Origin of the sequence: Bacillus sp. PS217, from assembly GCF_037963535.1 — a bacterium.
Lineage (GTDB): Bacteria > Bacillota > Bacilli > Bacillales > Bacillaceae > Bacillus > Bacillus subtilis.
In genome coordinates this window covers 2016280-2073950 of sequence record NZ_CP150157.1, presented here as the reverse complement: position 1 = coordinate 2073950, position 57671 = coordinate 2016280, and the positions used below count along the sequence as shown (strand labels likewise).

The window sequence follows — 57671 nt, the reverse complement described above, 5'->3', positions numbered from 1 at the left end:
TGGGTTTCTCGGACAATGTTTCAGCGCGGGTATTAATCATTTTATAGGCGATCTTTTCATCTTTAGCCCATGGAGGGATAATACCGGTTATTGGATCCATCGTTGATAATTGTCAGGATGTTTTGTGAAGGAGCGACATTATAGCTAGGGTGATATTCACCTTCAGGTAAGAATTGATCTATGTTGAATTGCTCAATGATGTCATCAAACTAAGAAAATAAAGTGAACTTGCCACACATGTTCATCATCCTTTAGGGTTTTTGAATATTGTACAGGCTTGATACACAAAAATCAAAAAGGAGGAATGTGATGCAGCAGCAAACAGTTGAGGGTTAAGGAAGTTGAATGGAGAAAGAAAAGGTCAGTGATATTTATACAATACATTAAATAGTTTTTCTATAAATAGTTCTGATAGACTGTACAATAATAAGAACGCCCCCATATGGGGGCTTGGATCTGCTTAATAACCATTAAATCCCTTGATTTCAAAGTTTTCTGTATCGAGATTTAGGCTATTCAATTGGTTTAACAACACCTCAAATTTTAAGCAGTCACCGTTTCTAAATTCATCTGGAATATATTTAGGATTTGCAATTTTCATGCCATTCTCAATCCATTGTTTTCGGTATAACTGAATTGCAGCTTCAATTAAGTAATCTGGCGTTACAATAAAACCTAAGCTTACTTCATGATCTTCACTGTAGCCGTATTCAAAATCACAACAAGGGCAGATTTCAAATGTTTTTTGATACTCACCATCATTGTTTAATGGGTTTTGAATTAATCCTTTATATCCGCAAATTAAACATGTATATAATTTTGGCATAGCAATCCCTCTTTATATATTTATAGCTCCTATTGATTTTTATAATAATTATAACCAGCCTTTTTATTTGGATGTTTTGGCTTAAAGTAAGTTATTATAGTGTCCTTATTACCTGAGCGTTCCACAGATAAAAATTCATTTGTCTTTTTATTATACTTACACAAAGGGATTGAGACAGTTGCAAGGAATGGTGAACCGTACACAGTTTGAATGATTTGCTGTTTGCTGCAGGCAATTTACATATTGGTCTGGGGTATGATTATTTAAAGTGCGTTGCCTTACTAATCAATGTCAAAAGATTTTTTAGTGTAACAGAGTCATATGGAAATATTTCTGATAAATTAGCTGTTTGCTGCTATGAAGGGTGTGCAATTTGATCAGTTCGAGGAAGCTTACAAAGCTATAAAGAAACAGTTACAATAAATCAAAATAGCTTAGTGGACTATTTAAGTGCTTTAATTACTCTGATAAAAGCAGGTGAGAAGCCACAAAAAGCTGGTGAAAGTTTAGCTATCATCATGAATAAACTTATTGAAATGAGTTGGAAAATTCAATGATATAATTGTTTTATGCAAAAGCCCTTATGCGGACTTTACTAATTGTTGTTTGCAGTAACCAACTTCAAAATTTTCCGGATAGGATCTAATATCTCAGGGGTAAGTTTATATCCATCCCAGTGAATATCTGGTTTTTCTAAAAACTCTTTTAGATTTTTTCTTTCCACTTTAGGATCAGGATCATCTGTTAATCCAAGTATGTAATCAACTGAAACATCATATAGTCTAGCTAAAATAACCAACTTGTCCAATGGTGGTTATTTGCTTTCAGCTTCATACCCGCCGTAACTTGATTTGCAATTCCAATTTTCTCAGCTAACTGTTCCATTGTTAATTTGTGTGCCTTTCGTAATTGACGTAATCTTTGGCCATACATTTTGAATAAACGCCTCCCAAAACCATCTAGTTCAATTATATGAGCTTTCATTTCTCAATAAAATAAAAAATCTCAAAAGAATTTCAAAATTTTCACGATTTCTGGCGGAAAATGCATTATAATGTGAAAGCATTACTTTAAAAATGGTAGCAATGAACTAGGAGGAAGTCATGGTAAGCAAGAAGAACAAAATTGTAGCGGCATTATTAGCATTTTTCTTCGGGGGTCTGGGAATACATAAGTTTTATTTGGGAAGAGTAGGACAAGGTATTCTAATATATTTTGTTTTGCTGGACTGGTATTCCGTCTATTATCGCATTTATTGAATTCATTATTTTTCTTTGTGGAAGCGAAGAAGGGTTTGATCAAAAGTACAATTTTTATTACTTTCAGCAGCAATCTAAAGCTTAATTTTAAAGAGGGATATACAGTCCCTCTTTAAATAAAATAAGTATTTTAAAGAAATTTATTTTGAATTGGAGGCTCGGTTACATTCCACAGTTACCCCGATTGTCAATTCTTATTTTTCTTTTTCAGAGTCCTTTCAAATAACAATCTTGCAACTTCTTTGTAAAACTGATCTAAGCTATCATCCTCAAATTTTTGGTCAATAATTCTAATTGAGCAGTTCTTTCTTAGTATAACCTTAATTGTTTTCTTCTTCAGTTCTTCATATTCTTCATAGATTTGCTTCCCTTCATTAGACAAGCGGCAGCTACAATAATTTCACAATCTCTAATGTGTATCTCCTTTATTTGAAATGGTTCAATGGGAATTCATTGCAGATATTACTTCCATCTGAATTAGAAACAAGAATTGTGATCCTGCGAAAAAAGGATCAGGATATGGTGGAAGAAGACCACTTATAATGTGTTTCTAGGTATTTGTAATTAAATTACAAATACTTTTAATATTTGCTCATGAATTCGTGGTATTATACTGAAGGGGACGATCAAAAGCTTTGGCGTTAGTAATTAAGAATGTTTTAAATGTATACGAGTGCTACCTCAAAGTCGGAAAAAATATTATAGGAGGTAACATATGTTTAAGTTTAAAAAGAATTTCTTAGTTGGATTATCGGCAGCTTTAATGAGTATTAGCTTGTTTTCGGCAACCGCCTCTGCAGCTAGCACAGACTACTGGCAAAATTGGACTGATGGGGGCGGTATAGTAAACGCTGTCAATGGGTCTGGCGGGAATTACAGTGTTAATTGGTCTAATACCGGAAATTTTGTTGTTGGTAAAGGTTGGACTACAGGTTCGCCATTTAGGACGATAAACTATAATGCCGGAGTTTGGGCGCCGAATGGCAATGGATATTTAACTTTATATGGTTGGACGAGATCACCTCTCATAGAATATTATGTAGTGGATTCATGGGGTACTTATAGACCTACTGGAACGTATAAAGGTACTGTAAAAAGTGATGGGGGTACATATGACATATATACAACTACACGTTATAACGCACCTTCCATTGATGGCGATCGCACTACTTTTACGCAGTACTGGAGTGTTCGCCAGACGAAGAGACCAACTGGAAGCAACGCTACAATCACTTTCAGCAATCATGTGAACGCATGGAAGAGCCATGGAATGAATCTGGGCAGTAATTGGGCTTACCAAGTCATGGCGACAGAAGGATATCAAAGTAGTGGAAGTTCTAACGTAACAGTGTGGTAGCAGATCATCTTTAATTAGGGGTAGCTAACGGGCTGCTGATCGTTCCTTGAGAAGTTTTATAATCAATGATTATTAAAGTCGTTAGTAATGCTTAAAGGTTGTTTTCTACTAGGTGAACGGCCTTGGAATTGCTGGAGGTAGGGTATTCTCCATCTGGTTTTATAACTTTTCCTATAGGTTAATAGAATGGTATTTAAATGAGAATGCTATCAATTTTTTGTAGTCAGCGCTTGCTCACAACAGACACCTTTACATAACCCTTCTTTATAAAACATAAGCCTTACTCAAAATAAAAATATCTCAGTAGTTAACCAGAATCCTCATAACTTTAAACTAGTTAACGGTGGGACTGTTAAGAACAAAAAGTCTAATTTATAAATGGGGACTCTACGAACAAAGCAAGTAAATTCAAAAAGAACCCAACTTTAGGATTTCCTTAGAGGATTGAATCAGCTCGAACCAAGTTTTTTAATGCGACTAGCTATGGAAATTAAGAAAAGAACCTGGTGAAATTGCCCAGGTTCTTTTTATATTGCACAAAAACAGACACGGTGATATAATCATACTACGTGCGCTTTCTAGTTAAAAAGTTATAGATATCCATCTTATAATTTTATTATATCCTGCTAGGAAGCTCTTGTCAATATTTTTTTGAAGGGGAGATGTAGAATGAGTTCTTTGGTTCTCGGTTTACATGAAATTGAAAAAACACAGCTTTCGCTCGTTGGAGGAAAAGGGTTACATTTAGGGGAATTATCAAAAATTCAAGGTATACAAGTACCAGAAGGATTTTGTGTCACAACAGTAGGATATCAAAAAGCCATCGAACAAAACGAAACGTTACAAGTGTTGTTGGATCAGTTGGCGATGCTAAAAGTTGAGGACCGAGATCAGATTGGTAACATCAGCCGGAAGATTCGGCAAATCATTATGGAAGTAGACATTCCTTCCGATGTTGTGAAAGCAGTGGCTCACTATCTCTCCCAGTTCGGCGAGGAACATGCCTATGCCGTGCGTTCTAGTGCAACTGCTGAAGATTTACCACATGCTTCATTTGCCGGTCAACAAGACACCTATTTAAATATTATCGGCGTCGATGCAATCTTGCAGCATATCAGTAAATGCTGGGCGTCCCTATTTACGGATCGCGCGGTTATTTACCGTATGCAAAATGGATTTGGCCACAGCCAAGTCTATTTATCCGTTATCGTTCAAAGGATGGTTTTCCCTCAGGCTTCGGGAATTTTATTTACCGCTGATCCGATTACCTCAAGCCGAAAGGTGTTATCCATCGATGCCGGTTTTGGACTTGGTGAAGCACTGGTTTCCGGATTGGTGTCTGCCGATTGTTATAAAGTACAGGATGGGCAAATCATCGATAAGAGAATAGCAACTAAAAAATTGGCTATCTACGGACGAAAAGAAGGCGGAACAGAAACACAGCAGATCGATTCTGATCAGCAAAAGGCTCAAACACTGACTGATGAACAAATTTTACAGCTGGAACGCATTGGAAGACAGATCGAAGCTCATTTCGGCCAGCCGCAAGATATCGAATGGTGTTTGGCCCGCGATACTTTTTATATTGTACAGAGTCGTCCAATCACTACTTTATTCCCCATCCCTGAAGCGAGTGACCAAGAAAATCACGTCTATATTTCTGTTGGTCATCAACAAATGATGACGGATCCCATAAAACCACTGGGGTTGTCTTTTTTTCTGTTGACGACTGCTGCACCCATGCGTAAAGCCGGTGGAAGGCTATTTGTTGATGTCACACATCATCTAGCATCCCCTGACAGCAGAGAAGTTTTCTTAAAAGGCATGGGGCAGCACGATCAGCTCTTAAAAGACGCACTTATGACTATAATAAAGCGACGAGATTTCATAAAGTCGATACCAAATGATAAAACAGCACCAAATCCCAGCAGAGGCAATGCAGATATGCCGGCTCAAGTTGAAAACGATCCGACAATCGTGTCTGATTTGATTGAGAGCAGTCAAACATCGATAGAAGAGTTAAAACAAAACATCCAAACGAAATCAGGATCAGATTTATTTCGTTTTATTCTGGAAGATATCCAGGAATTAAAGAAGATTTTATTTAACCCAGAAAGTTCGGTTGTGATTCGAACTGCTATGAATGCTTCATTATGGATTAACGAAAAAATGAACGAGTGGTTAGGTGAAAAAAACGCAGCAGATACGCTTTCTCAATCTGTACCCCATAATATTACTTCCGAAATGGGTCTTGCGTTATTAGACGTCGCAGATGTGATCCGTCCTTATCCAGAGGTAATTGATTACTTACAACATGTAAAAGATGATAACTTTTTGGATGAACTGGCTAAGTTTGATGGCGGAAGCAAAACCCGAGACGCGATCTATGATTATCTCAGCAAATACGGAATGCGATGTACCGGAGAAATTGATATTACAAGAACTCGATGGAGTGAAAAACCAACTACACTTATCCCAATGATTCTTAATAATATCAATAACAGTGAGCCAAATGCCAGCCATCGAAAATTTGAGCAAGGGCGACAGGAAGCTTTGGAGAAAGAACAAGAGTTATTAGATCGATTGAAGCAATTACCGGATGGTGAACAAAAAGCCAAAGAAACAAAACGAATGATAGATATCATCCGGAATTTCAGCGGGTTTAGGGAATATCCAAAATACGGCATGGTTAATCGATACTTCGTTTATAAGCAGGCTTTACTGAAAGAAGCCGAACAACTCGTGGAAGCGGGCGTTATTCATGAGAAAGAAGATATATATTATCTCACTTTTGAAGAACTTCACGAAGTCGTACGCACACATAAACTGGATTATCAAATCATCAGCACACGAAAAGACGAGTACAAACTATATGAAAAACTATCTCCACCACGTGTTATCACGTCTGATGGTGAAATCGTTACAGGTGAGTATAAACGAGAAAATCTCCCAGCCGGAGCGATTGTAGGTCTACCTGTTTCCTCCGGAGTGATAGAGGGGCGAGCGCGTGTCATTTTAAACATGGAAGATGCTGATTTAGAAGATGGAGATATATTAGTTACCTCCTTTACTGATCCAAGCTGGACACCATTGTTTGTATCCATAAAAGGCTTAGTCACCGAAGTTGGTGGACTGATGACCCATGGAGCTGTTATAGCCCGTGAATATGGCTTACCTGCAGTTGTTGGCGTTGAAAATGCTGCCAAGCTGATAAAAGATGGGCAACGAATTCGCGTTCATGGTACAGAAGGCTACATTGAAATTTTATAATGTCTGATGTGTGTAGAGAGCCATCAGATATTCCGCCATCAGCCCTAACTAGAAGTTGGGAGGCTGCAATTGTACCGAATGATAAAGTTCCCGTTGAACTAACGAAGATCGATAGCACATTAAGAAAAGCTGGAACCTCTTGGAGGAAGTCTGGCTTTTCTATATAAAATTGGCGTAGTGTGCAAAAGCCTCATTTTGCGGGCGGCGCTTCTTTAAAGTGAATTTTTTATTACCAGCATTTAAACTTGTATTTGTGCTTAAAACAAGAGAAAAAGGAGCTAAAAAGCTCCTTTATAAATTTAAACAACTTTTGTATAAATAGCCGTGTAAAACCCGATTGAGTAATCAAAATAATGACGTGTAAGCTTATAAGTATAACCGTTGTATTCTATCGTTGGCTGGAAGTCCATTGGCAGAGGACTAATGCGGTATATAGTGTCATAATCATATTCATCACTTTTTACTGCAACCTCAGACGAAGTGCCAGCAGCCAATGCGGGAACCGCGGATATGAGCATGCCAAAGGATAAAGCAGAACTCAATAAGATTTTCCTAATCTTCAATTACATCAACTCCATTTACAATTTATACATATATTATGTTGTAATTGGAAGTTATTTTGAAAGTGAATAATGGATCATAAAAAGTAAAAATCTCGATTTTAAAGGGAGCAAATATATGTATAGTAGACGACAGTAATGATAAGTATATTTATGCTGGAACCCAAAAAGAAGCAGCATGCAATAATGAGTTTGAAAGCGGAATAAGAGTAAGGGTATGGTTCGAAGGCAACCACATACGAACATTTGAGAAAGAACAAAAAGAAGTAGATCCGTTTGGTGAATGTCCCTTACATATTAACTAAAGTGTAAGTCTATGAAACAATGAATAAAAAATACGAAATATAAGATATTGCTTTTGATGAACTTGTTTTATGTTTTGGGAATGTATAGATAAGTGCAAAACCCAAGAAGAAAACTGTTACAAACCAAGAAGTGTATTGTGGAAAGATGGCGACCGCCAATACCATGATTGTTGAAAAAATAAATGAAGAGTAATGAGTTACTTTATGATCATCATTCAATGAAATCACCTCTACGAATTTTTACCCGATTTAGTCTGTGTATTACCAGCTTGTAAAAGATTCAATATGAGAAAATGAAGAAGTTTCTGGATAGGTTTACACTACAGTTTATTGATATGTAGTTATGGAGTGAGATTGTTAAACATGACGGGAGTGAGAAAGGTTGCCGAAAATCGGAGTAAGCTTGATAGTGCTCATTATTTTCCTTGCAGGCTGCAATAAAAATGAACAAAACGGAGACGAAACAAAGATGCAGAGCCTAGTAGGCTATGTCGTGCTTAAAGACAATAATAGGGCAATTCTCATTACCACTACAGAAACTCCAGTAAAAGAAGATTACGATCTTTCTGAAGGACAACTTATGAACAAGTTTAAAAATAACATAGTAATTGTAGGATTAAGTGAGATTGATAACACAGATGATCTCAAAAGAGGTGAAAAAATAAAAGTGTGGTTCCATACACTAAAAGAGTCAAATCCACCAAGTGCAACGATACAAAAATATGAATTATTATAAAAAAAATTGTTGAATTCTCATATAGATAACCTCTGAGACAACAAATGTTGTTCTATTGCATTGAAACTGCCAGTGACCAATATCAAGTTCAGTTATGTTAATTCAAGTGGTTTGATATGTTAGTGTCTTCGAACGAGACGAAATATTGGGAAGAGAGTCCGAATATCAATGAGTATTACAAATTGGTCACAGAATAAGAGACTTAAGAGAGTTGTCTGCATTGTATGTTTACTTGAAGGAGAAGAAAACGGATTTTAGGGTGCTTAGTCTTAATTCTTGTCAGGTCAAACTTTACTTGTTCCATAAAATGAAAACTTGCCGTTAATTATAATAACGTTTAATTTTGTGGTGTTTAAATATATGATTCTAGAGGTCCTATGAAAGAACCGTTCATCAAAAAATGAACGGTAGGGGTTAAAAAAGTAATGTCTTTTCCTTTGTGGCAAAAGGCTAAACATATTATTTGAGATCGTTAAAGACGACTTTTGCAGCCTCAGCGATAAGAGCATTATCATAATTAGCATCTTTCGTAAAGCGGTTTGACAGAATTGCCAAAACAATAGGAGCTCTGTTAGGAGGCCAAACGATAGCAATGTCGTTTCGTGTCCCGTAACTTCCGGCTCCGGATTTATCGCCAACTTCCCATCCTATTGGAGCGCCTGCCCGAATCAGTTCGTCACCAGTAGCATTGCCTCGCATCCAATCGGTTAAGATCGTGCGTTTGTCAGTCGTGAGCGTGTTATCTAAAGTGAAAGCTTTAAGATCGGTTGCCAGTGCTTTTGCGGTGCTGGTGTCACGAATATCACCAGGAATCGCAGAGTTTAGATCCGTCTCGAATCGTTTAGCTTTCGTTACATGATCCCCAATCTGTTTCAGTGACTTTTCAAAACCTTTAGGGCCGCCAAGCTGTTGCAACAAGATGTTCCCAGCGGTATTATCGCTGTAACGTATAGCAGCTTCCGAGATTTCTTTTAGGCTCATGCCTGTATCTAGGTGTTTCTCTGTGATTGGAGAATATGTAACAAGATCGTCCTTGCTGTAGTGGATGACTTCATTAAGTTTTTCAATTGAGTTTTTCTTCAGGACAGCAGCTGCGGCTAGAACTTTATAGGTTGATGCGTAAGCAAATCGCTCATTCGGCCGATAGGCGATTGTCTTGTTTGAACCTGTATCAATTGCATAAACACCAAGCCTGGCATCAAATTTTTTCTCAAGTTGAACAAATTTTTTATTCGTTATACAGCTTGCCATGTTTGTGTCTTCTATGGATTTTGCTTCGGCATGCGTTGAGCTGTAAAAAGGTGTGAAACCAGTAATGCTTAAACATAAAAGCCCAACACATATTCCGAATTTTATTGACGCTTTATTTTTCAACTTCATCAAGCCTCCTCATTCAAATGATTTTGTATTACCTTTGAAATGTTCCCCATGACAGTTAGTGTAACAAACCCCTTTGCGCTAGTAAACATAGAATCAATTGATCTTATATTTTTATAAGTTGGGAGAACAAGGGCATAAGAATAGAATCAACAAAAAAGCTGACAATGGCTGTCAGCAAAGTCATCTATTAGAAAGCTTTATCAATTGTGATTGGAGTGTTATTGGATGCAAACGAGAAAAGTTTATCTCTACGTATTTCACACAATGTCAGACTGGGAATATGGATATTTAATTGCGGAACTAAACTCAGGGAGATACTTTAAACAAGATGCAGCATCTTTAAAAGTAGTTACTGTAGGGGCTAATAAAGAAATGATAACTACGTTGGGAGGATTAAGCATAAAACCAGATATTTCTCTTGACGAATGTACTCTTGGGAGTCAAGATCTTATCATTTTACCCGGAGGAAACACTTGGGGAGAAGATATTCATCAGCCGATCTTGAAAAAAGTTGGCGATGCTTTAAAGCTCGGCACGACTATTGCTGCAATTTGTGGGGCAACCTTAGGCCTCGCGAATGAAGGATACTTAAATTCGAGAAAGCACACAAGCAATGACCTAGACTATATGAATATGGTCTGCCCTAATTACAAAGGAGAAACATTATATGAAAAGGGGCCTGCAGTATCTGATGAAAATTTGGTTACTGCATCAGGAATTGCTCCTCTGGAATTTGCGGTAGAAGTATTGAAAAAATTAGATGTATTTGCACCAGATACATTGCGTTCATGGTATAAGCTAAATAAGACTCAAAAGCCTGAATACTTCTTTGAGCTAATGAATACAATAAATCGATAGAAAACACTTTAGCAGTTTTTTGTAGTGCTCCTGAACTTATGGGAGCATTTTTTATATGTGTCTAGGAGCTATATAAAGAAATGCAGAAACTTTTAAAAAGAATATAGATTGGTAGGCCTTATTTCGAATAGAGTTTGATTTGGGTTAAAACTGTTCTTATTAAGGCTCATTTCATGGTGCTATAGATTCATTTGGAGAAGACTGTCTTGATCAGAAAAGACCCTTCCAATATATTGAAGTAAAAGATATCGGGAGGAACTCTTTTGAAAAAGATGTTGATGTTAGCTTTTACATTTCTTTTGGCTTTGACTATCCATGTAGGGGAAGCTTCGGCCGTTATCGTGAAAGATGAGGAGAAAGTGAGTTTTACAATGACAGAGAATGAAAAATGGTTTATGAAGTCTGATGACCTAAATTCAAACCATTGGATATCTCACTTTGGGTACAGATTCACCATTTTCGATACTGAAGGATGTACAATTAACGCAAGAATCATGCGAATGACTTTGTCAGGATATGAAATAACCGTTAGTGAAAAAAACTTCTCAGGGGATCATTTTGATTTGAGTGCAACTGATCGAGTTGAGACGATGCCTTATAAGACTCATTATTTGATTTTGACAAAAGATCCAGATTGCGGAGATGTTAAAGTAAAAGGTCTATACGGTTTTCAGTTTGATCAGCCAGAATGGTAATAAAAAAGAATCTAGATTCTCACCAGCCTAAACGCCAGCCAAGCTAATGTCTCACATGCAGACATTAGCTTTTTTCATTGTTTAATAGGCTGTCGTCAGGATTCTAGAAGACTTTCTCGTAATAGTCGTCTCCTGTCACATGAAGCCCAAATGACAGGGGAAATGTATATCATTCACACTTTCCGTCGTGAAAATGTAAATGTATTCATAAAAATCCCGCAACATATCAGCAGTGCGCCGAGGATAATATTGATGGTGATCTGTTCGTGCAATTGCAGCCATCCAAAGAATAGGGCCAATACGGGAACAAACATTAATGCCATGGATGCTTTTGACGCTTGGATTTGATTGAGCACCCAAAACCATACGACAAAGGTAAAGCCGGTGGAAAGCAAGCCATTAAACAGCAATGACCACACCGCCTGATATGTCCACTCGGCTGAAGGGACCGGCTCAAATATAAAGGAAAACACCAATAACATGACGGCTCCCATCATAAGGTGCCAGGCATTCATGTGAATAATATCGATATGCTTGAATTGTAGCTTGCTGAACACATTCGCGATTCCCCAGCTAAGCGCTGCTGCAAGGACACACAGCTCCCCAAATAAAGCGCTTTGATCGATATTGAGCATTTCCTTTCCAAATATAAATAACAGTCCGAAGAGGCCGCAGACCAGTCCCAGCGTTTTATACACATTCATGTTCTCGTTTAATGTAAAATGGCTGATCACTGTAACAAATATAGGCATTGTATATACCAAAACAGAGGTTTTCCCTGAATCGACAAACTGCATTCCATACGTCAAAATCCCCATATAGCCCAGCCCCATCAACAGGCTCATGATGATATAGCTTTTGAGATGTTCTTTTTTAATTGAAAGCTTTTTTCTTTGAATGAAGAGAATGAGAAATAAAGGAACCGCTCCGATGAACAGGCGCAAACCCGAAAATAAAAGCGGGGGGATGTCATGAATTCCTACTTTCATCGCAACCCAAGTATAACCCCAAATAAGTGTGACAGATATGATTCCCAGCATAACTTTTACCATAATGAAGCCGCCTTTCTTGTTTAAATATCGTGCTGGTTTCTATCATATGTTACATTTATGTATAACTGAAATACATTTTTATTATTGGGGGTATAACCAAATGGTTATGAACATGAACCATCTTCACATATTTGTAAAAGTCGGGGAGAAATTGAATATTACAGAAGCGGCAAAAGAATTGTTCATCTCTCAGCCGGCGGTAAGCAAAGCGATAAAAAACCTGGAGAGCTCACTGCAGATCAAATTATTGATCAGGGATAAGCATCATGGTTTAATGCTGACTGACATCGGAAAAGAAATTTTGCTGCTGGCGAGGCAAATGAAGGGAATTGAAAGCAAAATATATCAAGTAGCCAACCGGGAAAACAAGCTGTTAAACGGGAAGGTGAAAATTGGTTCATTTCCTGCAGTTTCAACAAATATCATGCCACAGGCGATTGCTGCATTCAGATCAAACTACCCGCTGATCCGCATAGAATTGATCGAAGGAACCTCTGACCAAATAAAAGGATGGGTTGAGGATCGGACGGTTGATATTGGGATCGCAGCATCTCCATTTGAACCATTTGAAAATCAGCTGCTGTGTAACGACTATATGGTGGCCGTCATCCCGCCGCAGCGTAACGAATTAAAACTTGAAAAGCATGTCGACCTTGAAACATATCAAGATGACCTCATTTTTTGTAAAGGCGGTCATGAAATCGCGATGTCAAACGCATTTTCGCAATACAACATCGAATTAAAGGAAAACTTGACTGTGCAAAATGCCGAAACCTTGATTAATATGGTCAAAAATAACTTGGGCATCGGCATCATTTCAAACTTTACACTTTCATCCATCCCGCATCAATTGATTAAAAAGGACATCTTTCCTAGGGTCACACGCGATATTGGCGTCATCGCACATTCATTTGAAGAGATAACGCCGGCGGCGCATGAGTTTGTCAAGGTGTTGAAAGCAGTTGTAATCTGAATCAGTTATCGTGTTGCGATGAAATTGAAGAAGATGGATACTCACCGGCAGAGTTACATAAAAGAAAAAAGCAACCATTTGAACGTTGCTTTTCACTCTATTTGGGACCTTGTATGCTAAGAAAAAGATTCCTCCATCTCTGCCTTTGTGGGACTCTGCTCCTTAACTTGTTTTAATGATGCTACTATAAGAAAGCTAACAATCACTAGCAAGAGCCATGAACTTACCTTTCCAAGGTGTACAAGACTCCATGTATCGAGTTGGTTTGGATATTTCCAAGCTCCAAAAAACGTAGCGATATTTTCCGCTATCCATATAAAAAATCCGATGAGTACAAAAGAAAGTGCGAGCGGCATACGGTAACGAGCTCCATTCACCTCGTATGTAACCCATGTTTGCCAAAAGACAATGATGACAAGCCCAGATAGCCACCATCGAATGTCTATAGAAAAATGGTGGGTGAAAAAATTCAAATAAATCGCTGCGGCAAGCGGAACAACTGCAAAAAAAGGCGGCCACTTAACCAGTTCAACATTAAGCCTTCTCCATGCCTGGCACAAATAACTGGCTACACTTGCGTACATAAAGCCGCTATACAAAGGTACTCCAAATATTTTGGAGTATCCTTCTTCTGGATAAGACCAGGAGCCCATATGGACTTTAAAAAGTTCCAGAGCAAGCCCAATAAGGTGGAATAATGTGATCACTTTTAATTCATCCCGTGTCTCAAGACCGGAACGCACCATCCACAATTGCATGAGAACGCAGATAATGAGCAGCCAGTCATACCGCGGCAAGAAGGGCAGTGGGATGATTTGCGTAATAGCCAAAGAGGCAAAAATAACGGCAGGAAACAAACATGAAAGGGCTTGTTCCCAGCCAAAATGGACGATTTGTTTTATGGCTCTCATGATGTATGCCTCCTCCATAGTTGTGTTCTTCGTGTATGAAAGGGACGCTTAGTATAGCAGCTAGATGGATATAAGTTTATGTCCATAAGCTCACCGCCAATCACTTTATTTTTCTGTTGATCTTACCTATTTTTTTACGAATCCTGTGTGTCTTCATCACTTCGGTATTCCAATATATCCCCGGGCTGACATTCTAAAGCCTTGCAAATCGCTTCTAAAGTTGATAATCGAATAGCCTTTGCTTTTCCGTTTTTCAATATCGAAAGATTAGCCATGGTGATGCCAACTCTCTCTGAAAGCTCTGTTACGCTCATTTTCCTCTTAGCAAGCATCACATCAATGTTGATAATAATCGCCATGTCATCACCTCAGACCGTTAAGTCATTTTCTGATTTTATATCAATCGCTTCTTTTAACAGTTTTTGAAGAACAGCAGCAAAGACCGCAATCACCATTGAAGCAAAAATAATAACCAATCCGATCACAATGATACCCGGGGCGTCGTCTATCTCGGCCATCAGATAAAAGACAGGCATGCCTGCTGCGTAAAAGATACTGATAGTGACTGCGCAATATTTTATATTCTTCAAAGCTCTTACAGACAAACCCGAGAAAGCTTTGTTTTTGTCAATATAGCTTAAAAGTTTGAACGCTTGATAAAGAGCAAAGTAAAAAGGTATCGCCGTTACATACAAATAGATGAAAACGAGATATTTTATATAAGCGATATTTGGAAATAATTCTGCTGAATAGTTGGCTATCTTAGGCACTAAAAAAATGCATAAAGCAAGAATTGGAATTCCAATAAGAACCAAAGCTATCTTTAAAAAAATTGTCGACATTCGATTCATAACAAGCACCTCATTTATTTGTTGTCTAATTGAATGTAACAAAAAATTTATCGTTTCTCAATAAAAAAATATTGAAATGGATTGATTTTTTGTTGTTATAGGAGACCCTTTTCATTTTTGACAAGACAAAAAAGCATCCCTCATCACTGAGAGATGCTGAACTACTTCAAACTTGCCGACTGAATGAACCGTGTCCCTCAGTGAGCTCAGGGATCGGTGTGAACATAAAGCTAAGCTCTTTTATGAAGGTTTTTATCAACGTCAAAGATTCAAACAAACGATGGGAAGAAATACATCAAAGGATAAGCGGCTGTTCATACTAATGATCGGGAGGTAAACCGACTTATGATACAAATTTTGATCACTGGTCTTTTTTTATTGGCTCAGCCGAGTGAGCCGCAGGACAGTTTAACGGTCACACAGCAAGGACGGACGATTGCCACTGTTAACCGTGAAGACTTTACAATGCCTCTTCCCGGCACTCCAATGGTTGACTATGAAAAATACAGTAAATTCATCAAACAGCTTGATCAGAAAGTGTACCGTGAGCCGATAAATGCTGTCCTTAACGATCATGGAAGCATCGTCCCGGGCAGGGTTGGCTACAAACTGTATCAACAGGCGTTTATGGAAAAGTTTTATGCGTATTTTTATGGGCAAGGTCCCTCCAAGATAGAAGTGCCGGAAATGAACATTTATCCGAAAGTTGACAGCGAGCTGCTAGCTCACATCAGTACGCAGCAGCTTGGTCAGTACGTGACGTATTTTAACTCAAGCAATAAAAGCCGTTCACACAATATTTCTCTTTCTGCAAAAGCAATCGACAATCACGTTGTTTTCCCTAATGAGACGTTTTCGTTTAACCAAGTTGTGGGAATGAGAACTCGGAACAAAGGATATAAAAGTGCACCCATTATTGTAAAAGGGGAGTTGTCTGAAGGTGTAGGAGGAGGAATTTGTCAGGTGTCCTCAACTCTATTTAATGCAGTCGATCGTGCAGGACTGCAGATCGTTCAGCGCTATTCTCATACTAGAAGTGTACCATATGTACCGCCCGGACGGGATGCGACGGTAAGCTGGGGAGGTCCTGACTTTCGCTTTCAAAACCAATATAACCAACCAATCTTAATTCGGGCAAAAAGGTATGGGGGAAGTATGATTATTACGCTATACTCTTCTGATGTGATTAACAGCAAATTGAGAAAAATCCCCAAAGCTCCATCTCGGATACCGAAAGAAATAAATGCAGAGCAGTAAAGACAAAACCTCAGGTAAGGTTTTGGTTAAGAGAGCTTGTAGATTGCTCAAAATCAATTCTTTAAGGAGCGGCCAGTGAAAGGAAGGAGGGATAAATGAAGTGAAAAGGGTATTATTTTCTGTAATTGTTTTTACAGCAGTTGGATTTACGTTTTGCCAATCAAAAGCGCATGCCCTGACTTTTACGGTGTTGCCTATTACACAAAAAACAGACCAGTGGTCAGTAAAAGTAAGTGAAGCAAAAAATGTAAAGGAATTTACGAGATCTCAAAAAGGAGAATATCAAGTATATTCCTTGGAAGTCAAAAATATAGGGGAAAAAGCAGCTACAGTGGATGTGCAATTGTATAGAAATGACCCTAATTCAATCACAAGGTTTTCGCTTTTTGGATGTCCCGATGAAAATTGTGTCAAACCAAAAGAAGATTCTAAAATGTTAGCTGAAAGTTTAAATGATGGCTCACCGCTGAAGTTCAATCATTTTATGCTGGCAGATAAGGCCTCTGAATTAGAGGTTGTTATAATTTGGACACAGAAGGGGCAAGAAGGACGCAATTTAAAACAGACCTTTAAATTCACTGAAGATGGCGTTAATTAGACAGTAAAGATGGAATGGCTTTGGTGATTCGATCTCTTACTTTGCCTGAGGAAAAAACGAAAATAATTGTTGGAAAACCAATCATAGCTGAGTTAAATGTTAAAGTGACTGTGATTTATGACTATAGAGAAGAATCAGAGGCCTTTTGGATACATTATCCGATGGGAGTGAAATGTTTGTTGATGATCACAGAGTCTTTATTGAATACGAATAGAGACTTTGTGACTGACTGCGCATTTCGGCTTAATATTTTACTGATAATGACAGTGAAACCTAAACAAGTGCAACCTGTTTCATCATTAAAAACCGCTAATTTCAAAATTTTCTATGTCAAGATTTAGTTTTTTCAATTGTTTCAACAAAACTTCAAATTTTAAGCAATTGCCATTTTTCAATTCTTCTGGAATATCTTCCGGATGAGCAATTACCATCCCGCTCTCAATCCATTGTTTGCGATACAATTGAAATGCAGCCTCAACTAAATGATCAGGAGTTACAATAAAACCTAACCTCACATCATGATCCTCACTGTAGCCAAATTCAAAACCGCAACATGGACAAATGTCAAACGTTTTTTAGTACTCGCCTTTATACAAAGGATTTTGAATTAATCCTTTGTATCCGCAAATTAAACAAGAATAACATTTTTCCACCAAGTTTAATTCCCCTTTTATCACTTATTTACTATTGCTGTCCCGTAACAAATATTACTTCAAATATAAACTTCGTGTACTGTATTTATAGCATAAGCAGTGCATCTAATCCTCAAAGATGAACACACTTTGGATTTGAAATGGGTGATATAGGAATCAAGATAATATCTGAATAGAAGAAGGGTTTTTCAGTTAATTGGCAAAATGGAAAAGAAAAAGTATTTAAGTTGGAACGGGTATTTATTCTATTAGGCATGTAAAGTGTGCCAGCGAAAGTTGAATTCCATGAAATTATGTTAAAGGGGGAAAAGAGGAGATGTGCTACATTGAAATCACAAAGGACAATATTGAAGACAATCATATTTGCTGTGCATTAGGCGCGAAACAATATGAGCATGCAGTTAATGAAAAGAAGAGATGGCTCAAAGCTCGAATGGATGAAGGATTGGTGTTCTATCGCTTACATGAACGGGCAAAAGTCTTTATTGAATATCTACCTGCGAATGAGGCATGGGTGCCTATCAATGCGCCTAATTTTATGTACATTAATTGTCTGTGGGTGTCTGGCAGATATAAAAATAACGGTCATGCGAAACGATTGTTGGACAAATGTATAGCAGATGCGAAAGCGTGCGGCATGGATGGCATTATCCATATCGCAGGCAAGAAAAAACTGCCCTATTTAAGTGATAAGCATTTCTTTGAGCATATGGGGTTTACTCTACAAGATGAAGCTGCCCCTTATTTTCAATTAATGGCTTTGACTTGGAATGGCCTTGCAGCTTCTCCTGCATTTAAGAGCCAGGTGAAAAGTGATTCTATCAATGAAAAGGGGATTACGATATACTATACAGCTCAGTGTCCGTTTGCAGTGGGCATGATAAATGATTTGCGGGAATTGACTGAAAAGAAAGGGGTTCAATTTCAGTCAATTCAGTTATCATCGAAAGAAGAGGCACAAAAGTCACCAGCTATTTGGACAACTTTTAGCGTTTTTTTTGATGGGAGATTTGTGACTCACGAGATCATGAGTATAAATAAATTTGAAAAGTTACTTAATACACTAGCTTGATTTTTAATAATAAAAAGCCATTTTAAGGTTCTTGACTCAATGAAACAAAAAATGCATTTAAGAGCTGTTACGTTTTAATCTTGTCTTTAGAGAGCACTTTAATTTAAGTCAAAAGTTTAGACAGTCATCTGTTAGATCATTAGCCCTTTTTTATTTTCTTTTCGGTAACATTTTGATCATATTTTCCTACTAAAAAGTTAGGAAAGTGGGGAAAAACATGAGAAAAAAGAACAATATTAAGAAATGGCTATTGATCATTGCTGGATTCTTGATCATCTGCATCACCACATTATTTGTAATGGTGTCAGGAAACGAAGTGAAATATGAGGGCAGCGGGAAAAGCGGACTGTGGATGTCTAACCTTGAAAAATCAGGAAAAACTTCAATTGGCCCCAATTATTTTCTAAATCTGTATTGGCAGGGGAGTAAGAAGGACGAAAAGAGGACTGTCATAGAAAAAATCACCTTATACATAGATGGTAAAATGTATGATGACAGGGAAAATTATGATTTGTCAGAGTACACAGGTGATGAAATGCCGGGTGGGGGACGCATGGACCATATTGCCACCTTTGATTATATGCCTGAAGATGAAGTGATAGGACATGATGTATTAGTAAAAGTGGAGTGGAGGACAGGCCAGAAAAGACAGACAGAAGAAATCAAATTACATAAGAAGCTATGGTATAAAAAATAGCTTATTTGATGTATTTGTGATCACATTGGTGGTCACTTTTTTATTTGCGGATTCCTAGGCACAGCAATCTAAGATTCTGCATAGGCTGAAATAAAATCTTGTTCATTTCTAAAACGAGGTGCATGCTGTTGGAACAACAACCAATCAATCATGAAGACAGAAACGTGCCGCAGCCTATTCGAAGTGATGGAGCTGGAGCTATTGATGCAGGCCCGCGAAATATGATGCGGGATATTCAAAATCCGAATATACTTGTTCCGCCTGTTACAGATGAGGGTATGATTCCTAACTTGAGATTTTCATTCTCAGACGCTCCCATGAAATTAGATCATGGCGGCTGGTCAAGAGAAATCACTGTAAGACAGCTTCCGATTTCGACTGCGATTGCAGGTGTAAACATGAGCTTAACTGCGGGAGGTGTCCGTGAGCTTCATTGGCATAAGCAAGCGGAGTGGGCTTATATGCTTTTGGGACGGGCACGTATCACCGCTGTTGACCAAGACGGACGAAATTTCATTGCTGATGTTGGTCCCGGCGACCTTTGGTACTTCCCGGCAGGAATTCCGCATTCCATACAGGGATTGGAACACTGCGAGTTTCTGCTCGTTTTCGATGATGGGAACTTTTCTGAGTTTTCAACGTTAACCATTTCAGATTGGCTTGCACACACACCAAAAGATGTTCTGTCTGCAAATTTCGGTGTCCCGGAGAATGCTTTCAACTCTCTTCCGTCTGAGCAAGTCTATATCTACCAAGGGAATGTGCCGGGATCAGTCGCCAGTGAAGACATTCAGTCACCATATGGAAAAGTCCCCATGACCTTTAAACACGAGTTGTTAAATCAACCCCCAATTCAAATGCCAGGGGGGAGTGTACGAATTGTGGATTCTTCTAACTTCCCAATTTCAAAAACGATAGCCGCTGCACTTGTTCAGATTGAGCCTGGCGCGATGAGAGAGCTTCATTGGCATCCCAATAGCGATGAGTGGCAATATTATCTAACAGGACAGGGACGAATGACGGTATTTATCGGAAATGGGACTGCCCGCACATTTGATTATAGAGCAGGCGACGTTGGATACGTGCCTTCTAATGCTGGCCACTATATACAAAATACTGGTACAGAAACATTATGGTTTTTAGAAATGTTCAAAAGTAACCGCTATGCAGATGTGTCACTCAATCAGTGGATGGCATTGACGCCTAAAGAATTAGTGCAAAGCAACTTGAATGCTGGATCAGTCATGCTTGATTCTCTGCGTAAGAAGAAAGTGCCTGTTGTGAAATATCCCGGTACGTAAAGACTGAACCGATCACACAGTGGTCTTAAAGTAACTAGAGCTGGGTGTTGGCCTGTGTTTTATCAAATCCCTATATAACGTTATGTAGGGTTTTTCTGCTTGAATCGTATTGTAATGAGCTTTAAGGTGTTAATGTGGAAATGGTAACCATTCGATAATGGGAATTCAATGGCCGATTTCTACCAGTTTGATTGGCTTTAAAGGAGGAGAAGAAATGAAAGCACTCATATTTTTATCCAGTTTGAATGCCATTGGGAGCTCTATATTGGGGCGATGTTTAGGGATGCTGGATGATTCTTATGCTGTTGGCGATGCTTGGTTTATAGGTGTTTTAGCTGGATTGATTTCACTTCTAATATTGATTGACAGTCAAACGATGACAAAGAATTACATAGTAAGTTTAAGTACGATACTAGGCATTCTTGGAGTGGGATTTATATATTTTCCAGCTGCATTCATCAACATATTATTAAGTATTACACTGGATAAACAAAAGAAAGAAGACCTTCATGTAAGATGAAAGAAATTTCATTTAATTCTTAGGATGGAAAGTGTATGGATTTACCTCTATGGGCTTATATCATATTTGCAATCACAGGTGCGGTAGGTTTCATAAGTTTAATGTGGTTCAGTTTTTTTGCTGACAAAATAGAAAGGTGAAGCGATTTTATAAAAATGTAAACTATTTTATATGAAAGGGATAACATTGCTTATTTAAGTTTACATAATAAAATTATTTCGAACTGATACCGAAAACTAATTGATCTATGTACTAAATATTCATAATTACTAGAGGGATTGGCCCTAAGGAACAAAGCTATTGACAAGTACTTGCTAGAGAATTTCAATCACTACATATGATTTTCTGCATCAAGAAGCTCAGCTGAATTATTTTTGGGTGAATTTACTAATGATGTAACCTGGTATGCTTCCATGTCATCAGCATCATAAGGCAGCAGCAAACTTTGCAGATAATCAGGGCTTGTATTTTTGGGGTTAAGCCACTCCTTTTCATGATCATGGGCCAATATAACCGGCATTCGGTCGTGTATATCTTTCATGAACTCATTAGGCTCAGTTGTTATGATGGTGCAGGTATAAAGAGGGTATCCTTGATGTGTGTTCCACTTTTCATATAAGCCAGCAAACGCAAAAAGAGTAGATGATTTCAATTTAATCCGCATTGGGATTTTGGTTTTGGAATCAAGCCGTTTCCATTCATAAAAACTGTCTGCTGGTATGATGCAGCGTTTGCTGACAAGCGGTCTTCGAAAGGCCGGTTTCTCGGTAATTGTTTCGGCTCGAGCATTGATCATTTTATAACCGATCTTTTCATCTTTTGCCCAAGGTGGAATAAGTCCCCATCTAAGCTTGCCTAAGCGATTATTTGATCCATCATTGATGATTGCAAGGATGTTTTGTGATGGTGCGACATTATAGCTTGGCTGGTATTCACCTTTAGGAAAAAATTGATCGATGTCAAACTGGTCAATAATATCATCAAATGCAGAGTACAAAGTAAACCTGCCGCACATATCCATCATCCTTTTTAGGGGTTTTTGAATAGTTTGTGGGACGAACGTTCATTTAATACAGGTTCAGAACAATGATTTCTTTTTACTTGCGATAAACTGGTATAATAAGAAAGCCATTTAAGAAGTTATGTAGAAAAAAACATATGCTTTTTAGTTTGACCGACGCTGGATCTTGATGGAGTTACAAGGATCGCTTAAAAATAGCCTATAAGTATAAAATGAGGCACAGCGTTTTTAACGCAGGGCCTCTTTTATATCAGTAGCCAAATACCAGAGTTGTACTTTGTGATCCGGCATATTTCGTGACAAATTCTTTTGTATATTCCGGCGTTTGGACACGATAGCTATAGTTTGACCCGGGATTCCAAGAAGTCAGCGGAGAGGTTTGCTTGTTGAGTGATGGATAGCTGCCTATGTCTTTGAAATAACCAGTGCCCTTGTCGTCAAGGATGCCGCCTTTTTCACTGCCTTTCCCAAAGTAATTATATTCGGAATATATTTTTGCTTTTGTAGCAATTGTAATCGCCTGGTTAAAATTATTGCTGTAATTGTTTTTAACATGAAAGTAACCGTATCTCATCAGACCTGGGCCTCTAACATACAAGTTCTCAAAATAATTATTGGCGATTGTCATGTGGGGGTAGCCGTCATATTGATGCTGAGAATCATCCGGGTATCCTAAAATCAAACCGTATTTATGATTCGCAAATTTTGAGTTGCTGATCGTGATATAATCTGCGGATTTTCCGATATACACGAGTTTGTCCAAATCGGTTCCGCTTGCATTATAGCTATGACCTGAGAATGTGACGTGATCAATCCAATAGTTCATACCGGAATCTAAATAAAGCTGGATATCATTATTTCCGTTAATCTGCGGACTGTGTTCAAACGTTAAATTTTGAAAAATGACATTTCCAGAAGCTGATGAAGTTGTTAAATAAATATTTTTCAGCGTTTTTTTCGCGTAAGAGCCCACGAGTGTTTTATTTGAGCCAATGGTAACTGTTGTTTTCGCAGATGCGGAAAGATCATTTTGAAGCACTAAAATTTTCGGAGTGGATCCTCCTAGATGGGTTTTTAAATCATTTACGCTTTGAATGTAAACAATCTGCCCGTTTTTTCCACCCGTTGTGCCCGTTTTAGAGATGCCTTTTTCATTTTTGGCATTTCCGGCAAAACCTAAAAGGCCATTTGTTGAGGTATTCGGAAAATCGACTGCACCTAATGCTTTTCCAGGCAAGAGAACCAAAAACAAGCTAAAGACGGTGAACCATAAACAAAGTCGTTTCATCACAATATGCTTCCTTTCAATTTTAATCATTTCCTTGCGGGGATTATTATTACAGTTAATGGAAAGGAATGATAGGTTCTATCTTCCTAATTAATGTTGGGTTACTTAAAAAATAGAGATTGCGCCAAAAGACATACTAACAATTGAAATAGAAGAAAGGATTGATACACCGTTGACTGCAGCAGCTTATCGAAACACCTTGCTATCACTTTTATGTTTAACAGCTGGAATCGTGGATGTAATCGGGTATTTAAGCCTGGGACATGTGTTCACAGCTAATATGACTGGAAACATTGTATTATTGGGGTTAGCTATCGGCAAATCCATTCAGGTCACTGTTTTTAATTCCTTGACTGCGCTAATCGGATTTATATGCGGCGTGATCATTGCTACATTGATGGTCGGAAAGGCGGAAAATACCCTTTGGCCTTCTGCTGTGACAAAAGCCCTCGCACTTGAAGCATTCATTTTGTTTGTCTTTGCTTGTCTTTCTTTTTACCGGGCATTTGTTCCTGTGCACATTCTAATTATACTCATGAGCATTTCTATGGGGATTCAAACTACAGCAGCAAAAAAACTGGGGATCGCAGGTATTTCTTCAACTGTGTTGACCGGCACTTTGGCTTCTCTTTTAGAGGATATATCCGGCCGTTTGTTTTTTAAGAAGCAAAAGAAGACTTTCTTAAGAGATACTGTGTTAAGAGCACTGGCTATTATTTTATATTGTGTGGGGGCTATTATTGTTGCTCTGGCTGAGCCTGATTTTTATCACTTCATTATTTGGGTTCCGATTGTGCTGATCTTTGGCATCATGATGACAGCTAAGTTGAAACTGAGCGGGGAAAAATAGCTTTTCCTGTATAGCTGTTATCAGGCCAACAGCCTGTTTCATTTCGTTATTGAAGTGCGAATTTTGAGAGGGAAAAATAAGACATTCGGCTGAAGTGCACATTCGTTCATTTGTATTGGCTTTTTCATAAGTACCTACATTTGATATATGAATGATAGTGAATTTGCCTTAAAATCATCTATGAATCTATTTCCTCTTTCAAACCAGATGGATTGAGTCTTATAATGATAATGATTCTCATTTGAAGTCTGGTTTGAGGAGGACCAAATATGAAAAAGATCATGAGTGCATTTGTTGGTATGGTTTTGTTGACGATCTTCTGTTTTTCCCCGCAAGCTTCGGCAGCATATGACGACCTGCATGAAGGTTATGCAACGTATACAGGGTCAGGTTATTCAGGAGGAGCTTTCCTGCTGGATCCCATTCCTTCCGATATGGAGATTACTGCAATAAATCCGGCGGATCTCAATTACGGAGGAGTAAAAGCGGCACTTGCCGGCTCTTATTTGGAAGTTGAAGGGCCAAAAGGGAAAACAACCGTATATGTTACTGATCTTTATCCCGAAGGCGCTCGGGGAGCTCTTGATCTGTCACCTAATGCCTTCCGTAAAATCGGCAATATGAAAGACGGAAAAATCAATATTAAATGGCGTGTTGTCAAAGCCCCAATCACCGGCAATTTCACGTACCGGATCAAAGAAGGCAGCAGCAGGTGGTGGGCAGCAATCCAAGTCAGAAATCACAAGTATCCTGTTATGAAAATGGAATATGAAAAGGATGGTAAGTGGATCAACATGGAGAAAATGGACTATAACCATTTTGTGAGTACGAATTTAGGTACTGGCTCTCTCAAAGTCAGAATGACTGACATCCGCGGAAAAGTTGTGAAAGACACCATTCCAAAGCTGCCTGAAAGCGGAACGTCCAAAGCCTATACAGTACCGGGCCATGTTCAGTTTCCTGAATAAAAAATACGAAACAGCGGATCTTTTCCCGCTGTTTTTTCAATGTTCTGTATCTGCATGTAAAAATGTTTTAATCATGTTCAACTGCTCCTGCTTTGGATAACTGGTATACAGCCTGCTTGAAATCCGAATAGGATCTCCGAAAAAATATCTTTCGTAGTGAGTTTGTCTAGTTCCGAATGAACTCATTGTTAAATCCCATGCCAAACGGAAAATTTTCACACGTTCTTCAGCATTTGTATTGGTTGCTTGAAGATATTGGTCAAGATCTTCCCGTATCTCTGAGTCAAATGCATTTTCGGTAGGCAGTGTCACCATTCCGCTAGCTCCAATTAATTGTATGATTTCAGTAAATCGAGGATATAGCTTAGGAATGATTGTACTGATGACTTGAAGAGGAATTAAACAGGGGCGCATATAGCCGAATTCATCTAACTGAGCATCATTTTCCGATTTGTCAATGAGCGCTTTGATTGTTTCCAATCCCACAATGATTTCTGAGAGCTTTTCTTGGATGTGCTGATATTCGGAAACATTAATGGTGTCGACAAGAAGCTGTGCAACACCTAATAGAAATTCAATTTTTATCATTTGCCTAATGACAACCTGGTGAAAGGTAAAGGCATGAAAAGAGCTTTTTGTCATAAAAGCTTTAGCTGCTTCCGCATTATCGTAAAAAAACACACGATTCCACGGCACTAACACATGATCAAAAACCACAATTGAATCCATTTCTTCATACCTTGAGCTTAAGGGATGATTAAAGGAAGAGTCGCTTAATACAAATGATTCTCTTGTGATGAATTTTACGCCTTTTGTATTAGAAGGGATTGAAAAAGCATAAGCTTCATCTGTTTCAAAGAAAAATTTAGGCGCTGAAAAAACCAAGATTTCATCGGTCAACCCGCCTTGTGTTGCAAGCAGTCGTGCGCCATGAATCATTAAACCTTTTTCGGTTCTATCAATGACTTTAGCAGATATCGGTTTTTCACTTAGCCCAAAATAGGACTGTGACCGGTTCACTTGCGGAGTAATGAATGTATGGGTAAAGGAAAGGTCATGCTTAGCAGCTTGTTCATACATATCTAGTATATGTTCAGGAAAGCAATTCTCTTTATCTTTTAGAAGCTCCACTGACGAAGCAAAGCTCATCATAACCGTATTCATGTAATCCGGACTTCTCCCCATCATTCCATGAGTATGTCTAGCCCAATGTTCAATCATGGTCCTTCTTTTTTTCAAATCATTTTTGGTTTTAGGCTGGAGATAGGAAAGGCCGATTCGATTATGATCTCCAGGAAGGCAATAAGTCATTTCATGTATTAACTCATCCTTTGTTTGCAATTCATAAAGTGAGCTTTTTGTTTTGATTATTCCTTTAAATGCAGGATGCTCAGAAATGTTACCCTTTATTTTTTCGCCATCATACCATATTTCGTTTTCTAGTTTATTCAATCGGTCAATGAATTCTTTACCATTGATGATCCCCATTTAAGTTTCGCTCCTTCATATTATGCTGCGTATTGTATTATATTTTCGAGAAAACAGCCGGTTCAGCCAATTTGAGGTGGGAAAAGCCTTTTTTGTATGCCTAATAGAAAATAAGAAGCTTATACGACAAAAGACAGCCAATTTTTCTTGAAGCCTTTTTGAAGATTCAGAGCCGTAAAGAATTTGCTTATTCATATGAAAATGGCACTATAAAACTTGATAACACGTGTCGATATTATGGACATGGGCGTAAGCGAATTGGATTTAAACGCGCTTGAACATATTTTATTTCAGCCATTACATTGTGCGGAAAGGGAAAACGACACATGAAAGTGAAAACAAAATTGCTGGGGATTATATCAATATTAGTTGTTTCAATTATTGGAATTGGAGGCTCCTCAGTATTTATGATTTCTTCTACTGTGAAAAAGAATGAAGAACTTAAAGACAAAATGGAATTCCAAAAAGAGATAAAACACATCCAATATGAATTGACCGGGTTATCAAATGATGAAAGAGGCTTCTTGATTACCGGAGACAAAGAATACGACGAGGGTATGAAGGAAAAAGCAGACGATGTCTTAAAGAGTCTTGACCGGGTTAATGACTTGATTGATGAAGAGAGATATCAATCAAATATCGAAGACATTAAGACAAGTTTTACTCAGTATAGAGCTTTGAATCAGCAAGTAGTAACAGCCTACTCTTCAAATCCGAAAAAAGCAGAAACCATCCATTTTGGAGAAGAAAGAACACTAAGAAAAGAAGGCGTAGATCCGGCTGTCAATAAGCTGTCTGATCGCCTGGATCAAGAGGTGGAGGATCTAAAAGATGAAATACGAGGCAATGGGAAAATGAGTCAATGGCTCATCATCATTGTCACCGGAATATCAGTTATATTAGGCGTTGTTTTAAGCATAATGCTGTTAAAGTCTATAATGGTGCCCCTAAGAAGCATAAATAAGCAGCTGGAGGAAATTGCACACGGTGACGCTGATTTAACCAAAAAAGTCATTGTGAAAAATAAAGATGAATTTGGCCAGCTTGCCCAATCGTTTAATTCTTTTACTCATTCATTAACTCAAATTGTGGAGCAGATCAGCAGCTCATCTGAACAAGTCGCCGCTTCCTCCGAAGAATTATCGGCAAGCGCGGAAGAATCGAAATCAACATCTGAACATATTTCCCGAGCCATGCAGATGGCTGCCGACAGCAATGTGAAGCAAAGCTCAATGACAGAAAAGAGCGCAGAATCCATCACTGAATTATTAGACAGTATATCATCAGTCGCTTCAAATACAGGGAACATAGCGGATCTTTCTTCTTCGATGAGAGACAAGGCTGAAATAGGCTCTAAGTCCGTCAACAAGATGTTAGACCAGATGAAATTCATTGATAAATCTGTAGATTCAGCCGGCAATGGATTGCAAACATTGGTAGCGAGCACAGCAGAAATCAGCGATATCTCTTCGCTTATCACGACGATTTCAGAGCAGACAAATTTGTTGGCACTAAATGCAGCGATCGAGGCGGCCAGAGCCGGAGAGCAAGGAAAAGGATTTGCTGTGGTGGCAGAAGAAGTTCGGAAGTTGGCGGATGAAACAAATAAATCTGCAAACCACATCCAATCGGTGGTAGCGACCATCCAAAATGAATCGATAGAAACGGTAAATAATATTAAGGTTGTTCAAGAAAATGTGAGCTCAGGTATTGTTCTTTCTCATGAGGCAACAGGAAATTTCAATGAAATACTGAACCTTGTGGAACAGGTCACTTCTCAAATACAAGAAGTCGCAGCGGCAACTCAACAGCTTACATCAGGCGTTGAAGTGATTCAGCACACAGTTCATACATTGGCCGCTGGAACAAAAGAAACGTCTGCAAATACAGAAGCGGTTGCAAATTCATCACAGGAACAGCTTCATTCAATGGGGGAAATCTCCTATGCCGCAGAATCTCTATCTCAGTTGGCAGAAGAACTTCAAACCGTCATTAATCGTTTTAAATATTAAACAGGCTACTTACGTGCAACCCCCATCTTATTCGGTGGGGGTTGGCTACTTTTACTGTGGTTGTTTCTAAAAACAGAGTTAACTGACTTCTTTTAAGTTAGTTCCGTTTGTATGGCTAGTCCAAATTTTGATCGATTGTCCCTTCAAAATAGTCATCGCTGACCTGTTCATGAGTTTCAGCCAATCCTTTTTCTAATTGCGTGCTTCCTTTATAATCTGAGGGCTCAAAGTATTTCCCGGCAACATCTGTTGTGTCATTTTTGTTTTCTTTGTTATGAGTTTGTGTTTCAGTGTTTACACTTTCTGTCTCAGTATTGCTGCTTATAGATTGCTGAAAATCATATTCCTTGTCTAATGAAGAAAATCTTTTATAATCATCAGGTCTGTCTGCACCGTTTTTTTGAGTCACTTTACTTCCTCCAGATTATTGATATTTTAGTGGGGTAAGAACTTATTTCGTTCTTTTAGGATCAGAACCATGTTTTTTAGGATCATCTGCTTTAAAAGCTGTTTCAGTCTCATGGTCATTTCTCATTTGTTCAATACTTGAATTTTGAATTCCCTTTTTACTCATTGGTTTCACTCCTTTACGAAAAGTGTTGAATATCAACTCTTCTTATTTTGTCTGTTGATCAGGTATTCATTCACTTTTTTCATTCGCGCTTTCGCCAATCAGGAGAGGCGTTTTCATGCCAGCGTATTATCTAATAAAAGAACGTCATTTTTGAAACCTTTTATTAGCGCATTGCGTATAGCCCGTTGGGGAAGACATCTCGATAAAAGAAATACAAAGGTTGTGAATTTATACTAACAGCACTGTGAATAAATCAAACAAGGGGGGTGAAAAAATGAAAAAAATCGCATCATATTATTTAATGACATTAGGGCTATCCAGCCTTACATTTGGTTTGTTTTTAGGGTTTTATTCTTTCGTTATGTATGGCGATATGATAATTGCATTGTTTACGGCAGCAATTGCTTTATTATACGGTTTTGTGGTGTATGGCCTTTTTGCTGTTCCGCTCCAAATGAAGTTGCAGAAAAAAGCGAGAACATTCAATGTCATGTACCTATTGATTTACAGTGTGGTTGCTTTTATCGCAGCTTTCCTGTTTTTTGTTATCAATGAACCTGCGTCAATAGCATGGACATTGCAATCGTACTTTTATTATATGTTAAGTATTGCGGCTGCAGTGATTTACTGGTTATGGGATTCTCTGATCCTTTATAAACGTACAGCTTCCGGTGTATAGGCTAATTTTTACCAATCGGAGAAATATGGAGGTTCAATAAAAATTCAGGATCTAAAAGCTTTAGGTTTCATATTTTTTTAAAAAATCCTCCGCGGATAAAGGCGCAGTATGGGGGCATAATGAGAGCACACATTCGAACCGAATAGGTTTTCTAAGTGTTTTACGATACATACGTTCATCAAGAACATCACGTCATCAAAGGAATATAAAAACTATTGTTGTGGAACGGGCATCTCGAGCCGTTTGAGGAAAGAACATAGATAGTGGTTTATCGTTTTATCAGCGCTTATAGAACAAAGTTTTGGTGGCGGTCAATCCATAAAGCTAAGAGAGGAGAGCGTGACAATGAATCTCGCTCTCCTCAGATTTGTTTTATTCACCCTGATGTTTTTCAACTAATGTGAATGTCCAATCTTTTAACATATGTTTCTGTACATATTTTTTTCCGTTTATTTCAATGTAAGGCAGGTCTGCCATGTCTCCAGCTAACTGTTTTGCTTCAGTCGTTGTTATTCCTAAAAAAAGTCCGATGTAAAAGTAAATATCCCGTTCTTTTATAAGCAAGATATCATTTTGTTCACTACCTTTTGTATGGTTCATCTGCTTTAAGCCTTCACCGATAAAATATCCTGCCAAAGCAATACCAATTCCTAAAAAAACGTCCATGTGTATGCCTCCATTATGTCAATGTTATGTTATACGGGCTTGGCATACTCCGGGTTTCATTATTTTTCAAACCTTTTCAATCTGTACACGGCCTGAAAAAAAGGTGGCGCCGCCGCCCATATCGGACAATCGGTCTGGGGTTAGCGCGTTTACAAGCTGTTTTTTTCCTTGTTCATCCGCCCATAATCCTTGGCTGACAACGACACCTGGCAGCACTTGTTCTCCAACTGCAGCGGTCAGTTGGCATTCTCCCCGGCTGTTCCAAATTCGTACAGGTGCCCCATCAACGATTCCGTGTTCTTCAGCATCTTTTGTGTTGATAAAGAGCTTTGGCGTCTTTTCAAGCTTGATGTGTTTTTCATTATTGGAAAATGTTGAGTTTAAGAAATTATGGTTTGGCCCCGGAACATACATAAACGGATGTTCATTATCGGTTACAAGAGGTGTATATGTCGGTAAAGCAGGGAAGCCGTCTTGTTTCATTTTTTCTGAATATAATTCTATTTTTCCGCTTGGCGTTGGAAGTTCGCCCGGAAACAGCGGCTTTTCGCGTTTTGCTTTCATAAATGAATGCTTAGCAAGTGCATCGTAATCAATCTCTGCCAAATGCGGATTATCTGGATGGTCAAGCGCCTGGCGGATTAATACTTCATCTGAATCTTTAAGCTCCTGGTCTGTGAATCCCATGGCTTCAGCCAGTAATCGGAAAACCTCAGTGTTAGACTTGCTTTCCCCATATCTCTCAATCACCGGCTGCTGAAGCTGAATGTAATGGTGCCAGTAGGAGGTGTAAAAATCAGTATTTTCAAAAGCGGATGTTGCAGGCAGTACAATGTCCGCATATGCAGCCGTTTCCGTTAAAAACAAATCATGAACCACAGTAAACAAGTCTTCCCGCAGCAAGCCCTGTCTGACTTTGTTTGCTTCGGGCGCGACGACGGCAGGGTTCGTTCCGTAAATAAATAGAGAGCGAATCGGCGGGTCTGTTTCCAAAAGCACCCTGCCAAGCTGATTCATATTAAACGACCTCGGGGTGCGCCCTTTCAATAAGTCGGGCCGCTGCAAGGCATTTGTGTTATATTCTAAAATTCCGCTGTTATGCTTAATTGCGCCGCCCCCTGTGTGCAGCCATTGGCCGGTGATCGCCGGAAGACAGGCAATCGTCCTTACAATCATCCCCCCGTTATCGTGATGCTGGGGTCCGTTTCCGATTCTGATAAAAGAAGGGGAGGTTTCCCCGTACATTTTTGCCAGTCGGTAAATATCTTCGGTACTGACACCGGTGATCGTCGATACCTTTTCAGGATCATATTGTTTCACGTGTTCACGGAGCTCTTCATAGCCAACCGTGTACTCGGACAGAAATGCTTCATCATGAAGGTTTTCTTTAAATAAAATGTGCATGATGCCAAGAGCAAGTGCACTGTCGGTTCCCGGTTTTATTGGGATAAACCAATCTGCAAGACGTCCTGTTTGATTTTTATGCACATCGATCACGACAATTTTGGCACCTTTTTTTCGCGCTTTTTGGGCGATCGTAATTTGGTGCATATTTGTGCTGACCGCATTGATTCCCCAAAAAATAAATAGTTTTGTATGAATGGTTTCCTCAGGGTCGATTCCCGCGCTTATGCCCATTGTATATTTATAGCCTTCAGATCCCGCTTTGCTGCAAATCGTCCGTTCAAGCTGGCTTGACCCCATGCGGTAAAAAAAGCGGCGGTCCATTCCTTCAGCTGTCAATTTCCCCATGTTTCCGTAAAAGCTGTAAGGAAGTATGCTTTCAGCTCCCTCTTCATCAATCAGCTGTTTCCAGCGGGAGGTGATCGTATCGATTGCCTCTTCCCAAGAAATCGGTTCAAATATCGCTTGGCCTTTCGCACCTGTTCGTTTGAGCGGTGTAGTAAGCCGCTTTTTATCATATATGCGCTCCGTCATATTCCGGACTTTGTTGCATATGTTTCCGGCTGTGACAGGATGATCAGGGTCTCCTTGCACTTTTACGATTTTCCCGTCTTTTTTATGTATTAACAATCCGCACTGATCCGGGCAGTCCAGCGAGCAAACGGATTTGAAAATGCCGTTTTGTTGTGTGGCAAAAGATTTCATGGCCCAGTTCCTCTCTCTAGTTAGATATTTTGTAAGAATTATAACATTTCGGATCATAACGTCAATTCTGAAAAAAAGAGATTGACATCAATCTGAGACTTCTTTATGATAAACGTATTCTTTATTCTGAAAATTACATACTCAACATTTTCTATCCAGAGAGGTGGAGGGACTGGCCCTATGAAACCTCGGCAACATTATTGTGCCAATTCCAGCAAGCGTCAGCTTGAAAGATAGGAAAGCAAGGTTTATACCGGCGTCTGCCTGTAACAGAGCGCGCCTATATATGAATCTCTTTCCATCTTCGGAAAGAGATTTTTTTTATGAAAAATACCATGAAAAGGATGTTTTGCACCATGACGGTTTTGGTTACAGCACCGTACAACGAAGAAGGACGAAAAGAGCTAGAAAACTTGTTTGGCTCAGTTGCTTATCAATCTTGGAAGGAACAAGGCCGGGCATATCGGGAGGATGAACTCATTCAGCTGCTAAAAGCAACAAATGCGACAGGCTTGATTACTGAACTTGATCAGGTAACAGACAGCGTATTTGCTTCTGTTCCCGAACTTTCATTTGTCGGTGTTTGCAGGGGAATGCCCTCCAATGTGGATGTGGCAGCTGCCTCAAAAAGAGGCATACCTGTTTTTTATACACCAGGGCGGAATGCACAAGCCGTTGCTGAAATGTTTATTGGAAATGTGATTTCCTTTCTGCGCCATACCAGCGCCTCGAATCAATGGCTGAAGGATGGAAAGTGGAACAGTGATTACCTGCAGGCTTATGTCAAATTTAAAGGAAATGAATTAACAGGAAAAACGGTTGGCATGATTGGGTTCGGGGCGGTTGGTCAAAGGGTTGCAAAACTGCTGACTGCGTTTGACTGTAAAATAAAGTATTACGATCCATTCATTCAAGACGATCATCCGCTGTATGAAAAAGTATCTCTTAAAACGGTGTTTTCAGACAGTGATATCGTTTCTGTCCATCTGCCTCGTACTGAGGAAACACTTGGACTTATTGATCGGAAGTATTTTGATCTGATGAAACAGAGTGCGATTTTCGTCAATACTTCAAGAGCAGTTGTTGTAAACCGTGAAGATCTTTTATCTGTATTAAAAGAACATAAAATCAGAGGTGCGATATTAGACGTTTTTTATCATGAACCTCCAGAGGAATCAGATTATGAATTGATTTCATTGCCTAATGTTCTGGCAACACCGCATCTCGCTGGAGCAACATTTGAAGTGGAGGATCATCACGTGACGATACTGAATAAAGCCCTCAAAAAGTGGAAGGGTGAAAAAACTCTTAATATTCCGACAATGTATAACAAGGACGAACTGAAAACAGGGGTATAAGAAAGGAGGCTAACAGAATGAAAAAACAAAAAGGCTATCTCGTTTTTGATATTGGCACAGGCAATGCGAGGGTAGCGGTCGTGAGTGTAACCGGCAGTGTTTTAACAGTTGAACGGGAGGACATCGTGTATTCCACAGAGACGCTTTACCCGGACAGCCGTTATTTTTCTCCTCAGGTGCTGTGGAAGCAGGTGATGAATTTGGCAAAACGTGTGCTATCCCGTTCGTGTGATATTGACATCATTGGTTTGACATCGACGAGTCAAAGACAGGGGATTGTTCTGATCGATCAAAACGGCGATTCTTTTCTCGGGCTGCCGAACATCGATAACCGCGGTCGAGAGTGGGAGGCGAGCATTCCCAATCGGGAAGAGATATACAGCCGCACAGGCCGCCTGCCAACCGCGCTTTTTTCCGCGCTCAAGCTTTATGGATTAAAACAGCGCCAGCCCTCTTTATGGGAAAAGACTGCAAGCTTTACTAGCATCAGTGATTGGGTGACGTACCAACTGAGCGGAATATTAACATATGAACCATCACAGGCAACAGAAACCCTGCTGTTTGATGTGAAGCAAAACACTTGGTCAGAAGAGATGTGCGACATATTCGGCTTTTCTCCATCTATCCTTCCGCCTCTTGTAAGAGCGGGAACAGCAATTGGAACGATAGCAAATGAATATGCATCCGAATTAGGCCTTTCAATAAATGCTAAGGTTATAGCAGGGGGCGGGGATACACAGCTAGCTGTCAAAAGCACCGGAGCTGGACTTGAGGACATTGTCATTGTATCAGGGACAACAACGCCAATAACCAAAATTACTGCGGATTATGGCGACACAAAACATAAAGCCTGGCTGAACTGTCATACGGATCAAGGGCATTGGCTTGTGGAAACGAATCCGGGAATTACCGGCTTGAATTATCAAAAATTAAAACAGATTTTTTATCCGAATGAAACGTACGAAGTAATGGAGGAGGAGATTTCTGCACTTGCAAAAGAAGACCATGCATGTGTAGCGGCTCTCGGCTCTTATTTATCGGCTGAAAAGAATGCGTTAACGAGAGGCGGTTTTCTTTTTGATGCCCCGCTGTCAGCACATTTAAAGAGGGCACATTTTGTACGTGCAGCGCTAGAAGAGATCGCATTTTCAATCAAATGGAACTTTGACATTTTAACAGAGGTTACTCCGTTTGAACGTGACTATGTTTGGGTGTGCGGAGGGGGATTCCAAAGCAAAGCGCTCACTCAATATATCGCGGATCTTCTTCAAAAAAAGGTCTATGTCCAAGAGGGATATCATCAGGCATCTGTCGTCGGTGCTGCAGTCATTTGCAATGAAACCTTTCAATTAACGGAGGAGATGTCAGCAAATGTCCGGGTGATCGAACCGAAGGACTGTCAGATAGAATTGGCTTTATATGAGGAATGGAAGCAAACACAGCGCTTTTTTTCAGGATCAGAAAGCAAAGTATTAATTTAAGACGGCATTTCTGCTGTTTTGAGGAATCATTTAATTTTCAACTTTAATAAGGTAATACGGTAATGAATATTAGCATCTAAGGAGGAGACAGATATGTTGGATAAAATAGGAATACCGAAGCGGCTTGCCTGGGGATTTTTAGGGGTTGTTTTGTTTATGATGGGAGATGGCCTTGAACAAGGCTGGCTCAGTCCTTTTTTGATCGAAAACGGGCTCACCGTTCAGCAGTCCGCTTCTATTTTTAGTATATACGGAATTGCGCTTGCCATAGCTTCCTGGTTTTCGGGTGTATGTCTCGAAGCATTTGGCGCAAAACGAACGATGTTTATGGGGCTGTTGTTTTATGTGATCGGTACAGCTGCTTTTATCGTATTTGGATTTGAACAGCTGAACCTGCCAGTGATGTATGTGACTTACTTCGTAAAAGGGTTAGGTTACCCGCTTTTTGCTTATTCTTTCTTGACATGGGTCATTTACAGAACACCGCAAAGCAAACTGAGCACTGCTGTCGGCTGGTTTTGGATAGCATATTGCCTCGGCATGTTTGTGTTCGGCGCTTGGTACTCAAGCTACGCGATCAAAGCGTTCGGTTATTTGAATACGCTTTGGAGCTCTATTTTCTGGGTATGTCTCGGTGCATTTTTTGCATTGTTTATCAATAAAGACCGTTTTGAAAAGAAAAGAAAAAGATCAGAAACAGCCGAGGAGCTTTTAAAAGGGGTTACGATTTTATTTACAAATCCGCGCGTGCTTACAGGCGGAATCATCAGAATCATCAACAGCATTGGTACATATGGTTTTCCAGTCTTTTTGCCGATGCACATGGCCCAGCATGGAATTTCAACCAATGTGTGGCTGCAAATTTGGGGAACGATTTTCCTGGGGAACATTGTGTTTAACCTTATCTTTGGTATTGTCGGCGATAAATTCGGCTGGAAAAATACTGTTATTTGGTTCGGCGGAGTCGGCTGCGGCATTTTCACCCTCTTATTATACTACGCACCTGTTTTCTCCGGCGGAAGCTTAGCGGTTGTCAGCGTGATCGGCTTTATTTGGGGCGGTTTGCTGGCAGGCTATGTGCCTATTGGTGCAATTGTGCCGACGGTGGCAGGAAAAGATAAAGGGGCAGCCATGTCTGTATTGAATTTGGCTGCAGGTTTATCAGCGTTTGTCGGCCCCGCACTCGCTTGGCTGTTCATCGGTCTCGTCGGCGCGCAAGGCGTGGTCTGGATCTTTGCAGCCCTTTACCTTGCAAGTGCGGTCTTGACAAAATGTATTCATATACCTGAGGAAAAAGCAGTTAAGGAGGAAACATCTCCTCAATATGCATCTTAATTAGAAAGCGCCCTGTTTGAGGGTCGCTTTTTATCTTTTTAAAGGAAAAGGGATGTGGCACAGACCAAGAGAATACCGTCATTCTCTTGGTTTCACAATAGAGTACACATTTGTATCATATGGAGTCCCATTTTGATACATGTACTGTCTTAAAACGCCTTCTTTTTGAAACCCCATTTTTAGAAGCAGACGATTTGATGCTTCATTATCGGTAAATACAACTGCGCCAATACGCGACAGTCCAAGGGCAGAAAATCCGTAAGATACGACCTTTGAAATGACTTCTGATGCAAATCCGTTTCGCCAATGCTCCGGGATGATTTCATAACCGATTTCCGCGCGCCTATGCTTTTGGGCCAGAGCGTGAAAGCCTATTGTTCCGATCAGTTCTTTAGTGTCCCGTCTTTCAATTCCCCACCGTATACCGCGTTTTTCTTGATAGAGGGCAGCAAACGTTTGAATCATTGAAATGGCCTGTTCTATAGATTCCATGTTTTCAAGCCCATAATAGCGTGTCACCTCATCGTTTGAGAAACAAGCAAAAATGGCTTCCGCATCCTGATCTGTGATTTGCCTAAGTGTAAGCCGATCGGTTTCTAATATAGGAAACATTCAACCACTCCCCGCGTTTGTGTCTTTGTTTATCATATCCCTTTTATTTCCTCTTTTCTATAGTGAAATCAACCAATGCAGCAAAGGAGCGAATTTGTGTTTCTAGTTGCTCTTTGTTTTTGCTGAATTGTTTCAAACGATGGCCGTTCGCGCCTGATGGATGGGGAAAGCCGTTAAGGCAAATCAAATTCTGGAGGCTGTGCTGTCTGATCAATGTTTCACATACTGTTTCGGCCGCTTTTCCTAACGGAATGAGAAGAGCTGGTCCCGTCACATGGTTAAGCTCCGCAGGGAAGTGCCCAAAAGCATAAGTGCTTAGAATAGGAGAATGAGTGATAGCCGGTTTGTATCCGGTATAGTTTTTTTGCTGGATAAAGACAGGATATTTAATAACGGAAGTTGTATGGAGCATATGCCGTAATTCTCCAAAAAGCTTTGCGGCGCTTTGAATGCCAAAAGCTTGCGGCAGCCCGCATAAATCCAGCATGGTAATAAGGTTATGTCTCATCGATCCGGAGAAACCCGCTGCTATTTTTGTGTCTACTGCCATTTGCTCAAGAGTCCCGCCTTGCCGCAGGCTTTCGGCGGCTGTTTCGTACGCTGTCTTCATCTGGGAAAAACCAGGCGTGATCCCGGCAATCACAAGCGAGGCATCCCGATTGATAAATTCATTATGAGGTGAATAGTAGATGCCAAGTTCGTTTTCTTGATGGAGACGAAATGGATCAGTAAGTAAATCGGACTTTGTAAATGAAGAGGGAAGAAAATGTACTTTTTCTGCGAACTCCTTTAAGCAGCTGCGGTTTATAATCATGTGTAAGCCTCCTCGAAAAATGAGATCCCATTTGTCCATTCTGATCGTAACAACGGGATCTCATTCATCCTTATCTGCTATTAAAATGTCCTGCCTGCCACACCTCTTTGACTGCTTGGGGAACTTCTTTCACTTCAGCTGCTGTCTGCTGAAACGCGTATTTTTTCATTTGGACATCATGCTGAATCTTCTTTTGTTTTTGCGTCAGCAGCTCTGCTTCTGTTTTTAATCCCTCGATTTGTTTTTGCATAGCCTGCGTAACAGAAGTGAGCTCCTTTAGTGCGGGGTCTATTTTTTTCTTGTTTTGGATCACATTAAACCCTAAAAATATGATAGAAATAGCCAATACTGCCAGGCTGATATAAACAATAACCATATGTTCACTCCTTTTTTCTTTTGTCATTACCCTGTTTCCGCTTTTTTAATCCAAAGAAATGATGATTGCACAGTTCGTTTGATTTGCGTATTGGATGTATTCTACTTATAATGTGATATCGTACATAGGTAAACAAAGAAAGGGTGCTTCAATTGCAAAGTTTACAAAATAAAACCGCCTTAATCACAGGCGGAGGCAGAGGGATCGGCCGTGCTACAGCTCTTGCTCTTGCGAAAGAAGGCGTAAATATTGGGTTAATCGGCCGGACTGCCGCTAATGTTGAAAAAGTGGCAGAAGAAGTCAAAGCGCTTGGTGTAAAAGCTGCATTTGCTGCTGCAGATGTAAAAGATGCCGAGCAGGTTAACCAAGCCGTCGCTCAAGTGAAAGAACAGCTTGGTGATATCGATATTCTCATTAATAACGCGGGAATCAGCAAATTTGGCGGTTTCTTAGATCTGTCAGCCGATGAATGGGAAAATATTATACAAGTCAACCTAATGGGTGTGTATCATGTGACTCGCGCGGTGCTTCCGGAAATGATCGAACGCAAAGCCGGAGATATCATTAATATTTCGTCTACAGCGGGCCAAAGAGGAGCTGCTGTAACAAGTGCTTATAGCGCTTCTAAATTTGCCGTTCTAGGGTTAACAGAGTCTCTTATGCAAGAAGTGAGAAAACATAATATCAGAGTCAGCGCGTTAACGCCGAGCACTGTCGCTAGTGATATGTCTATCGAATTGAACTTGACAGACGGTAATCCTGAAAAAGTGATGCAGCCTGAGGATCTTGCTGAATACATGGTGGCACAATTGAAATTAGATCCTCGTATTTTCATCAAAACAGCGGGATTATGGTCAACAAATCCGTAAAAATGAAAACCTGTCTTTCGACAGGTTTTTTTATTTGAATGAAATTCATACCGGCATATGCAAATCTGACAATCGTTTTAAATTGAAGCTGGCAGTGAATGTAGGTTATAATAGAACTAAGGAAACTATGTACCAAATGTTCAATATCCTATTTATTTTTCCACTGCACCTATAATCAGCAGCCATGAGATAACTGGACGATAAGTCTTTAATATTAAGGAGGAAAACAATAAAAGAAAATTGAATATTTAGTACATAGTGTTGTCAGTGACAGAAGAAGGAGTGCATATGATGAAAGAAGAAAAAAGGAGTTCTACAGGCTTTTTAGTGAAACAGCGCGCATTTTTGAAGCTTTATATGATAACGATGACAGAGCAAGAGAGACTCTATGGGTTAAAGCTGCTTGAAGTACTTCGGTCTGAATTTAAAGAGATTGGTTTTAAACCAAATCATACAGAAGTATACCGGTCTTTGCATGAGCTTCTTGATGACGGGATATTAAAACAAATTAAAGTAAAAAAAGAAGGGGCTAAGCTCCAGGAAGTCGTCCTCTATCAATTTAAAGATTACGAAGCTGCCAAGCTATATAAAAAACAGCTGAAGGTAGAGCTGGATCGCTGTAAAAAACTGATTGAAAAAGCTCTCTCAGATAATTTTTAATAGAAACAAACACCCGGCGCAGCAGTATGAACCGGGTGTTTTCTGCTTTTCATTATACATATTTGTCGAAAAGAAACAATACAAATCAATGATGACCTTCAAACTTGACATCATTTCCTCACGTGGTAACATTTTAAACGTGTGAAAATGCGAACAAAAAAGCGAACAAAGGAGATGTTACCGATCTTTGATCAAAAGAAAGTAGCCTTTATAGGAGCAGGATCTATGGCGGAAGGAATGATATCAGGTATCGTTCGTGCCAACAAAATCCCGAAACAAAACATCTGCGTTACAAACCGCAGCAATACAGAGCGATTAACTGAACTTGAACTTCAATATGGAATCAAAGGCGCCTTGCCGAACCAACTATGTATTGAAGACATGGATGTACTCATTTTGGCAATGAAGCCAAAAGACGCCGAAAACGCTCTGTCATCACTAAAATCACGTATTCAACCCCATCAATTAATATTGTCGGTCCTTGCCGGCATAACCACCTCTTTTATTGAACAATCATTGCTTAATGAACAGCCGGTTGTCAGAGTGATGCCCAACACTTCCAGTATGATTGGCGCTTCTGCAACAGCTATTGCCCTTGGCAAATATGTGTCGGAAGACCTGAAGAAGCTGGCCGAAGCATTGCTCGGATGCATGGGCGAAGTCTATACAATCCAAGAAAATCAAATGGATATATTCACCGGAATTGCAGGCAGCGGCCCCGCGTATTTTTATTATTTAATGGAATTCATTGAAAAGACAGGCGAGGAAGCGGGCCTCGATAAACAGTTATCTCGAAGCATCGGCGCACAGACACTTTTAGGTGCCGCAAAAATGCTCATGGAAACAGGAGAACATCCTGAGATCTTAAGAGATAATATCACGTCACCTAACGGAACGACAGCAGCGGGGCTGCAAGCCTTGAAAAAAAGCGGCGGCGGAGAAGCGATTTCTCAAGCGATAAAGCATGCGGCTAAGCGTTCAAAGGAAATCAGCGAAGGTATCGAAAAAACTGCAGCGCCGCTATCAGGAGTGATAAAGTGACGCCTGATACAAGCATGAAAAGAGTCGTTGTGAAGATTGGAAGCAGTTCATTAACAAGCCTTCATGGAGAAATCAGCATTCGTAAATTAGAAGCGCTGGTCGACCAGGTCGTCAAACTCAAAGACGCCGGTTATGAAGTGATTTTGGTTTCCTCAGGCGCAGTGGCGGCGGGATATCGGAAGCTCGGATTTATCCAAAGGCCCGAGAAGCTTCCAGAAAAACAAGCATCAGCTTCAATCGGCCAGGGATTGCTGATGGAGGCTTATTCAAAGCTGTTTTTGGCACACGGCTATGTCGCATCCCAAATTTTAATTACGAGAAGCGATTTTTCTGATGAATATCGATACAACAATGTCAGGAATACAATGAATGTACTGCTCGAGCGCGGCATCATCCCGATCATAAACGAAAATGACACAGTTACCGTCAATCGGCTCAAGTTTGGCGACAATGATACGCTCGCAGCAAAAGTCGCAGGATTGATTGATGCAGATATGCTTGTGATTTTATCAGATATCGACGGATTATATGACGGCAATCCGCGCACAAATCCAGAAGCGAAAAGGATACAGCGGGTGAGTGAAATAACACCTGACATCGAAGCATGCGCAGGTGACACTGGAAGCATCGTTGGCACCGGCGGCATGCGCTCTAAGCTTGATGCGTTTAAAATCGTAATGGCGTCTGGCATTAAAGGTTTCCTAGGTCAGGCAGATGTCGGCGATATTTTATATCACGCCGTTCATGAACAGGCGGAAGGCACCTATTTTGAAGCAGAAGGAACGCTTCCGTTGAATCAAAAGGAGCAATGGATCGCTTTTAATTCCGGTCCGGAAGGTGAAATGATTTTATCAGATGATTGTTCACGAAAAATAACAAACGGCCAATCGAGTTTATACCTAGACGGTGTACAGAAGATTAAAGGGAAATTTAAAAGCGGTTCAGTTGTTCGGCTAATGGATTCAAAAGGGACGGAAATCGGCCTTGGAATCGTCAATTACTCTTCTGTACAGCTTCAAGAACCGGAAAAGAACAAGGAACTGACAAACAGAGCTCTAATTGATCAAGAAGCCTTTGTTTGCCATGTGGATTTTTCTTTACCTGTAAATTAATTTGCAGAAAAAAACCCGAAGCTTCTATATAGAAGCTCGGGTTCATTTTTTTATTGATACTGCTCCAGCTTAGAGAAAAATTGAATGACAAACTCATAAAAATCATTCGCGGAAGGCGCAAGCTCTCTATTTTTCGGTTTAATGATTCCGACAGTCCGTTTTACTTGAGGGAACTCAATTGGAATTTTCACAGTAAAACGAGGTGTTGTTTCAGCAAAAGTACTTTCAGGCAGAAGGGTAACGCCCATTCCTGCGGACACTAACCCTTTGATCGCATCCAAATCCTCACCCTCCGTGGAAACGAGAGGAGCAAAGCCTGCTTGTTTGCAAGTATCGATTGCCATCTCTCTAAGTACAAATCCTTCCGGGAACAATACAAATTGGTCGTTGCGCAAATCGATTAAATGAACCGTTTTTTGTTTAGCAAGCGGATGATTTAATGGAACAAGCGCGTAAATTTTTTCAGTAAATAATATTTTTCCCGTTATGTCAGAGAAATTCGTCGGCACCGGTCCTAATAAGGCCAGATCAATATCGCGGTTTCTGACAGCTTCAATCAGAAACTTATAGGAGCCTTGGCGCAGCAAAAATTCGACGTGCGGATATTCTTCTTTAAACGCTGAAATGACAGTCGGCAAAAGCTGGCTGGCGAGGCTTGTAGGAAAGCCGATCTTTACCGTTCCGCGATGCGGGTCAAGATACTCATCAATTTGCTCTTTCGCATAATCAATGGCTTTCATCGCCGTTTTCACATGAATCAAAAATTCTTTTCCGATTGGCGTGAGTTTGATATTTCTCCCTTCACGCTCAAATAAGGTCACATTTAATTCTTCTTCAAGATTGGCAATTTGTCTGCTGATTGCTGATTGGGCCACATGCAAATGATCAGCGGCTTCTGAAACGTGTTCTCTTTCAGCCACCTCCATGAAATAACGCAGTTGGCGCAGCTCCATGTTTGTCTCACATCCATCTATCTCATTTTGAGATTCTTTTGATCTAAATTATATATTGTTTATATCGTTTTGAAAACCTACAATGATTATAGAGTTGTTAGATTTTATGACCGGTATTATCGGAAATTGATCGGGGGAGAGGAATTATGACGTACAATCAAATGCCAAAAGCTCAAGGTCTCTACCGTCCTGAATTTGAACATGATGCATGCGGAATCGGCCTATATGCACACTTAAAGGGCAAGCAGACTCACGACATTGTCAAACAAGGACTCAAGATGCTTTGCCAGCTAGACCATAGAGGAGGGCAAGGCAGTGATCCGGATACAGGAGACGGAGCCGGCTTACTGGTTCAAATCCCTGATGCTTTCTTTAGAAAAGAGTGCAAAGACATCAATCTGCCAGAAAAAGAACGTTACGGGGTAGGAATGGTCTTTTTCTCACAGAAAGAAGATGAAAGAAAAAAAATTGAAAAGCAAATCAATGCACTGATTGAACAAGAAGGCCAAGTCGTTCTTGGATGGAGAACTGCACCTGTAAATGTCGGAAAAATCGGAACAGTAGCGCAAAAAAGCTGTCCGTTTGTCCGTCAGGTATTTATCGGCGCAAGTTCTGATCTAAAGGACAATTTATCTTTTGAACGAAAATTGTATGTCATTCGTAAACAGGCTGAAAATTGGGGAGTAACGGAAGATCTTGATTTTTATTTTGCCAGTCTTTCAAGCCAGACCATTGTTTACAAAGGCCTTTTAACACCTGAACAGGTTGATGCATTTTATTCTGATCTGCAAGACGAAGCATTCGTTTCTGCTTTTGCGCTCGTTCATTCACGCTTCAGTACCAATACATTCCCTACATGGGAAAGAGCGCATCCTAACCGTTATTTGGTTCACAACGGTGAAATTAACACCCTTCGCGGAAATATCAACTGGATGAGAGCACGTGAGCAGCAATTTGTTTCTGAAAGCTTCGGTGAGGACTTAAACAAGATTTTGCCGATTCTCAATGCTGATGGCAGTGACTCTTCCATTTTGGATAACGCATTTGAGTTTTTTGTGATGGCTGGACGCAAACCGGCACATACGGCAATGATGCTCATTCCAGAGCCTTGGACGGAAAATACGCATATGTCCAAGGAAAAAAGGGCGTTCTACGAGTACCATAGCTCCCTGATGGAGCCTTGGGACGGACCGACAGCCATTTCATTTACTGACGGTAAACAAATCGGGGCAATCCTTGACCGGAATGGTCTCCGTCCGGCCCGTTATTATGTCACAAAAGATGATTATATTATTTTCTCATCTGAAGTAGGCGTTATTGAAGTTGAACAGGAGAACGTTTTATATAAAAACCGCCTTGAGCCTGGGAAAATGCTTTTAATCGACCTGGAAGAAGGCCGTATTATCTCCGATGAGGAAGTCAAAACACAAATTGCAACTGAGTATCCGTACCAAAAATGGCTTGAAGAAGAGCTTGTACAAGTAAATCCTGATCCGGAGTCAAGAGAAGAAGAACAATTTAGTGATCTTCTTACTCGCCAGAAGGCATTCGGATACACATATGAGGATATCCAAAAGTATCTAATTCCTGTTATTAAAGAAGGCAAAGATCCCCTTGGTTCAATGGGGAATGACGCTCCGCTTGCTGTACTATCTGACCGAGCGCAATCACTGTTTAACTACTTTAAACAGCTGTTTGCACAAGTAACGAACCCGCCAATCGACGCGATTCGTGAGCAGCTTGTCACTTCAACGATGACTTGGCTCGGTGCGGAAGGCGATCTTCTTCATCCGAGTGAACGAAATGTTCGCCGGATTAAACTGTATACACCTGTTTTATCCAATGAACAGTTTTACGCATTGAAAACGATTGTTCATCCTGATTTAAAAAGCCAAAAAATTGATGTGCTGTTTTCAGAGGATCTTGAACGCGGATTAAAGGACATGTTCACACAAGCAGAGAAAGCCATCAGCCAAGGCGTAAGTTTGTTAATTTTATCAGACAAAAAGATGAACGAACGACTGACACCAATTCCGCCGCTTCTGGCAGTAAGCGCGCTGCACCAGCACTTAATCCGCAAAGGGCTGCGTACGAAGGTCAGCATTATTGTGGAATCGGGAGAAGCACGTGAAGTGCATCACTTTGCAGCGTTAATCGGTTATGGCGCAGATGCGATTAACCCTTATCTCGCTTATGCGACCTACAAGCAGGAAATTGATGAAGGCCGTTTGGATATCAGCTATGAAGAAGCGGTCAGCAAATATGGAAAAAGCATTACTGAGGGCGTCGTAAAAGTGATGTCCAAGATGGGAATTTCAACTGTGCAAAGCTACAGAGGCGCCCAAATCTTTGAAGCGGTAGGAATCAGCCGCGATGTGATCGACCGCTATTTCACAGGTACTGCATCACAGCTAGGCGGCATCGATTTACAAACAATTGCAGAAGAGGCACAGCGCCGCCACCGGGAAGCGTATCAGGATGATTACAGCAAAACGCTTGAACCGGGAAGTGACTTTCAATGGAGAAATGGCGGAGAGCATCATGCGTTTAATCCGAAAACGATTCATACTTTGCAATGGGCGTGCCGCAGAAATGATTACAATCTGTTTAAACAGTATACAAAAGCGGCTGATGAAGAACGCATCGGATTTTTGCGGAACTTGTTCGCATTTGACGGAAACCGCAAGCCTTTGAAGTTGGAGGAGGTTGAATCCGCTGAATCGATTGTCAAACGTTTTAAAACGGGTGCGATGTCATTCGGGTCCTTGAGTAAGGAAGCGCACGAAGCTTTAGCAATCGCAATGAACCGTCTTGGAGGAAAAAGCAACAGCGGTGAAGGCGGAGAAGATCCCAAACGCTTTGTTCCAGATGAGAACGGCGATGATAGAAGAAGTGCGATCAAACAAATTGCATCCGGACGGTTTGGTGTCAAAAGCCATTACCTCGTCAATGCTGATGAGCTGCAGATTAAAATGGCTCAAGGTGCTAAGCCGGGTGAAGGCGGGCAGCTTCCTGGCAACAAGGTATATCCATGGGTTGCCGATGTCCGCGGGTCAACGCCAGGTGTCGGATTAATCTCACCTCCGCCACACCATGACATTTATTCGATTGAGGATTTAGCCCAGCTGATCCACGATTTGAAAAATGCCAACCGTGACGCAAGAATCAGCGTAAAGCTGGTGTCAAAAGCAGGTGTAGGAACAATCGCTGCAGGTGTTGCCAAAGCGACTGCAGATGTCATTGTGATCAGCGGCTATGACGGAGGTACAGGCGCTTCTCCGAAAACCAGTATTAAACATACAGGGCTTCCGTGGGAGCTTGGCCTTGCAGAAGCACATCAAACACTAATGCTGAACGGACTTCGTGACCGTGTTGTATTAGAAACAGACGGAAAGCTCATGACGGGCCGCGACGTTGTGATGGCTGCCTTGCTCGGCGCCGAAGAATTTGGTTTCGCAACGGCTCCGTTAGTTGTACTCGGCTGTGTCATGATGCGTGCCTGCCATTTGGATACATGCCCTGTCGGTGTAGCGACACAAAATCCAGAGCTTCGCAAAAAGTTCATGGGAGATCCTGACCATATTGTGAACTATATGCTGTTCATTGCCGAAGAAGTTCGTGAGTATATGGCTGCGTTAGGCTTCAAGACATTTGATGAAATGATCGGCCGCACTGATGTACTTCATGTAAGTGAACGGGCAAAGGAGCACTGGAAAGCAAGCCAGCTTGATTTGTCTACCCTTCTTTATCAGCCTGATGGGGTGCGGACGTTCCAATCGCCGCAAAATCATAAAATTGATCAATCACTTGATATTACAGCGATTCTCCCGGCCGTACAAGAAGCCATCGAATCTGGAAAAGAAGCGGAAGTTTCTATCGAAATCAACAATACAAACCGTGTAGCCGGAACGATAACCGGCAGTGAAATCTCAAAGCGTTACGGAGAAGAAGGTCTTCCTGAAGATACAATCAAGTTGCACTTTACCGGATCAGCCGGCCAAAGCTTTGGAGCTTTCGTTCCTAAAGGGATGACGCTTTATTTAGACGGAGACTCAAATGATTACGTCGGAAAAGGGCTTTCTGGCGGAAAAATCATCGTCAAGTCACCAGAAGGATTCAACTCTGCTTCGGATGACAATGTCATTATCGGCAACGTGGCTTTTTACGGTGCGACAAGCGGAGAAGCATATATTAACGGACGTGCTGGTGAACGCTTTGCCGTTCGAAACAGCGGTGTGAACGTAGTTGTAGAAGGCATCGGCGACCACGGCTGTGAATACATGACTGGCGGCAGCGTTGTCGTTCTCGGTGATGTAGGCAAAAACTTTGCGGCAGGTATGTCCGGCGGAATCGCTTATGTACTGACCGAAGATGTCAAAGCGTTTAAACGCAAATGCAACCTTGAGATGATTTTATTTGAATCATTAGAGGATGAGAAAGAAATCCAGCAAATCAAAGCAATGCTTGAAAGACATACTGCGTATACAAACAGCCAAAAAGCAGAAGATCTGCTAGATCAATGGGAAGACAGTGTGAAAAAATTCGTCAAAGTCATTCCGAAAAACTATAAACAAATGCTCGCAAGCATCGAAGAGCAAAAAGCTGCAGGTTTATCAGATGAAGAAGCCATCATGTTCGCTTTTGAGGCCAACACGAAGCCAAAGCAGAATACAGCAGCATCGGGACAAAAACAAGCGGTAGTACAGTAAGGAAGGGGAGAGGAACATGGGGAAACCAACTGGATTTATGGAGATCAAACGAGAAAAACCTGCGGAGCGGGACCCTCTCACTCGCTTAAAGGATTGGAAAGAATATTCTGCTCCTTTTTCAGAAGAAGCATCGAAACGGCAAGGGGCGCGGTGTATGGATTGCGGTACACCGTTTTGCCAGATCGGTGCGGACATTAACGGATTTACATCCGGCTGTCCGATTTACAACTTAATTCCTGAATGGAATGATCTTGTCTACCGGGGCAGATGGAAGGAAGCATTGGAACGTCTGTTGAAAACAAACAACTTTCCTGAATTCACAGGGCGGGTATGTCCCGCTCCTTGTGAAGGATCATGCACTTTAGCGATTTCAGACCCGGCCGTATCAATTAAAAACATCGAGCGGACCATTATCGATAAAGGATTTGAGAACGGCTGGATTCAACCTAGAATTCCAAAAAAACGAACAGGCAAAAAAGTTGCTATCGTCGGGTCGGGCCCAGCCGGACTGGCGAGTGCTGACCAGCTGAATCAAGCGGGGCATTCTGTCACTGTTTTTGAGCGCTCAGACAGAGCGGGCGGCCTTTTAACATACGGCATTCCAAACATGAAGCTTGAGAAGGGCATTGTAGAACGCCGAATTAAATTGCTGACGCAAGAGGGAATTGATTTTGTCACGAACACAGAAATCGGTGTTGATATTACAGCTGATGAGCTAAAGGAGCAATTTGATGCTGTGATCCTATGCACAGGCGCTCAAAAACAGCGGGACCTCTTAATTGAAGGACGCGACTCAAAAGGAGTCCATTACGCAATGGACTACCTGACACTTGCAACAAAAAGCTATTTAGATTCTAATTTTAAAGACAAGCAATTCATTGATGCTAAAGGGAAGGATGTCATCGTAATCGGAGGCGGAGATACAGGAGCTGACTGTGTGGCTACTGCTCTGCGTCAAAAAGCCAAAAGCGTGCACCAATTCGGCAAACACCCGAAACTTCCGCCAGCCCGCACGAATGACAATATGTGGCCTGAACAGCCACACGTCTTTACGCTTGAATATGCATACGAGGAAGCAGAAGCAAAATTCGGAAGAGATCCGAGAGAATACTCCATTCAAACGACAAAAATGGTTGCGGATAAAAACGGAAAGCTGAAAGAGCTTCATACCATCCAAATGGAAAAAGTGAAAAATGAGCATGGGAAATACGAGTTCCGCGAGCTGCCTGGAACGGAAAAAGTATGGCCTGCTCAGCTTGTCTTTATCGCTATCGGCTTTGAAGGCACAGAACAGCCGCTGTTGAAACAGTTCGGTGTTGATTCTGTAAATAACAAAATCAGTGCAGCATATGGGGATTATCAAACAAATATCGATGGTGTATTCGCCGCAGGGGATGCAAGAAGAGGGCAAAGCTTAATCGTATGGGCGATTAATGAAGGCCGAGAAGTGGCGCGTGAAGTGGATCGATATTTGATGGGGAGTTCAGTTCTTCCGTAAATAAAGGGGATTATCATATAAGAGAAACCGGTCTGGCTGCCAGCCGGTTTCTTTTTTTATTCCATTACGATCCCGATGTTTCCAAACTGTCTGCCTTCCTGCATTCTTTTATATGCTTCACATGCTTTTTCTAAAGGATATATCCGGTCAATTACAGGCCGCAGCTTATGTTTGTCAATGAAAGCGAGCATAGCTTGAAATTCCTCACCGCTTCCCATCGAGGTTCCCAAAACATTGACCTGAGGAAAGAATAGAGAACGCACCGGAAAACTGAGATTATCCCCTGAGCTTGCCCCAAAGCTGACAATACGGCCATTTGGTTTTACATGGCGGAAGTATTCCGAAAAGAGGGCAGGTCCTATGCTGTCAAGAACAACATCCGCCTTTTTTCCCTGCAACTGCTCATCCCAATTGCTGTAGCTGTCAAATGCGTAATCAGCACCTAATTTCAGCGCCTTTTTTCTTTTCTCCTCACTGCGGGAGGTCACGCTTACTGTTGCCCCAATCGCCTTAGCCATAAATAAAGCGTAGGTTGCTACACCGCTGCCGATGCCGGGTATCAATAGATGCTCGCCTTTTTTTAATTGCCCCTTTGTAAACAGAGCCCGATATGCAGTTAAAGCGGATAAAGGTAAAACGCCCGCTTCTTCCCAAGATAAATAAGCAGGTTTTTTGATTGCATTTTGTGAAGGAATGATCACATATTCAGCAAGTGTTCCGTCCGAAGGACCTCCCAGAATCTCAGGTACAGGTGGAACATTTTCTGTCAAATCCCAGTTCAATGTCGGGAAAATGACTACTTCTGTCTGAACAGTAACATTTTTCACGCCTTCACCAATCTCTTCGATGATACCCGCGCCGTCAGAACCCAGTATTATGTGAGGATCTTGTTCAGATTTGTTTTTCATAAGAAACAAGTCACGATGATTCAGGCCTGCAGATTTTAATTTAACCTTTACCTCTCCGTATCCAGGCTTTGTTGATGGAACGTCCTGAACTGATAACCCCAGAAGACCGGCTTTTCCGTTGTGAATTACAGCTTTCATGCTGTCTGCCTCCTCATTAATTGTATTTTCATATCTTTACATATTTTACATAGCGGTTTTCTTCGAGTAAAATGAACAAATATGATAGCCAATATCACTTTTCATCATAGCAAGCAGGTGAGAGCGCGTGGAAAGCGGAGATTTAAAGATTTTTCAGGCTGTTGCTCGCGAAGGAAGCATAACGAAAGCAGCCCAAATGCTGAATTATGTTCAGTCGAATGTGACAGCCAGAGTGCATAACCTTGAGGAAGATTTGAATATCAGGCTTTTTCATCGAACGAATCGGGGAATGAAGCTGACTGCTGCAGGAGAAAATCTTTTACAATATGCAGATCAAGTATTATCGCTGTTAGACCAAGCTGAAAAATCGACCCGAATGAGCAGGCAACCAAAAGGGCCTTTGCGGATCGGATCACTGGAAACGACGGCGGTAACGCATCTGCCTGAGCATGCAGCATCCTTCCTCAGGCGTTATCCTGAAGTGGATTTATCAGTGAACACAGCTGATACGCATCATTTGATTCAACAGGTTCTTGATCATAAAGTTGATGGCGCTTTTGTATATGGGCCGGTTGAACACGCTGCAGTTAGACAACTCCATGTCTCCCATGATGAATTAGTTTTGATTTCATCACGAGAAGGGACGGCAGAAGACATGCTTCAGCAGCCGATGCTCTTTTTTGGGGCTGGCTGTTCTCATCGTGACAGGGTCAAAAGATTACTAGAGGAAGCAGGCATACACAATCAAAAAATCATAGAGTTTGGCACATTGGAGGCTATTATAAAAGGTGTTTCCGCCGGGATGGGTACGGCGCTGCTCCCAAAGTCCGCTGTTGACTGCTCCGAGCATCGTACAAATGTATGGATTCATCAATTGCCGCCATCATATCAAGACTTAGAGATCGTCTTTATATACAGGAAAGACTTTTTTATTACGAGTGCGTTTCAGACATTTCTTGATGAGATAAACGAAATGAAAAGATGAAAATAGACGTGCATTAGCAGAATAAAGACGTTTGTCAAAGAAGCAGTCATCATTCTGTCATTTTGGATTGCAATCAGGGATACAGAGCATCAGCAATGCTCGTTGTTATTAAAGATCAGCATGAAAAAACTGTACTCATTTGAAGCGAGTACAGTTTTTTAATTTATTTACGTTTTAAATTAATGCCGATCGCCGCGCCGTTTCTGCTTGAATCAGCTACACCTTTAAAGGTGCCGTTTTCATGGTCGATCGATATGCTTTGCACGTTTCCAATATCCACCGGACTTGTGCCAAATTTGTGGCCCATACCGTTTAGCTTGCTGAGGACATCTTTAGGAACTCCGTCTTCGTAACGGTAAGAGCTCATGCTGTTTGTATAAATTCTCGGCTCTTCAACAGCTGCTTTTAATTCCATACCATATTCAATGTGGTAGAGAATGGTTTGCAAAACGGATGAAATAATTGTAGCCCCGCCAGGAGATCCAACAGTGAGGACAGGCTTGTCATCCTTAAATAAAATCGTCGGGGTCATGCTGCTTAAAGGCCGTTTGTTTGGCTGTACTTCGTTAGCTCCGCCTGGTATCGCATCAAAATCCGTTAATTCATTGTTTAGGATGACACCGTAATCAGGGACCATAATACCCGTTCCGAATAGCTGTTCGATTGTTGTTGTATAAGAAACAACATTTCCCCAACGGTCAGCAACTGTAAAGTGGGTTGTTTGGCCTTCTACTTTGTCTTTCGGCTGTTCAACTTGTTTATAGTTTGCTGATCCTTCTTGGTATTTCCAAGGGTCACCGGCTTTCGGTTTTTTATTCACTTGATCTAGGTTGATTAATTGCTGGCGTTCTTTAATATAATCGGGGTGAAGCAGGCCTTTGAGAGGAACATTTACAAATTCGGGATCACCTGCGTAAGACGCACGGTCGGCATATGACAAATGCATCGTTTCAGCAAGCAGCTGATATTTTTCCCATGAGCGGACATCGTATTGTGAAAGGTTAAAATGATCAAGGATTTTTAGCATTTGCAATAAGAAAATACCGCCGGAGCTTGGAGGAGGAGTAGTAGCGATTTGATAGCCTTGATAATCTCCCCAAATCGGTTCATCAATTGTAATGTCGTAATTTTCTAAATCTTTTTCTGTCATTGATCCGCCGAAATCCTGGACAGTGTCAGAAAGCGTCTTGGCGAATTTTCCTTTATAAAAAGCGTCAGTGCCTTTGGAGCGAATAAGCTTAAATGTTTTAGCCAAATCCTTTTGAATAAGGGTATCTCCTTCTTTAAGCGGTTCGCCATTTGGTAAAAATACATCTTTTGCGGCAGTCCGTGAAAGTTTTTCCTGATATTCAGAAATGGCATCTGCCAACACCGAATCAATCGGAAAGCCTTTTTCAGCGAGTTTAATAGAAGGGGTAATTAATTGCTTCATCGAACGGGTTCCCCATTTATCCAAGGCTTCTTCCAGCCCTTTCAGAGTGCCTGGAACACCAACTGCAGTACCTTTTGTTACACGTTCAGAGAAAGGAATTGCTTTGCCGTTTTCGTCCAGAAACATATCAGGAGTTGCGCCTGCTGGAGCACGCTCACGGCTGTCGATTATCGTTGTATCCTTCGTTTTTCCGTCATACACCATCATAAAACCGCCGCCGCCAATGCCTGACATCATCGGCTCTGTTACATTGAGTGCAAATTGAATGGCAACCGCTGCGTCAATAGCATTTCCTCCTTTTTTCAACACATCAGCACCGATTTCAGAAGCAAGAGGATGTGCGGTCGCAACCATGCCGTCTTTTCCTACATCTACTTGTTTGTACTCATCGTAGCTTTTAGGCGGTTTTTTAGCTTCCGCGTGAAAAGGGACACTTCCAGCGACTAACAGAACACTAAGCAGAGCTGTTAAACAGACGTTCCACGTTCTTTTCATGTTCTCCCTCCTATATGAAGCTGTATTGTTACAATCTTAGCGTAAAAAAATTACAGCGTTTTCACAAGTGACAAATGGTATATTATATAGTACATAAAGCCGTTTTTCTGTGCAAAATTGATTATATTGATATGAGCCATGTGCTATATTAGAATCAGCATACGGATTAAGAAGGGACTGCTATATGTATTTAACGATTGAAGAAACAGCAGAATATACAAATCTTTCAGAGGATTATATTAAAAGCTTGGTGCTCGAAGGGAAAATCAGAGCCGTTCATGACGGGGAGCAATTTTTGATTTATAAGGAACAGTTCAAAACGCATCTCGAACAGCTGGAGAATTACAAAGCACTGGTGCAGGAAATATTAAATGAACCGATCCCGGAAGATATTGATGTAAAGGATGAGGATTAGGACACAATTTGAAATTGTGTCTTTTTTTGTATATTTTTGCGGAAGCTCCAGAAAATTGGGAGTGTCAGATTTCGTTTTAAGAGGTTTTTTGATGATTAGTATGGGGATAAGTATCCAAGAGGTTAAAAGCTTTATAAGAGGCTTTAAAGCTTATTTTATAGGGTGAAGGTTTTAAGAAGCTTTTTTAAAAGCTTATGTAACACTATGTATATTATGTTACATAAATGCCGCCGCACTTTGACATTCAACGTTTTTCAGCTATAATAGTAACATAGACCTCAAAACGTTACATAACGGTTTTTAAGGAGTTTTTTGATGCATATTGTACAGCCGATTCGCAGTCTAGAAAAAATCCAAGAAGTCAAACAGTATTTGCTTAACAAAAACAAGCGGGATTATTTTCTGTTTATTTTCGGCATCAACAGCGCGCTCCGCATTTCTGATATTCTGCCGCTGCAAGTGAAGGACGTTCAAAATAAAGATCATTTATGGGCGACTGAAAGCAAAACGAAAAAGAAAAGAAAGATTCTTATTTTAGAATCGCTGAAACAGGAAATATACGAGTATACGAAAGACATGAAGGAAAACGAATATCTTTTTAAATCAGTGCGGACCAGGAAGCCGATTTCCCGCATACAGGCCTACAGAATTTTAAGAGAGGCCGCTGCGGCGTGCGGACTTGAGGAGATAGGAACGCATACACTCCGGAAAACGTTTGGCTATCATTTTTATCAGCGAACGAAAGACATCGCCGAGCTGCAGAGAATACTGAATCATTCATCACCATCAATTACAATGCGGTATATCGGTATTGATGAAGATACGACAAGAGCCGCATATAAGGTTTTTGGAGGGCTTTAATACAAATCGCTTGAAAATATTGATCATCAGAGCTACTATATAAATACCAAAAGCTCTAGTAGCACAGCGGATAGTGCAGCAGTTTCCTAAACTGCAGGTCGGGAGTTCGAATCTCTCCTAGAGCGTTATATTCACAAAAAGACAACAGGCACTTTTCGCCTGTTGTCTTTCTTTATGCAAACCAAATAAAAAACGCCCGCTTATACCGGGCGTTATTCTTATATAACTGCGTCAAATTGATTGACTTTCCATTTTTTATTTTCTTTCACAAATGTCACTTTCCGTTTTGCAGAAGGGGATCCGTCTAATGTAGGGACGGTAAATTCGTATGTGATTGTGCTGCCTTTTTTAGAGATCAGTTTAGCAGTTGATTTTTTCCAATTCAAAAGATTGTCTCCGTCACCGATTGGAACAGCAAGTTTTCCTTTTGAAACAGTGAAATGATAATCTTTAAAGCCTTTTTCGATTGCTGTTTTTGTAAAAATAGGAGTTAAATAATTCACCGCTTTTGCTTTAGTGCCTAGATCACTGCACATGTATACATATTGAAGATTTTGATACTCGAATGTGCCTGATGGGCAAACTGCTTTTTTCACCTTCGGATTGTGGCCGCTCATGGTGTTCCAAAAATGTTCTCTAGCGGATAATGCCAACTGTAATGCTTGTTTTTGTGATAAATCGCCTGATGTATTTTTCGCAAATGCATTTGTGCTTAATGACAGAATAAGTGCAATGGTTGTTAGAAATAGAAGACATTTTTTCATTATCGCTCTCTCCTTCAAAATCTCTTTCTCTTATGTTACAAATGTTACAATAATTACGTATAGATTACAATACTTTTGCATAAATTATTTTTTATTCTTTTACTCACAAAAAATACGCCATTACTTGCTAGTTTATTCTTCATATGCTAAAAAGATGTGTAAAATTAGAAGAATCGGGAAGGGTTTCATATGTGCAGTGATGAATAATAACATGTTACATATCCTGTTTTTGTCAAAAAGAGGGCATGTTTAAAAACGATTTCAAATAAAGGAGTCCTTTAATATGGAAACATCACAAGAACCTCTTGTAACTCAAAAGAAAAGCAAACCATCAGTTTGGCGGTCGATGTCACTCTTTTTAGTGCCGCTTCTGCTGAGCAATGTGCTGCAATCAGTCGGCCAGCTAGTCGGGATGATGGCTGTAGGCAGATGGCTCGGTGTTGATGCAGTGGCAGCTGTATCATCCTTTTTCCCGTTATTTTTTCTTTTAATCTCATTTACAATTGGGATCGGTTCAGGAAGTTCGATTCTGATCGGACAAGCTTACGGAGCGAAAAATGAGGAACGGCTAAAGGCTGTTGTCGGGACGACGCTCACGTTTACATTTTTATTAGGCGTTGTGTTAGCCGTCATCGGCAGTATTTTCACCCTGGATATCCTTCGTTTAATGGGCACGCCTGAAAATGTCATTCATGTCAGCGCTAACTATGCACGTATTTTATTTTATGCTATGCCGTTTATGTTTTTATATTTTGCATATACTACCTTTTTGCGCGGAACAGGAGATTCCAAGACACCGTTTTATACGCTGATTGTGAGCACGGTTATCAACATCGCGCTTTTGCCTGTCTTAATCCTTGGCATGTTTGGTCTTCCGAAACTGGGCATATACGGCTCTGCATATGCAACTGTCATTTCCACGATTGCGACTTTTCTCGTGTTAATGGTGTATTTACGAAAGCGAAAACACCCGCTGCAATTTGATAAAACAGTGCGTCGTTATTTGAAAATGGATAAGGAACTGCTGATTCTCCTGCTGCGTCTTGGGGTCCCAGCAAGCATCAATATGATTCTTGTCTCATTATCAGAGATAGCGGTTATTTCATTCGTCAATCATTACGGCTCTAATGCAACAGCTGCATACGGAGTGGTCAACCAGGTGGCCAGCTATGTACAGATGCCGGCCGTCAGCCTTGGTATTGCTGTTTCTATTTTCGCTGCGCAATCGATCGGAGCAAACGAGTTTGACCGCTTAAAGCAGGTCATTCGCGTTGGGATTTGGCTGAATTATATCATTGGCGGCGTACTGATCATTCTGATCTATGTTTTTTCACATCAGATTTTATCGTTATTTAACCGAGCAAGAGACGCTTTACATTGCGCACCGTCTTTTGATGATTACACTGTGGAGCTATTTGCTGTTTGGAAATGCCCAAATTATTTCTGCAACGATGCGGGCAAGCGGAACAGTTTTATGGCCGACCGTCATCAGTATTTTTGCAATCTGGGGAGTAGAGGTGCCTGTTGCTTTCGTCCTTTCTCACTATACAAAGCTTGAAATACTCGGCGTCTGGGTTGGTTATCCAGCTGCGTTTGCCATCAGCTTGCTGTTGATTTATGGGTATTATCAATTCGTCTGGAAAAAGAAACAAATCACACGTCTCATCCAATAGCCTCCGAATCACACCGTTCATAAGTTTGAACGGTGTTTTTTTATTTGATAGGGGAAAATATAAAATGGAGGAAATATGGTACAGTACATTGAATTCTTATACTAGCAATGAATCAAGGAGAGGTTGAGTAAACATGGCAAACTTTATTGAAAAAATGACTTATTTGGGAACACCGGCCATCAAAGCGGGCAACGAACATCTAGAAATGATTGTTGTCCCTGAGTGGGGGAGCAACGTCATTTCTCTCGTGGATAAAACAACAAATGTCCAGCTTTTGCGTGAACCGGAAACAGCAGAAAGTTTTCACGACACACCAACATTGTATGGCATTCCAATCCTGTTCCCGCCTAACCGCATAAGTGACGGTACATTCAGTTTCCGGGGCAGAACGTATCA

At 40.6% G+C, this 57671-nt stretch carries 51 protein-coding genes, 1 tRNA gene, 13 pseudogenes and 1 riboswitch (3 of these 66 cut by a window edge); of the genes and pseudogenes, 39 read left to right on the top strand and 26 right to left on the bottom strand.

Features of this window, described 5'->3' with window-relative positions; genetic code table 11:
* Positions 1 to 36 (top strand): annotated as a pseudogene (locus NSQ83_RS10420) (YolD-like family protein); its annotated part reaches 198 nt to the left of the window's first position; the annotation flags it as partial.
* Here the strand turns inward: NSQ83_RS10420 and NSQ83_RS10415 are convergent.
* The 3 genes and pseudogenes from NSQ83_RS10415 to NSQ83_RS10405 all read right to left on the bottom strand — a co-directional run.
* A pseudogene (locus NSQ83_RS10415) lies at positions 1 to 200 on the bottom strand (SOS response-associated peptidase family protein); its annotated part reaches 23 nt to the left of the window's first position; the annotation flags it as partial. The pseudogenes NSQ83_RS10420 and NSQ83_RS10415 overlap by 59 nt on opposite strands.
* A gap of 260 nt (positions 201 to 460) precedes the next feature.
* Complete coding sequence (locus tag NSQ83_RS10410; protein WP_198878688.1) at positions 461 to 826, bottom strand: hypothetical protein; 366 nt, start codon at positions 824 to 826, stop codon at positions 461 to 463.
* Positions 827 to 855: 29 nt separating this feature from the next.
* Positions 856 to 984 (bottom strand): annotated as a pseudogene (locus tag NSQ83_RS10405) (SAR2788 family putative toxin); the annotation flags it as partial.
* Between the two features lie 48 nt (positions 985 to 1032).
* Here NSQ83_RS10405 and NSQ83_RS10400 point away from each other — a divergent pair.
* A pseudogene (locus tag NSQ83_RS10400) lies at positions 1033 to 1383 on the top strand (hypothetical protein).
* 38 nt (positions 1384 to 1421) lie between these two features.
* On the opposite strand, the pseudogene NSQ83_RS10395 reads toward NSQ83_RS10400, so the two are convergent.
* A pseudogene (locus NSQ83_RS10395) lies at positions 1422 to 1759 on the bottom strand (helix-turn-helix transcriptional regulator).
* Between the two features lie 170 nt (positions 1760 to 1929).
* On the opposite strand from NSQ83_RS10395, the pseudogene NSQ83_RS10390 reads away from it, so the two are divergent.
* The 3 genes and pseudogenes from NSQ83_RS10390 (at position 1930) to ppsA (ending at position 6712) form a co-directional block, all read left to right on the top strand.
* Positions 1930 to 2170 (top strand): annotated as a pseudogene (locus NSQ83_RS10390) (TM2 domain-containing protein).
* A 630-nt stretch (positions 2171 to 2800) separates the two neighbouring features.
* A complete protein-coding gene (gene xynA, locus NSQ83_RS10385) occupies positions 2801 to 3442 on the top strand; it encodes an endo-1,4-beta-xylanase XynA (protein WP_015251938.1) in 642 nt (213 codons plus the stop codon).
* A 669-nt stretch (positions 3443 to 4111) separates the two neighbouring features.
* Entirely contained in the window at positions 4112 to 6712 is a 2601-nt protein-coding gene (gene ppsA / locus NSQ83_RS10380; RefSeq protein WP_198878689.1) for a phosphoenolpyruvate synthase, read from the top strand.
* A 299-nt stretch (positions 6713 to 7011) separates the two neighbouring features.
* Here the strand turns inward: ppsA and NSQ83_RS10375 are convergent, their stop codons facing one another.
* The gene (locus NSQ83_RS10375; RefSeq protein WP_080529402.1) at positions 7012 to 7275 is read right to left on the bottom strand and encodes a hypothetical protein; all 264 of its coding nucleotides are present in this window, start codon (positions 7273 to 7275) and stop codon (positions 7012 to 7014) included.
* A gap of 113 nt (positions 7276 to 7388) precedes the next feature.
* On the opposite strand from NSQ83_RS10375, the pseudogene NSQ83_RS10370 reads away from it, so the two are divergent.
* Positions 7389 to 7541: pseudogene (locus NSQ83_RS10370) on the top strand (hypothetical protein); the annotation flags it as partial.
* Between the two features lie 45 nt (positions 7542 to 7586).
* On the opposite strand, the gene NSQ83_RS10365 reads toward NSQ83_RS10370, so the two are convergent.
* Entirely contained in the window at positions 7587 to 7796 is a 210-nt protein-coding gene (locus tag NSQ83_RS10365) for a hypothetical protein (RefSeq protein WP_250629420.1), read from the bottom strand.
* 163 nt (positions 7797 to 7959) lie between these two features.
* On the opposite strand from NSQ83_RS10365, the gene NSQ83_RS10360 reads away from it, so the two are divergent.
* Positions 7960 to 8313 carry a DUF3221 domain-containing protein gene (locus NSQ83_RS10360; protein WP_046663317.1) on the top strand — a complete coding sequence of 118 codons (354 nt, stop codon included), beginning with the start codon at positions 7960 to 7962 and terminating at the stop codon, positions 8311 to 8313.
* 107 nt (positions 8314 to 8420) lie between these two features.
* Positions 8421 to 8510: pseudogene (locus NSQ83_RS10355) on the top strand (SMI1/KNR4 family protein); the annotation flags it as partial.
* Between the two features lie 262 nt (positions 8511 to 8772).
* Here NSQ83_RS10355 and bla read toward each other — a convergent pair.
* Positions 8773 to 9693 (bottom strand): class A beta-lactamase, encoded by a 921-nt coding sequence (gene bla, locus NSQ83_RS10350; RefSeq protein WP_198878690.1) that lies wholly within the window; start codon positions 9691 to 9693, stop codon positions 8773 to 8775.
* A gap of 225 nt (positions 9694 to 9918) precedes the next feature.
* Here bla and NSQ83_RS10345 point away from each other — a divergent pair, with 225 nt between their 5' ends.
* Positions 9919 to 10551: a type 1 glutamine amidotransferase family protein gene (locus tag NSQ83_RS10345; protein WP_198878691.1), complete on the top strand. Its 633-nt coding sequence runs from the start codon at positions 9919 to 9921 to the stop codon at positions 10549 to 10551.
* A 263-nt stretch (positions 10552 to 10814) separates the two neighbouring features.
* Positions 10815 to 11246 carry a hypothetical protein gene (locus NSQ83_RS10340; RefSeq protein WP_033883973.1) on the top strand — a complete coding sequence of 144 codons (432 nt, stop codon included), beginning with the start codon at positions 10815 to 10817 and terminating at the stop codon, positions 11244 to 11246.
* Between the two features lie 173 nt (positions 11247 to 11419).
* Here the strand turns inward: NSQ83_RS10340 and NSQ83_RS10335 are convergent, their stop codons facing one another.
* Positions 11420 to 12298: a DMT family transporter gene (locus NSQ83_RS10335; protein WP_033883971.1), complete on the bottom strand. Its 879-nt coding sequence runs from the start codon at positions 12296 to 12298 to the stop codon at positions 11420 to 11422.
* Between the two features lie 100 nt (positions 12299 to 12398).
* On the opposite strand from NSQ83_RS10335, the gene NSQ83_RS10330 reads away from it, so the two are divergent.
* Entirely contained in the window at positions 12399 to 13271 is an 873-nt protein-coding gene (locus tag NSQ83_RS10330; RefSeq protein WP_064911714.1) for a LysR family transcriptional regulator, read from the top strand.
* Between the two features lie 116 nt (positions 13272 to 13387).
* On the opposite strand, the gene NSQ83_RS10325 is transcribed toward NSQ83_RS10330, so the two are convergent.
* The 3 genes and pseudogenes from NSQ83_RS10325 to NSQ83_RS10315 form a co-directional block, all read right to left on the bottom strand.
* On the bottom strand, positions 13388 to 14182 hold the full coding sequence (locus NSQ83_RS10325) for a DUF817 domain-containing protein (protein WP_064911713.1): 795 nt from the start codon (positions 14180 to 14182) through the stop codon (positions 13388 to 13390).
* Positions 14183 to 14308: 126 nt separating this feature from the next.
* Positions 14309 to 14541, bottom strand: a pseudogene (locus NSQ83_RS10320) (helix-turn-helix transcriptional regulator).
* A 9-nt stretch (positions 14542 to 14550) separates the two neighbouring features.
* Entirely contained in the window at positions 14551 to 15033 is a 483-nt protein-coding gene (locus tag NSQ83_RS10315; RefSeq protein WP_015251949.1) for a DUF2975 domain-containing protein, read from the bottom strand.
* A 345-nt stretch (positions 15034 to 15378) separates the two neighbouring features.
* On the opposite strand from NSQ83_RS10315, the gene NSQ83_RS10310 reads away from it, so the two are divergent.
* The 3 genes from NSQ83_RS10310 (at position 15379) to NSQ83_RS10300 (ending at position 17229) form a co-directional block, all read left to right on the top strand.
* Positions 15379 to 16290: a VanW family protein gene (locus tag NSQ83_RS10310; RefSeq protein ID WP_015714063.1), complete on the top strand. Its 912-nt coding sequence runs from the start codon at positions 15379 to 15381 to the stop codon at positions 16288 to 16290.
* 100 nt (positions 16291 to 16390) lie between these two features.
* Positions 16391 to 16888: a hypothetical protein gene (locus NSQ83_RS10305; RefSeq protein WP_119899484.1), complete on the top strand. Its 498-nt coding sequence runs from the start codon at positions 16391 to 16393 to the stop codon at positions 16886 to 16888.
* A 104-nt stretch (positions 16889 to 16992) separates the two neighbouring features.
* Positions 16993 to 17229: a hypothetical protein gene (locus NSQ83_RS10300; protein WP_204551512.1), complete on the top strand. Its 237-nt coding sequence runs from the start codon at positions 16993 to 16995 to the stop codon at positions 17227 to 17229.
* Here the strand turns inward: NSQ83_RS10300 and NSQ83_RS10295 are convergent.
* Positions 17188 to 17544, bottom strand: a pseudogene (locus NSQ83_RS10295) (hypothetical protein). The gene NSQ83_RS10300 and the pseudogene NSQ83_RS10295 sit on opposite strands and share 42 nt — an antisense overlap.
* A 313-nt stretch (positions 17545 to 17857) precedes the next feature.
* Here NSQ83_RS10295 and NSQ83_RS10290 point away from each other — a divergent pair.
* The 5 genes and pseudogenes from NSQ83_RS10290 (at position 17858) to NSQ83_RS10270 (ending at position 21131) form a co-directional block, all read left to right on the top strand.
* Positions 17858 to 18613, top strand: a complete 756-nt coding sequence (locus NSQ83_RS10290; protein ID WP_198878693.1) for an N-acetyltransferase — start codon at positions 17858 to 17860, stop codon at positions 18611 to 18613.
* A gap of 39 nt (positions 18614 to 18652) precedes the next feature.
* Positions 18653 to 18806 (top strand): annotated as a pseudogene (locus NSQ83_RS10285) (hypothetical protein).
* Between the two features lie 24 nt (positions 18807 to 18830).
* Entirely contained in the window at positions 18831 to 19310 is a 480-nt protein-coding gene (locus tag NSQ83_RS10280; RefSeq protein ID WP_198878694.1) for a DUF4944 domain-containing protein, read from the top strand.
* Between the two features lie 122 nt (positions 19311 to 19432).
* On the top strand, positions 19433 to 20611 hold the full coding sequence (gene oxdD, locus NSQ83_RS10275) for an oxalate decarboxylase (RefSeq protein ID WP_131227486.1): 1179 nt from the start codon (positions 19433 to 19435) through the stop codon (positions 20609 to 20611).
* A 214-nt stretch (positions 20612 to 20825) separates the two neighbouring features.
* Complete coding sequence (locus NSQ83_RS10270) at positions 20826 to 21131, top strand: hypothetical protein (RefSeq protein ID WP_186453380.1); 306 nt, start codon at positions 20826 to 20828, stop codon at positions 21129 to 21131.
* Between the two features lie 331 nt (positions 21132 to 21462).
* Here the strand turns inward: NSQ83_RS10270 and NSQ83_RS10265 are convergent, their stop codons facing one another.
* Together NSQ83_RS10265 and NSQ83_RS10260 are read right to left on the bottom strand one after the other, a co-directional pair.
* Positions 21463 to 22146: an SOS response-associated peptidase gene (locus tag NSQ83_RS10265; protein WP_204551511.1), complete on the bottom strand. Its 684-nt coding sequence runs from the start codon at positions 22144 to 22146 to the stop codon at positions 21463 to 21465.
* Positions 22147 to 22402: 256 nt separating this feature from the next.
* Positions 22403 to 23440 (bottom strand): polysaccharide lyase family 1 protein, encoded by a 1038-nt coding sequence (locus NSQ83_RS10260; RefSeq protein WP_029727222.1) that lies wholly within the window; start codon positions 23438 to 23440, stop codon positions 22403 to 22405.
* A gap of 172 nt (positions 23441 to 23612) precedes the next feature.
* Between NSQ83_RS10260 and NSQ83_RS10255 the strand changes: the two genes are divergently transcribed.
* Positions 23613 to 24290 (top strand): YoaK family protein, encoded by a 678-nt coding sequence (locus tag NSQ83_RS10255; RefSeq protein WP_004399503.1) that lies wholly within the window; start codon positions 23613 to 23615, stop codon positions 24288 to 24290.
* Positions 24291 to 24559: 269 nt separating this feature from the next.
* On the top strand, positions 24560 to 25258 hold the full coding sequence (gene exlX, locus NSQ83_RS10250) for an expansin ExlX (RefSeq protein ID WP_003231419.1): 699 nt from the start codon (positions 24560 to 24562) through the stop codon (positions 25256 to 25258).
* Positions 25259 to 25294: 36 nt separating this feature from the next.
* Here the strand turns inward: exlX and hpaB are convergent, their stop codons facing one another.
* A complete protein-coding gene (hpaB, locus tag NSQ83_RS10245) occupies positions 25295 to 26746 on the bottom strand; it encodes a 4-hydroxyphenylacetate 3-monooxygenase, oxygenase component (RefSeq protein ID WP_204551507.1) in 1452 nt (483 codons plus the stop codon).
* Between the two features lie 326 nt (positions 26747 to 27072).
* Here hpaB and NSQ83_RS10240 point away from each other — a divergent pair, with 326 nt between their 5' ends.
* Positions 27073 to 28758, top strand: coding sequence for a methyl-accepting chemotaxis protein (locus NSQ83_RS10240; RefSeq protein ID WP_204551506.1), 1686 nt, complete (start codon positions 27073 to 27075; stop codon positions 28756 to 28758).
* A 115-nt stretch (positions 28759 to 28873) separates the two neighbouring features.
* On the opposite strand, the gene NSQ83_RS10235 is transcribed toward NSQ83_RS10240, so the two are convergent.
* The gene (locus NSQ83_RS10235) at positions 28874 to 29167 is read right to left on the bottom strand and encodes a YozQ family protein (RefSeq protein WP_014477001.1); all 294 of its coding nucleotides are present in this window, start codon (positions 29165 to 29167) and stop codon (positions 28874 to 28876) included.
* A 42-nt stretch (positions 29168 to 29209) separates the two neighbouring features.
* The gene (locus NSQ83_RS10230) at positions 29210 to 29332 is read right to left on the bottom strand and encodes a hypothetical protein (protein WP_014477000.1); all 123 of its coding nucleotides are present in this window, start codon (positions 29330 to 29332) and stop codon (positions 29210 to 29212) included.
* 68 nt (positions 29333 to 29400) lie between these two features.
* Here NSQ83_RS10230 and NSQ83_RS10225 point away from each other — a divergent pair.
* Positions 29401 to 29518 (top strand): annotated as a pseudogene (locus NSQ83_RS10225) (hypothetical protein); the annotation flags it as partial.
* 88 nt (positions 29519 to 29606) lie between these two features.
* Positions 29607 to 30011, top strand: a complete 405-nt coding sequence (locus NSQ83_RS10220) for a UPF0715 family protein (RefSeq protein ID WP_015714052.1) — start codon at positions 29607 to 29609, stop codon at positions 30009 to 30011.
* Positions 30012 to 30383: 372 nt separating this feature from the next.
* On the opposite strand, the gene NSQ83_RS10215 is transcribed toward NSQ83_RS10220, so the two are convergent.
* The gene (locus NSQ83_RS10215; protein WP_015251960.1) at positions 30384 to 30677 is read right to left on the bottom strand and encodes a hypothetical protein; all 294 of its coding nucleotides are present in this window, start codon (positions 30675 to 30677) and stop codon (positions 30384 to 30386) included.
* A 66-nt stretch (positions 30678 to 30743) separates the two neighbouring features.
* Entirely contained in the window at positions 30744 to 32786 is a 2043-nt protein-coding gene (locus NSQ83_RS10210; protein WP_204551505.1) for a molybdopterin oxidoreductase family protein, read from the bottom strand.
* Between the two features lie 148 nt (positions 32787 to 32934).
* Positions 32935 to 33026: riboswitch (SAM riboswitch) on the top strand.
* 83 nt (positions 33027 to 33109) lie between these two features.
* On the opposite strand from NSQ83_RS10210, the gene NSQ83_RS10205 reads away from it, so the two are divergent.
* The 3 genes from NSQ83_RS10205 (at position 33110) to NSQ83_RS10195 (ending at position 36960) form a co-directional block, all read left to right on the top strand.
* Positions 33110 to 34144, top strand: coding sequence for a 2-hydroxyacid dehydrogenase (locus NSQ83_RS10205; protein ID WP_128992957.1), 1035 nt, complete (start codon positions 33110 to 33112; stop codon positions 34142 to 34144).
* Positions 34145 to 34161: 17 nt separating this feature from the next.
* Entirely contained in the window at positions 34162 to 35625 is a 1464-nt protein-coding gene (locus NSQ83_RS10200; RefSeq protein WP_198878696.1) for an FGGY-family carbohydrate kinase, read from the top strand.
* A gap of 93 nt (positions 35626 to 35718) precedes the next feature.
* The gene (locus NSQ83_RS10195; protein WP_198878697.1) at positions 35719 to 36960 is read left to right on the top strand and encodes an MFS transporter; all 1242 of its coding nucleotides are present in this window, start codon (positions 35719 to 35721) and stop codon (positions 36958 to 36960) included.
* Between the two features lie 78 nt (positions 36961 to 37038).
* Here NSQ83_RS10195 and NSQ83_RS10190 read toward each other — a convergent pair whose 3' ends face one another.
* The 3 genes from NSQ83_RS10190 to NSQ83_RS10180 form a co-directional block, all read right to left on the bottom strand.
* Positions 37039 to 37572, bottom strand: a complete 534-nt coding sequence (locus NSQ83_RS10190; RefSeq protein WP_198878698.1) for a GNAT family protein — start codon at positions 37570 to 37572, stop codon at positions 37039 to 37041.
* A gap of 43 nt (positions 37573 to 37615) precedes the next feature.
* Positions 37616 to 38386, bottom strand: a complete 771-nt coding sequence (locus NSQ83_RS10185; RefSeq protein WP_198878699.1) for a hypothetical protein — start codon at positions 38384 to 38386, stop codon at positions 37616 to 37618.
* A gap of 70 nt (positions 38387 to 38456) precedes the next feature.
* Positions 38457 to 38762, bottom strand: a complete 306-nt coding sequence (locus NSQ83_RS10180; protein WP_032721975.1) for a DUF948 domain-containing protein — start codon at positions 38760 to 38762, stop codon at positions 38457 to 38459.
* Between the two features lie 152 nt (positions 38763 to 38914).
* Between NSQ83_RS10180 and NSQ83_RS10175 the strand changes: the two genes are divergently transcribed.
* The 4 genes from NSQ83_RS10175 to proB all read left to right on the top strand — a co-directional run bounded on the left by NSQ83_RS10175 (position 38915) and on the right by proB (position 42444).
* Positions 38915 to 39631 carry a 3-ketoacyl-ACP reductase gene (locus tag NSQ83_RS10175; RefSeq protein ID WP_032721974.1) on the top strand — a complete coding sequence of 239 codons (717 nt, stop codon included), beginning with the start codon at positions 38915 to 38917 and terminating at the stop codon, positions 39629 to 39631.
* 291 nt (positions 39632 to 39922) lie between these two features.
* Entirely contained in the window at positions 39923 to 40291 is a 369-nt protein-coding gene (rtp, locus tag NSQ83_RS10170) for a replication termination protein (RefSeq protein WP_003220337.1), read from the top strand.
* A gap of 147 nt (positions 40292 to 40438) precedes the next feature.
* Positions 40439 to 41332, top strand: a complete 894-nt coding sequence (gene proC, locus NSQ83_RS10165; RefSeq protein WP_080031110.1) for a pyrroline-5-carboxylate reductase — start codon at positions 40439 to 40441, stop codon at positions 41330 to 41332.
* Positions 41329 to 42444, top strand: coding sequence for a glutamate 5-kinase (gene proB, locus NSQ83_RS10160; protein WP_015714042.1), 1116 nt, complete (start codon positions 41329 to 41331; stop codon positions 42442 to 42444). Before proC ends, proB begins: the two co-directional genes overlap by 4 nt.
* Positions 42445 to 42494: 50 nt before the next feature.
* On the opposite strand, the gene gltC is transcribed toward proB, so the two are convergent.
* Positions 42495 to 43397, bottom strand: a complete 903-nt coding sequence (gene gltC / locus NSQ83_RS10155) for a glutamate biosynthesis transcriptional regulator GltC (RefSeq protein ID WP_004399246.1) — start codon at positions 43395 to 43397, stop codon at positions 42495 to 42497.
* 146 nt (positions 43398 to 43543) lie between these two features.
* Between gltC and gltB the strand changes: the two genes are divergently transcribed.
* A complete protein-coding gene (gltB, locus tag NSQ83_RS10150) occupies positions 43544 to 48106 on the top strand; it encodes a glutamate synthase large subunit (RefSeq protein WP_198878700.1) in 4563 nt (1520 codons plus the stop codon).
* A gap of 16 nt (positions 48107 to 48122) precedes the next feature.
* Positions 48123 to 49604, top strand: a complete 1482-nt coding sequence (gene gltD / locus NSQ83_RS10145) for a glutamate synthase small subunit (RefSeq protein ID WP_014479972.1) — start codon at positions 48123 to 48125, stop codon at positions 49602 to 49604.
* A gap of 56 nt (positions 49605 to 49660) precedes the next feature.
* Here the strand turns inward: gltD and NSQ83_RS10140 are convergent, their stop codons facing one another.
* Entirely contained in the window at positions 49661 to 50650 is a 990-nt protein-coding gene (locus tag NSQ83_RS10140) for a zinc-binding dehydrogenase (RefSeq protein ID WP_198878701.1), read from the bottom strand.
* Between the two features lie 127 nt (positions 50651 to 50777).
* Between NSQ83_RS10140 and yofA the strand changes: the two genes are divergently transcribed.
* Positions 50778 to 51635: a LysR family transcriptional regulator YofA gene (gene yofA / locus NSQ83_RS10135; protein ID WP_198878702.1), complete on the top strand. Its 858-nt coding sequence runs from the start codon at positions 50778 to 50780 to the stop codon at positions 51633 to 51635.
* A 163-nt stretch (positions 51636 to 51798) separates the two neighbouring features.
* Here the strand turns inward: yofA and ggt are convergent, their stop codons facing one another.
* Positions 51799 to 53562: a gamma-glutamyltransferase gene (ggt, locus tag NSQ83_RS10130; RefSeq protein ID WP_069322616.1), complete on the bottom strand. Its 1764-nt coding sequence runs from the start codon at positions 53560 to 53562 to the stop codon at positions 51799 to 51801.
* A gap of 184 nt (positions 53563 to 53746) precedes the next feature.
* Here ggt and NSQ83_RS10125 point away from each other — a divergent pair, with 184 nt between their 5' ends.
* The 3 genes from NSQ83_RS10125 to NSQ83_RS10115 all read left to right on the top strand — a co-directional run bounded on the left by NSQ83_RS10125 (position 53747) and on the right by NSQ83_RS10115 (position 54963).
* Positions 53747 to 53977, top strand: a complete 231-nt coding sequence (locus NSQ83_RS10125) for an excisionase family DNA-binding protein (protein ID WP_003231472.1) — start codon at positions 53747 to 53749, stop codon at positions 53975 to 53977.
* Positions 53978 to 54292: 315 nt separating this feature from the next.
* Positions 54293 to 54838, top strand: a complete 546-nt coding sequence (locus NSQ83_RS10120) for a site-specific integrase (RefSeq protein WP_003231473.1) — start codon at positions 54293 to 54295, stop codon at positions 54836 to 54838.
* Positions 54839 to 54890: 52 nt separating this feature from the next.
* Positions 54891 to 54963, top strand: a tRNA-Arg gene (locus NSQ83_RS10115).
* A gap of 93 nt (positions 54964 to 55056) precedes the next feature.
* Here NSQ83_RS10115 and iseA read toward each other — a convergent pair.
* Positions 55057 to 55602, bottom strand: coding sequence for a DL-endopeptidase inhibitor IseA (iseA, locus tag NSQ83_RS10110; RefSeq protein ID WP_004399558.1), 546 nt, complete (start codon positions 55600 to 55602; stop codon positions 55057 to 55059).
* Positions 55603 to 55885: 283 nt separating this feature from the next.
* On the opposite strand from iseA, the pseudogene NSQ83_RS10105 reads away from it, so the two are divergent.
* Positions 55886 to 57275, top strand: a pseudogene (locus tag NSQ83_RS10105) (MATE family efflux transporter).
* Positions 57276 to 57408: 133 nt separating this feature from the next.
* Positions 57409 to 57671, top strand: the 5' end (the start) of a protein-coding gene (gene galM / locus NSQ83_RS10100; protein ID WP_198878704.1) for an aldose 1-epimerase. It continues 715 nt past the right edge of the window; the window shows 263 of its 978 coding nt (coding positions 1–263); the start codon lies at positions 57409 to 57411; its stop codon lies off the right edge, out of view.

Coding starts and splice junctions, on each gene's coding strand:
- bla (WP_198878690.1), bottom strand. CDS start 9,693: ATGAAGTTGAAAAATAAAGCGTCAATAAAATTCGGAATATGTGTTGGG.
- NSQ83_RS10290 (WP_198878693.1), top strand. CDS start 17,858: ATGTGCTACATTGAAATCACAAAGGACAATATTGAAGACAATCATATT.
- NSQ83_RS10270 (WP_186453380.1), top strand. CDS start 20,826: ATGAAAGCACTCATATTTTTATCCAGTTTGAATGCCATTGGGAGCTCT.
- NSQ83_RS10140 (WP_198878701.1), bottom strand. CDS start 50,650: ATGAAAGCTGTAATTCACAACGGAAAAGCCGGTCTTCTGGGGTTATCA.
- NSQ83_RS10335 (WP_033883971.1), bottom strand. CDS start 12,298: ATGGTAAAAGTTATGCTGGGAATCATATCTGTCACACTTATTTGGGGT.
- NSQ83_RS10315 (WP_015251949.1), bottom strand. CDS start 15,033: ATGAATCGAATGTCGACAATTTTTTTAAAGATAGCTTTGGTTCTTATT.
- NSQ83_RS10230 (WP_014477000.1), bottom strand. CDS start 29,332: ATGAGTAAAAAGGGAATTCAAAATTCAAGTATTGAACAAATGAGAAAT.
- gltB (WP_198878700.1), top strand. CDS start 43,544: ATGACGTACAATCAAATGCCAAAAGCTCAAGGTCTCTACCGTCCTGAA.
- oxdD (WP_131227486.1), top strand. CDS start 19,433: ATGCTGTTGGAACAACAACCAATCAATCATGAAGACAGAAACGTGCCG.
- NSQ83_RS10265 (WP_204551511.1), bottom strand. CDS start 22,146: ATGTGCGGCAGGTTTACTTTGTACTCTGCATTTGATGATATTATTGAC.
- NSQ83_RS10215 (WP_015251960.1), bottom strand. CDS start 30,677: ATGGACGTTTTTTTAGGAATTGGTATTGCTTTGGCAGGATATTTTATC.
- ggt (WP_069322616.1), bottom strand. CDS start 53,562: ATGAAAAGAACGTGGAACGTCTGTTTAACAGCTCTGCTTAGTGTTCTG.
- iseA (WP_004399558.1), bottom strand. CDS start 55,602: ATGAAAAAATGTCTTCTATTTCTAACAACCATTGCACTTATTCTGTCA.
- NSQ83_RS10195 (WP_198878697.1), top strand. CDS start 35,719: ATGTTGGATAAAATAGGAATACCGAAGCGGCTTGCCTGGGGATTTTTA.
- NSQ83_RS10205 (WP_128992957.1), top strand. CDS start 33,110: ATGAAAAATACCATGAAAAGGATGTTTTGCACCATGACGGTTTTGGTT.
- NSQ83_RS10120 (WP_003231473.1), top strand. CDS start 54,293: ATGCATATTGTACAGCCGATTCGCAGTCTAGAAAAAATCCAAGAAGTC.
- NSQ83_RS10180 (WP_032721975.1), bottom strand. CDS start 38,762: ATGGTTATTGTTTATATCAGCCTGGCAGTATTGGCTATTTCTATCATA.
- NSQ83_RS10210 (WP_204551505.1), bottom strand. CDS start 32,786: ATGAAATCTTTTGCCACACAACAAAACGGCATTTTCAAATCCGTTTGC.
- NSQ83_RS10310 (WP_015714063.1), top strand. CDS start 15,379: ATGATACAAATTTTGATCACTGGTCTTTTTTTATTGGCTCAGCCGAGT.
- NSQ83_RS10325 (WP_064911713.1), bottom strand. CDS start 14,182: ATGAGAGCCATAAAACAAATCGTCCATTTTGGCTGGGAACAAGCCCTT.
- xynA (WP_015251938.1), top strand. CDS start 2,801: ATGTTTAAGTTTAAAAAGAATTTCTTAGTTGGATTATCGGCAGCTTTA.
- proC (WP_080031110.1), top strand. CDS start 40,439: ATGCGAACAAAAAAGCGAACAAAGGAGATGTTACCGATCTTTGATCAA.
- gltD (WP_014479972.1), top strand. CDS start 48,123: ATGGGGAAACCAACTGGATTTATGGAGATCAAACGAGAAAAACCTGCG.
- NSQ83_RS10190 (WP_198878698.1), bottom strand. CDS start 37,572: ATGTTTCCTATATTAGAAACCGATCGGCTTACACTTAGGCAAATCACA.
- ppsA (WP_198878689.1), top strand. CDS start 4,112: ATGAGTTCTTTGGTTCTCGGTTTACATGAAATTGAAAAAACACAGCTT.
- NSQ83_RS10345 (WP_198878691.1), top strand. CDS start 9,919: ATGCAAACGAGAAAAGTTTATCTCTACGTATTTCACACAATGTCAGAC.
- exlX (WP_003231419.1), top strand. CDS start 24,560: ATGAAAAAGATCATGAGTGCATTTGTTGGTATGGTTTTGTTGACGATC.
- hpaB (WP_204551507.1), bottom strand. CDS start 26,746: ATGGGGATCATCAATGGTAAAGAATTCATTGACCGATTGAATAAACTA.
- NSQ83_RS10200 (WP_198878696.1), top strand. CDS start 34,162: ATGAAAAAACAAAAAGGCTATCTCGTTTTTGATATTGGCACAGGCAAT.
- NSQ83_RS10240 (WP_204551506.1), top strand. CDS start 27,073: ATGAAAGTGAAAACAAAATTGCTGGGGATTATATCAATATTAGTTGTT.
- NSQ83_RS10280 (WP_198878694.1), top strand. CDS start 18,831: ATGAGAAAAAAGAACAATATTAAGAAATGGCTATTGATCATTGCTGGA.
- rtp (WP_003220337.1), top strand. CDS start 39,923: ATGAAAGAAGAAAAAAGGAGTTCTACAGGCTTTTTAGTGAAACAGCGC.
- NSQ83_RS10185 (WP_198878699.1), bottom strand. CDS start 38,386: ATGATTATAAACCGCAGCTGCTTAAAGGAGTTCGCAGAAAAAGTACAT.
- NSQ83_RS10220 (WP_015714052.1), top strand. CDS start 29,607: ATGAAAAAAATCGCATCATATTATTTAATGACATTAGGGCTATCCAGC.
- NSQ83_RS10260 (WP_029727222.1), bottom strand. CDS start 23,440: ATGAAACGACTTTGTTTATGGTTCACCGTCTTTAGCTTGTTTTTGGTT.
- NSQ83_RS10330 (WP_064911714.1), top strand. CDS start 12,399: ATGGTTATGAACATGAACCATCTTCACATATTTGTAAAAGTCGGGGAG.
- NSQ83_RS10125 (WP_003231472.1), top strand. CDS start 53,747: ATGTATTTAACGATTGAAGAAACAGCAGAATATACAAATCTTTCAGAG.
- gltC (WP_004399246.1), bottom strand. CDS start 43,397: ATGGAGCTGCGCCAACTGCGTTATTTCATGGAGGTGGCTGAAAGAGAA.
- NSQ83_RS10410 (WP_198878688.1), bottom strand. CDS start 826: ATGCCAAAATTATATACATGTTTAATTTGCGGATATAAAGGATTAATT.